Raw genomic sequence first — 57,671 nt, forward strand, 5'->3', positions numbered from 1 at the left:
ATATGACCCAGATGCTCCAACTGGAAGTGGATTTTGGCATTGGGTAGTTTTTGACATTCCTGCTAACGTAAAAGAATTGAAGTCGGGTGCAGGTGATTTAACAAAAGGATTGTCTCCAAAAGGTGCTATCCAAAGTGTTACTTCGTATGGAGCAAAAGGATTTGGAGGAGCTTGTCCACCAGTAGGGCATGGTTTTCATCAATATATCTTTACTGTGCATGCATTGAAAACAGATAAATTGGGCTTAGACGAAAATACAAATCCTGAGATTGTAGGATTCTATTTGTGGCAAAATACTTTGGCGAAAGCGTCTATCGTGTCTTACTACAAAAGATAGTTAAGTTTCACAAACAAGGAATTTGAAAAATTAACTTGACAACTTGTCAAAACATGAGTCATACCTAATTTTTAGGATTGGAATTATTCTCCAAATTTTTATCAAAAAGCGGTCGAAAACATATTTTTCGACCGCTTTTTTGATGCTACTATGCTAGATATGAATGGCCTAAGACGCAATCATTGCGTCTCTACTGATGGAAAACAAATTTTTACATAATCACTCAACCTCCATTCACTCAATCAGGAAAGACTCATAGCTTTGATGTTGATGAGAAATAGAGCGAAGAGTAATCTTTTTTAAATACAATTTTAAAATAAAGTATCTTCTTGATAAGTTATAGTTAGAGTAGGAGTACAAAATTGACTTTAAAAAAGTGAGTCCCTAAGACCTTGTTTTTCAGGAGTACACCCTTCCTGTAGCATTAGAATCATATTTTTTCTACAATAGGGGAAACATTTCGCTCCATAAATTTTTTAAAAGGCTTGGCATTTGTTAATTTAACGTTTTGTTAATATTACAATGAATGATAAACCTTAAATTTGTCTATTCCACCATTTACAATGTCAGAATTTAATTTTAAACAATTTCACATTCGCTCAATGAATGCCTCTTCTGCTGAAGAAAGAGCCACTATAAACCAAGAATTAAAGGATTTGTATGCCTCTTTATCACCAGAAGATCAAAAGGAATTTAATGAACAATTACAAACCTTTTTGGTAAAAGAAATGGGTCGTTTACGTTCTGATTATGAAGCAATTAAAGGTGGTATGCAAGAATAAAATAGCAAGGTTTTCGTTAAGGTTTTATAGTATAACCTCTGAAAATTTATGCAACGACTAAGAAGAAAATATCGTAAACGCGGTGAAATAGGTTCTCTAGTCGAGAATCTTTTTTCATTTTTGGGTAATTTTATGAATACGAAACAAACACCAGAGGAAAAACGTCGTCTTGAAAAAGTCATAAATCGCTCTTATGACGTTATAGAGAAGTCAGATTATATTAGTCGAGATTTGAGTTGGTTAAAATTCGATGAAAGGGTATTAGACCAAGCAAGAGACTCAAGAAGAAATGTATTTGACCGATTGAAGTTTTTGGCAATTACGGCATCAAATCTTGACGAGTTTTTTTCGATTAGAGTTGGTTCGTTGTATAATTATATCGACTTTGGTAAAGAGCGTAGTGACTATTCTGGTTTGAGAGAAATTCCTTTCAAAAAAACCTTGATGGCTGCTACTCAGGCATTTGTACAAGAAAAGCAACGTCTTTACAAAGAAGAAATCGTACCACTATGTACCGAAAACGGCTTTAGAATTATCAAGATTGGTGATTTGTATTCTGAAGAACTTGAAAAAGTAACCGATTACTTCAATCGCACGATATATCCAATGCTTACTCCAATGGTATTTGACCAAACGCACACTTTCCCAAGTTTGCTGGCAAAAACACTAATTTTTGGGGTGGTAACTCGTATCCCTTCCGGCGAAATAGATTTTATGAAAAACGAATCTCTCAAAGGTGGTGATAATAGTAAAATTAGTTTCGTCCAAATTCCACAAAACCTCAAACGTTTCTTCGTTTTTGAACGTGAAGACGAAATCGTTTTCTTCCCTATCGAAGAGATTATCCGTCACGAAATGTGGAAACTCTACAAAAATGTAGAAATCGAATCGATTGCCCTTTTCCGTATTACTCGTAATGGTGATTTTGATGTTGTGGAGCATGAAGATTCGGAAACAGACTTTATTGACGAAATCAAAAAGAAAATCAAAGACCGTCGTTTGGGTCGTGTAACGCGTATCGAAATCGAGCCTGATTGTTCGCCGTGGATGCTCGAAATGATGATGAAACGTTGGAAGCTGGAAAAAGATGGTGTTTTCTATAATGGAAACCTTATTGATTTTACGGCTTTTTGGCAAATTATTAAATATCCAGAGTTCAAAAGTCGTTTAGTTCAGCAACATCCAGCGGTGCCTCCATTGGGCTTATCAACGGTAAAACAAGCTGATATTTTTGAGACCGTAAGACAAGGTGATATTTTGATGCACCACCCATACAACAATTTTGAGCCTGTTCTACAATTGCTCGAACAAGCGGCTGATGACCCTCAGGTTTTGGCAATCAAAATTACGTTATATCGTATTTCTAAAAACTCACGCATTGCAGATGCGCTCCTTCATGCTGCCGAAAATGGAAAGCACGTTTCGGTATTATTTGAGGTGAAAGCTCGTTTTGATGAAGAAAATAACATCCGTGAGGCATTACGCCTTCAAAATGCAGGTTGTTTTGTGATTTACGGTATTCCTGGCTTAAAAACACATACGAAGCTTTTGCAGGTAATTCGTTCTGAAGGCAATCAGGTGGTAAGTTATGCTCACTTGTCGTCAGGAAACTATAATGAAGATACCGCAAAACTTTATACTGATATTGGTTTGTTGACAACCAATGAGGTAATAACACGTGATATTTCAGAATTTTTTAATGTAATCACAGGACATTCACAGCCACATAGTTACAAATATTTGATTACGGCTCCTCGTGAGATGCGTAACAAATTGGTAGACATGATCCGTAATGAGGCCAAAAATGCTCAAGCGGGTTTGCCTAGTGGTATTTGTATCAAAATAAACTCTTTGCAGGACAAAATCACGATTGATGAGTTGTACAAAGCTTCTCAGGCTGGTGTGCCAATCCAGTTAATTGTACGTGGTATTTGCTGTATTCGTCCAGGACGTAAAGGTTTGTCAGATAATATCAAAGTACGTTCAATCGTTGGAGATTTCTTGGAACATACTCGTGTATATTATTTCCACAACAATGGAAGTCCTAGAGTATATGGTGGCTCGGCCGATGTAATGGTACGTAGCTTCGACCGTCGTATAGAGTCGCTTTTTGAGTTGGTAACCAACCAAGTTCGCCAACAAGCGATTCATATTTTGCAATGCAATTTGCGTGACAATGTCAATACTTATGAAATGCAAGAAGATGGTTCATACAAGCATGTAGCTAATCCTGAGGATTTGGGTATTGAGCCTTTCGATATTCACAAGGAGTTCTTCAATGTTAAACTAGAAGATGTTATGAACGCTCGTTTGTTTGCAGAAACATCAGAGCCAGAACATATTGAATTAGAAAGTATTTAGTCTACTTTTCCAGACAAATCAACAAAGCCCTCATTTCGATGAGGGTTTTGTGTTTTTAGTAATCATGAAAAAATCTTTTGAAGCATATCAATTACATGCGGGCGATGTCATTGCCTCGATAGGGGCAGCCTCTGGGGTATGGGAAATAGGCTTAGCCAGTATGCAATCGGGCTTAACATTTTATATCCAAGATATAGACGAATATAGTTGTAATGATGAAGAAGTAGCCTACACAAAAGCCTATTGGGAGCGCCAACTTGGACATTCAATAGAGGGGACATTTTATGCAATACTGGGAACACCCCAAAAAACAAATTTGCCTAAGAATACCTTCGATAAGGTCTTAATCATCAATGCCTTCCACGAATTTCAATGTCTGGAAGAAATGTTGCAAGAAGTAATACAGATTCTTAAACCAGCTGGAAAACTTATTATTGAAGAAGAAATAGCCTTAACTCATGGACAATTACATGAAGGTTGTGGATTACCACTTTTTTCAGAAACTCAACTTGTAGATTTATTAGAAGCAAATCAATTTAGATTGGATAGGGTAGTAGCAAAAGAAAGCTATTTAAAGGTATTTATTTTTGAAAAAAATAGATTTAGAGTAAATGTGTGGTATGTACAATCGTTTGATTCGGGTCTTAATGTAGACCTTCTTTCAGTAAATCTTTGTAGCCGCCTCTAAGGTTATAAATTTTTTTGAAACCATATTCTTTCAAAAGCTCGGCTATTTCAGAGCTCCTTCCACCAGTGGCACAATATAGCAGGACTGGCTTGTCTCTGTCTAATGACTCAATTTTTTCTAAAATATCTGGGTCAAAATAATCAATACATTTGGCTGACGTTACTTTCCCTTCTTTCCATTCTTGAGGAGTACGCACATCAATAATTTGTATGTCGGGATTATTTTTGACGATGTCTGCAAATTCATGAGGACTCACGTTGAGATTTTCCTCAACGACACAGCCCGTCAGAAATGTAGCACAACTGATGAAGTATAATATAAACAGAGGTCTCATAAATGGCTAAGTGGTAAATTTATTGCAAGTTATAGCGATTAATGGATTTTTTAAAATCCTAAATTTTAGAAAGTCATTAGAGTTTTTACTTGGTATAAAAATGAGGAAGATTAGGGCTGTATTTTACATAAATTGGTGAGCGATTTGGCGAATGAGTGAATTTCTCCTTAAAGTAATCACTCATTCACAAAATCAAAATTCCCTCAATTGGGAACTGCTTATGCTTATTTCTTTTTAGGAGCAGACTTTAGGGGGTATACTCTTACATAGTCAATTTCCATACGTTGCGGGAAAATACTTTCGTCTACACCTTTGAGACCGCCCCATCCTCCTCCAACTGCAATATTTAGTAAGATATGGAAAGGTTGATCAAATGGATATTCTTCCCATCGATTGCCTACTTTGGGAAATGACAAGATCAATTCGTTATCGATAAATGCCTCTATTTTGTCAGGAGTCCAATCTACGCGATAAACATGAAAAGCTGTATGAAAATCAGGAAGCATTTTATTGGCTGAGCGCTGAGTACCTTTGATATGATTGAAGTCGCGAGTATGTACCGTGGCATGTACACGACCAGGGTCGTAGCCTACGTGCTCCATAATGTCGATTTCGCCATTGTCAGGCCAATAGGTATTGCTATAAACTTGCTTAGTAGCCAACATCCAAATGGCAGGCCAAGTGCCTCGTCCTTCAGGAAGTTTGGCCTTAATTTCGAATCTCCCATACAGAAAATCCCCTTTGCCTTTGGTCACTAAACGTGCCGATGAATAGGCATTGTCCTTTACTGTTTCCTTTAAGGCTTCGATAATAAGTACACCGTTTTCAACACGAGCATTTTTAAGGTTTTTTTCAGTATAATATTGTAGTTCATTGTTGCCCCAGCCATGGCCGCCCACATCATAGTTCCATTTAGTAGAGTCAGGAAGTCCATTTTTGTTAAACTCATCAGCCCATGAAGGTTTTGAAGCAAACTGATAGGTTTTCGTTGGGATGTTTTGTGCCAAAGCCCAAAATTGTAAGCAAATACATAGTCCAGTTAATACATAGCGTTTTTTCATAGTTTGTAAATTAATATATTGATAATAAGCCTTTTATTAAAAATGTAAAGAGAAATAAAAAAGAATAACTGTTAATATGAATATTTTTACATAAAATTAGAAAAATTATATTTTATAGGTGTTATTTTGCATAATTTCTTGGATTTTAACCGTAAAATTCCTATATTTATTTTAGGAGTTTAGATAATTATAATAATCAAAAACATACTCAATCATTCAAACTCCCTTTCTTTCGGACTACTAACACACAGAATCAAAGAATGCTCTCTAAAGTCCGAAACGCCTTAATTATTGTTCGATATACTCTTTCCTTACTTGATTAACATAGTTACCGTCTTGTAAATAAACTATGTTATAGTCAGAATCGATAATTGCTTTCTAGAAATTACCTCCATAGTCTCTCCCAACCGAGAGGCCTAAATTTATATTGTTTAATTTTAAACCTTAATACAGAGCCATGATTGATATTCACGATTTTTTCAAACGCACCTTTCCAGATGCTTTAATTGCTAATCCAAGCGTAGCTTCTTTGCATCCAATGAAACTTCGTTTGATTATCCACGGCGAGCGCGAAGGAGAGTGGATTGTTGATACGACAGGCGTACCAACGTGTTATGTAGATGCTGCTGAGCATTGTGAAAACTCGATTAAGATGTCCTATTCGGCATTTCAGAATTTTATCAAAGACCCAATAGGTTTGGCATCATCGTATGCTTCAGAGGGGCTAATAAAAGTGAATGGTCGTTTGAATTTGCTTCCTCATTTTTCTAAGTTATTTAAAGTAGTTAGAGGATAGCAATAACTCACATTTGTGACTGAGACCCATTGAATACCTTTAATAACAAACGCGGCTACTCCAAAGGGGTAGCCGCGTTTGCTTGATTTATACTCTGGGTTACAATCTATTTCTTATTAAGATTGTTGATCCAAGCAGCAATTTTCTGAATATCCTTTTTAGGAACATGACTCATTGGTGCCATTGGCGTTGCAAAATCTGGCCAGTTTTCTGGTTTTGGTTCTGCAATCAAAGCTTCCAATTGAGCATTGGTATATTTACGTTTTGCTACTTCCGAATAAGCAGGACCTACAGCACGCTCATTTACTTTGTGACAAGCCAAACAAGTATGTTTTGACAACAATGCCATAGCTTCTTTGTCAGAAATAATTGACGATACCGCAGCAGTTTTAGCACCAACTTTTGGTTTAGCACTACCTTTCATACCTTCAGTACTTGGAGCAGCCTCTTTCATCTGATTATCTGGCGTATTGGCAGCCGCACCCGCATCTACTCTTTCACGTTGAGCTCTTGTTTTTGGAGTTACCAACGTAATATTTGCTTTTGGACCAGAAGGAATACTATTCAAAGTATAGTAAGCGCTTCCGTGTAACAATGCCAAGCCATCTTTCGCAGATTTAACACCTTCTGGCTTGATATCGTGAATATAACCTTCACGAAGACCGTCTACTACGATTCTTACTTTCAAACCATCTTCCGATGCTTTTGCACCACGTACAGCATTATCTTTACGATCTACAATTGGGCTACCATACACTGGGTGGTATTTATAAGTATAGCTCGATACATCGTAGTTGTTTACATCCTCTGCTGTCTTTTTATCAACTGGCATAGTAAATTCGATTTCAAAACCATCTGGCATAGCGCGAACAGCTTTCATCTCGAAAGGAGTTTTTCCTGTGTAAACCAATCTTTCTAAACCGAAATCTTCTTTACCTACAGAACCCCAACCACGGTTGGTTCCACCTACATACATACCTTTGTCAGTACCCCATGACATACGCAATACACCTGAACGGAAGCCAGAGCGGAAGTCAAAAGAAGCACCTTGGTATTGTCCATTTACTTTTTCAAGAAATACACGAGCAATTTTTGACATACCTTGATCACCTACAAAAAGCTGACCAGCAAATGGACCAAATGCACCACTCGTTTCGTCAGCGATGATTTCAGAAGTAGACACTCCTAATACCCCGTGAGGCAACCATACTGCTGGTGATTTGATATTCATGTTTGGATATGTCTTATGAGCCATTTCATAAATGGTAGTCATTGGCTCATTTTTCACATATTCAGGTTTTACTTTCGGATCGTCGCGAGGATCAACTTTTGAGAAAATCATATCCGCACGCATCTTCACTGGCGATTCAGGACGGCTAGCCCATTGCAATGAAGCAGGGTGACCCAAGAAATCTCCTTTTTCTACATGAGTAATAAAACCAGAACCCATCCAGTCACCTTGGTTATCACCATAGAAAAATTCGCCATTCAACATACCAATACCGCAAGGAGAGCGCATACCAGCCGCATAAGGTTGCATATTGCCATCTTCGGTAATACGCATAGTCCATCCACGCCAAGGTACAAGAGATTTTCCTGCCCACCAGTCAGAGTTACCAAAACCAACGTTACCAGTTACATAAAATGCACCATCTGGACCAACTTTTGGACCAAATGAGTACTCATGATAGTGACCAGAAATAGGCCAAGCATATACCGTTTCATAGCGTTCTGCTTTGCCATCGCCGTTTTTGTCAACCAATTTCGTCAACTCACCACGTTGTGCGCAGTAAAGGCTTCCATCTTTGTAAGCTAAACCCAAAATTTCGTGCAAACCACTCGCAAATTTGCGATAAACAGGCTTGGTAGAAGTTGGGTTTTCGATGATATAAACGTCACCACGACGTGTTGAAACAGCAATATCGCCATTTGGTAAAGTTACCAAACCACCCACTTCAAGAACGATACCCTCAGGGATAGGTACTTTTACGATTTTATAATAATCATTTTCAGTTGGGCCATCTTGAGCAAAAGCCCCAGCACTCATACATCCTGCCAATAGGAGTGCCTTAGATACTGAGTTGAATACAGATTTTATTTTCATTGTTTTGAAAGTCAAAATTGATGTTTTTCATGCCAAAAGGTTTTCTTTTAGCTTAAAAAAGTAGTGAATCTACGTCCTATGTAAGCATTTATTTTATCAGCTTACCTAGACCAATTATTACCACATAATTGCGTACTGTACTTTTTCTGAAGCTGGTACAGTCAATACTTTCTGAGCACCTACCGATTCGATCGTAGCACCCGAAGCCTTGATATAGTAGCTTTTGCCGTCTACTGTATAAGTATCGTCAGCTACTTTGCTGATTTCGTTGCCCAAAGCCAAACGAACTACTTGTCCCGCTGGATTTTTGATACTCAAAGTACGAGTCAAATATTTATTATCAGTAACACGAATCTGGTCTTCAACATCGCTACCCAACATTTTGTAACGGAAAGTAGGAAGGTCATTCGCATCTAAGTCATATCCTAATGGACGGTATGCTGCTGCTTCGGCAGGAGTATCTGTAGAAGTACCTTTGTCTGCACTAGCAACTAATACTGGACTATCAGGCAAAGTCAACAAGGCTCCACGAGCACGTGAAGAACCATCACCACGGTCATCCCACATTGGAGATGTATCCAAGAAATCACCTTTCCAGATTTGAACGATAGCACCATTGTCTAAGTCATAGGTGTAGTGCAAGTTGCTTGGGTTACCTACATTTACTGAGTGAACCACACGCTTCAATTTTTTACCTTCTTTGAAAAGGTCTGTAAACGAACGGAATACGATTGGTTCTTTGGCATCTAACAAAATTGGATCTGCTGGAGGTCCTGCCAAGGTAGAAGCTAAACTATGATAAGCCGTTGAGCGGAAACTTGGGCCTTGTACCCACATACCCAAGATTGGAGGCATCCAACCATCTGTTTTATATACAGTAATCTCTACTGGAACTTTGCCCGCAGGTAAGTCCATTTCAGCAAAACGTTTATCTCTTGAGAAAGTCCACGCATCTGGCAACAATTCTTTACCATTTACATTGACATAATATTTGCCCGCAAGTTGGAATTCGAAAGAATGTTTTCCTGCTTTCGGAACATCAAGGGTTGTTGTGAAGATTTGAGCAAAATCATTGGTTTGCTTACTTACATCCCAAGACAAAGTATTGATAGTACCTGTAGCATCTGGTTTTTTCGAAAGGAAATCTTTTGGCTCCTTAAATTTGCCATAGAATACTTTGTAAGCGATAGGTGCCATTACAGCGGGTTTACCACTTAGGTCAGCTACTTTGAAGTTACGGAAAGCTACAGCACCGTGGTCACCTTGAATCATAAATGGACCAAGTGGAGCTTCATCTTCAGAGATAGGGCCGCCTGTAGGACCAGTCAATTCTACATTTTCATGAAGAACATAACCGTTTAACTTAATAGAAATCACCTTAGCATTTGCGATTTTTTTACCAGCAGCATCAAAACGAGGTGCTTGGAATGAAATCTGCATATGTTGCCACAAACCTGGTGCTAAACAAGCATTGATACGTGGTGCATGACCTTCATAAAGGTATTCTTGTGGAATAAATTTGCGACGCTTATAGATACCACCGCAGTCACCATAAGCAGGCTTTTTTACGCCCCAACTGTCAAGCAATTGGATTTCGTAACGTCCTTGTAAATAAAATCCAGAGTTAGAATGAGATGCCATCATAAAGTCAAACTCTACATCTACATCGCCGTATTCAGCAGCAGATAATAAGTTTGCACGGTTGTTGGCGTCAGGGAGGTTGACCAAAATGCCTTTTCCAGCCTGAGCGGTCATTGTTTCATTTTTTGTGAGGTCGGCAGTTACGTCACCAGCGATTTGCCAGTTGGCTTTACCCGTTGGCTTCCAGAATGATAACTCATTCAAAGAAACAGTCTCTTGTGCGAAGCTTCCTAATGGCAAACACAAAGACATGACCAAAAGTAATTTTTTCATAAAAAGAGTTTTTGATATGAATAAAAATAGAAATTGGGAATTTGCCCTTAAATTTAACATTATACTTGGTATTTGTTATCCTGAAAAGCAAGAATCGGTAATAGATTGTCGATTTCTCATAATTTCTGAAATGTAAAACGATAGTTTTATCAAAAATTAGATAAAATTTATGTGAAGGACTTTTAAGGATGTTGAGCAAAGACATTAAATTAAAAAACTATGGAAAAAGTATTTATAGCTCCTAATGCCTCGGTGATGGGAGATGTTACCTTCGGGAAGGGCGTTTCGGTTTGGTATGGCGCTGTGATTCGTGCCGATGTTGAAAAAATTATTATTGGCGATAATACCAATATTCAAGATACCGCAGTGTTACACGCCGACCCAGGCGATCCAACTATCATAGGCAAGTCCGTTACGGTTGGTCATGGGGCTATTGTACATGGTGCAGTCGTTGGTGATGGCTCGCTGATTGGTATGCGTGCTACGGTGTTGAATAAAGCCAAAATTGGAAAAGGCTGTATCATTGGCGCACATGCGCTTGTGACAGAGAAAATGGAAATTCCTGATTATTCCTTGGCTGTCGGGGCGCCAGCGAAGGTGATTCGTCAGCTTACGCCTGAGCAAGCTGAAAAGATGAAGCTTGGTGCTCAACATTACGTCGATATGGCCGAGCGTCACGATAGAGGGGAGTTTCCTTTGGTATCTACAATTGAGTGAATGTGGTAGAGACGCAATGATTACGTCTAAAAAGGTGTTTAAAAAAAAGGCGTTCGGAAAACTGATTCCGAACGCCTTTTTGATAAGTTAATACACAAAATAAAATTTAAGGTTTGAGCTTTCGGCAAAAGCATTTTTATCGTTAAATCAAAACATTTTAATACTCTTTGCCTTGTGCCTAAACTTATAAATCAAATCTGATGCTACACAATTCCTAAATATACTCTATGCCAGTAACTGATATACTGTTAACTAATAACTCCCTTTTACAACAAAAGTCCTGCTAAAGTAGCTGACAAATAACTAGCTAATGTTCCACAAATTAGAGCCTTGAAACCTAGTTTTGCCAAATCAGCACGACGGCTAGGCGCTAGCTCACTAATACCTCCAATTTGGATAGCAACCGAGCTAAAGTTGGCAAAACCACAAAGCGCAAAGCTGGTAATAGCAATCGTTTTTGGTGCTAACGTATGCTGTTGCTTAATCAAGTCAAGATACGCCACAAATTCGTTTACTACCATTTTGGTACCCATCAAGGCGCCTGCTGCTTCAATGTCTTTAGAAGGAACACCCATAGCCCATGCAAAAATGGCAAATAATTTACCCAAAATAAAGTTGAAGCTTAGCTCTGGCAAACCAATCATAAAGCCAACTTTACCCAAAATCAAGTCTAGCAATGCGATTAAAGCAATAAAACCAATCAACATCGCGATAACATTCATACCTACTTTCAAACCGTCACTAGCACCGCCAGCAATAGCATCTACTAAGTTAACGTGTGCTTTTTCAACTTTGAGTTTTACTGTCCCTTGTGTTTCTGATTCTTCTGTTTCAGGCATTACGATTTTCGAAATCACCAAAGCGCCTGGTGCAGCCATAATACTAGCTGCCAAAAGATACTGTGCAGGTACGCCCAAAGCAATATAAGTAGCCATTACACCACCTGCAATACAAGCAAAACTACCTGTCATTGAAGCTAAAAGCTCCGAATTGGTCATGCCTTTGAGGTAAGGTTTAATCATAATTTGAGCTTCTACCTGTCCAACAAATGTACTTGCTACGTTTGATACCGCTTCAGCACCACTTACTCCCATCAACCACTTCATACCTTTGGCCATTACGGCAACTACACGCTGCATCAAACCAATATGATAGAGGATGTTTACCAATACTGCCACAAAGATGATTGTAGGTACAACTTTAAAAAAGAAAATAAATCCATTTTCTGGACCGAATACTTTACCCAAAAGCTCTTGCTTTACTAATGGACTAAATACAAACTCGGCACCTTTGTCTGACATTTCTAATAGGCGCTTGATTTTTTCACCTAACCATTGAAAAATGTTTTGACCAAGGTCAGTTTTTAAAATAAAAATAGCTAGTGAGGCTTGTAAACCTAGTCCCACACCAACTGTACGGTAGTTGATTGCCTTTCGGTTGTTCGACATCAAATAGGCGATTCCTAATATCAATACAACTCCGATTAGTCCTGTAAAGCGTTCCATGTTTTATGTAATTAGACCGAGATTAGTGCTTAGTTTTATAGTTGATGAATTTTGCAAAAACAGGTAAAGATAGGAAAAAACTTCCAATTCTATACGAATAAATAGGCGATAGAGCTCAAATGACCTTTTTGAACAGAAAATCCCTGAAGAAATAATTTGTATTGCCCTTATTCTGTTTTTACCAATTCATCCGTTTGCGTAGCTCTATAATATGCGCTACATGGTGTCGCCCATGCCACGAATACATACCTGCCATTACGTTCAATGGATTGGTGTGGCGTGTAGCTGGATGAAATAATTGTTTATTAAAATCGGCCCTTGTCATATTTTCAAGCAACATTCCCCATCTCAGGTGTAGGGCTTCCAATAAAGTCAATGACCATTCGATAGGGGCATTTTTGCCATCAGATAGCTCTGCCCAAAGTTGTTCTTCATAGGGTCTTATGGTAGGAATACTCTCGGTGAGAGCTAATTTGAATCTGGTATAAGCATTGATATGTGAGTCGGCTACATGGTGTACGGTTTGTCTGACTGTCCAGCCGTCAGGTCGGTAAGGTGTTTCCAATTGTTCTTTGTTGAGACCTTCAACCGCATCCGTAAGCTGTTGAGGCAATCTTTTAATGTCAAGAATCCACTCTGCTAGTATAGATTCTGTTATTTCATGGGGTTTTTCAAACTGTCCAATCGGATATTTTAGTAATTCTATATCGTCTTTTTGCATAAGGTAAAAATTATTTATAACGAATTGATAGTCTTCTAGGATAGAAGGTTTCTCTAATATATCTATTTCAGTTGTAAAATAGCTAAACTAAAAGCAAAAATTAAGTAACAGGTCATTTGAAGATTAATTTGTTAAAACCCAAGCCTCAAGCCCTAAGGCTTTTACTTTAGTAGTATAACCACTACAAGATAACTCGTTTAAGTACAAATGCTTACTGCTATTTTGAAGGCTGTATTACTTCAAAGCATCTTCTGGAAAACACTCGTCAGATGAATATATTTTATAAATTCTTTGAATAGTTAAATTTATAAAAATGACACCTCTAGTTATCAAAAAAATCACGGATAAACATCGAAAACTTTAGAATTATATTTTGATTTTTAGAATTTATTCGTAAAATAGTGTAAGCTTTTTCCAAAAACACAAAATATAATACTGATTTAAGTAGAGCTAAAAAGTGAATAAACAGACCTACTAAGTATTATTCCCTAGATTGGTTTAGTTCCTCAAACAATCCCAAAATCGCTTCAATTTATAAAAGTTTTAGGCTAGTCGGTAGGAGTCCATCTCCGACTATATTGATACGAATTTTATAGAACATCCTATAAATAGATACCCCTTATTAAACTCAGTATTCACCCTTTAAAAAAAGACAGGTTATGAAACATTTAGACAAGTTACCTCCAGTGGTGTTAATTATGTTATTTGTTTTGTTGACATTGGTTAGTGCTTAATAAGTAATGCCATCGTCTTCTAAACACAGCGATATTTCATCGCTTACAACATGTAACGCCTTGTCTACGACAGGTGATTGGGGCAATCATCTGGACTCGTACCCATTTTGTAGAATTGACTTGATTACAATCTTATCAGCTTTTGCCGAGCTACATAGTTAATAGACCTGTGAAGTTGTATTTTACAGGTCTTTTTCTTTCCGAATGTTTCATTCTTTTATAGCCTAAAAAATCCACTCAAATTCATTGCTACAATTACCTTCGGATATCACACCATGTTGATAGCTTGATTTAGACTTAGTTTTAGCACTTAAAGCATCTCAAGTAAAAAAAATATTCAAATAGTACAATTATGGGTTTTGCGCATATCTTAAAATATCTTCTCTTTGATGCTTTGATTTAATCCTATTTTTGTTAATTTTACATAAATGAAATGCATTATGTGATTTTTCAGAACCTATTTTTTAATTTTTATAAAAATTTACTAAAAATTAAACAGTTTTTAATGTTGTTTTTGTAATTATTGATAAATTTGTCTTATTGAAAAAGTGCTATATGCTGTTTCATTTTTTTCCCTTAACTATCAAATTATAATCAACAAGCTAGAGCCGTACTTCATCCTTTGTTTCACTACTAACTAAGACGTGTTATGAAAACAGTACTCAAACTCTCAGACTACCTTAAAATGTTGTTGGCTGCCATTGGCGCATATTTTGGCGCATGGATTTTAGCCTAATGCTTGTTCATGTTGTTTGTGAGTATTCTAGAAGGGCGTCCTTCGCACATTTCTGCTCATTCGACTTTCTAGAATTCTCTCGCAACAAGTTTCTCAATTTTGACGAATAGGATATAAAACCCTAAAATAACCATATCAAGTTGCAGAATTTCATACTAGGTATGAGGTTTTGTTTTAAAGTAAAACAAGGTAATAATGACAGTCCTGCGTTAAAGATTATTGTGACCGCATCAACAAACTCAACTGCATTATGCTTATCGATAAATAGACTATCATTACTCAAATCACTTCAAAAACAACGTCTTACCATGTCATTCAATATCAATCGCCGTGATTGGCTCAAGAAAAGTCTTATAGCTACCGCAGGTTTGAGCGCAGCCTCAACCTATATCCAACGTGCACAAGCAAATCCAACTGTAAGAAGAGAGTTACAAATGAGTTTGTCGCCTGATTTTCAGTTAGAAAATTCGTTTGTAGGAATCAATCCTCCTGTGGTAATGAAGGCTCGCTTGGGTGCGAATGAAAACCCTTGGGGACCGTCGGCAAAAACTAAAGAGGCATTAATTGAGGCTGTTGGGGTATCAAATCGCTACGGTATGCAAAGCCGTGCGGCGTTGGTGAAGTTGATTGCAGAAAAAGAAGGTGTTCCTGAAAATTATATCTTATTGGGTGCTGGTTCTTCAGAGTTGTTGACAGCTTCGATGGTGGCTTATGGTTTGAAAGGAAAGATTATCTGTGGCGACCCATGCTATATTTCAGGGAATGAAGAAAAAATCCCAATGGAAAAAGTGCCATTGACTAAGGATTATCAATATGATTTAGATGCTATTGCGGGTCGCTTGAATGGCTCACAAAGTTTGGTATATATTACGAATCCTAATAACCCGACTGGCGCTATATTGCCAGCAGATCAGCTTACTGCGTTTATCAACAAAGTTTCTGACAAAACTCCTGTGCTGGTTGATGAGGCTTATATTGATTATGCCAAAAATCCTAAGACGGACTGTATGGTGGCATCGATTAATGCAGGTAAAAATGTATTGATTTTGCGTACTATGTCTAAGCTATACGCTTTTGCTGGTTTGCGTGTGGGTTATGCTATTGCTAAGCCAGAAATTTTAAAAACAATCGCACCGTATTGCTCTGGAGGTTTTGATATTTCAGTTCCTTCTTTTGCAGCAGCAGTTGCGGCTTTGAAAGATACAGATTTCCAACACTTGACCTTAACGAATACTGCGGAATCAAAGAAATACCTTTATGATTTCTTGACAAAAGCAGGTTATTCTTATATCCCATCCTCAGCAAATTTTGTGTTGTTCCCAATCAAAATGAAAGGGCAAGACCTTATGAGTAAGCTTATGGCTGAAGGGGTTATGGTAAGAAGATGGGAGTTTGACCGCCAACACTGGTGCCGTGTTTCTATTGGAACCATGGACGAAATGAAGGCCTTTACGGATGCTTTCTCGAAAATCGCCTCTTAGATAATTGATAAAAGTCATCGATTTGGATTGTTGAGCAACTATTTGATTTTCTTATTTTTACTATTTTTTCTAACAAAAAATCAAAGTTTGTTTATCAGCAAAATACAAATCAAGCATTTCAATTATTAAGACACAACATTATGACGAGAAGAGATTTTATAGAAAGAACAGGTGCTGCTAGCTATTTGACATTATTAGGCTTAGGAATGATTCCAGAAGCAAATTCACAACCCTTGGATTTGCAAAGAGGAAAGGCCGATAAGAAAATTATCATCCTAGGAGCTGGTTTAGCAGGATTATGTTCGGCTTATGAGTTAACAAAATTAGGCTATCAAGTTACAGTACTAGAAGCACGCAGTCGCCCAGGTGGACGTGTTTGGACTGTAAGAGGTGGCACCACAGAAACTGAAATTGGAGGTCCTTCACAAACGGCACAATTCGATAAAGGACTTTACTTGAACGGTGGTGCGGCACGTATTCCGCACAATCACGAAACGACGCTCCATTATTGTCGTGAATTTAATATTCCACTCGAGATATTTATGAATATGAACGAGGGTGCTTATTACTACAGCGATAATGGAACAGGTCCTTTGGCAAACAAACGAGTGAAAATTCGTGAAATTCATGCCGACGTTCGTGGATACACAGGAGAATTATTGGCAAAGGCGGCTGACCAAAAAGCCCTAGATCAAGATTTGACCAAAGAGGATATCGACAAACTCATTGCATATCTGAAAGAGGAATGTGATTTGGATATTACCAAAAAATACAAAGGCTCAGAACGACACGGATATTTGCGTCAGGGTGGGTATGGAGATCAAATCCCACAATTGGCAGAACCTTACTCGTTACATGACATTATCGCTGGAGGGTTGTTTCACCCTGCATTTTCGAATGTAAGCGAATATACTTTCAATCAGCAACCAGTTATGTTACAGCCTGTTGGCGGAATGGATGCTATTCCGTATGAGTTTGCAAAGCGTCTTGAAGGAAAAATACAATATCAAACTGAAGTAAAAGAAATTCGAAAAACACAGCCAGGTGTTCGAATAGTGTACAAAGATAAAGCTGGACAAGAAAAAGAACTCAAGGCCGATTATTGTATTTGTACAATTCCTTTACCTGTATTGCGCAATATACAAACAGACCTTTCATCAGATATTCGTCGTGCAATAGACTTTACGGCTTACATGAATACTGGTAAAATTGGATTGCAGTTTAAGCGTAGATTCTGGGAGGAAGACGATAAAATATTTGGAGGTATTTCTCGTACCAACATGGATATTACCCAAATTTTTTATCCTTCCTACAACTTTATGGGTAAGAAAGGTTTACTGAAAGGCTATTACAATTTCCATGATCGAGCCGTTAAAATGGGTAATTTATCCATTGCCGAACGAGAAAAGGCAGCCTTAGAACAAGGAAGTAAAATTCACCCGCAATATGCTACCGAATTTGAAAGTTCCTTTTCGTTGGCATGGCAAAAAATTCCTTATTCGCAAGGAGGCTGGGCAGAATATACCGATGCACAACGCAAAAGATTGTATCCAGCCTTGATTAAGCCTGATGATGAGATTTACATGGCAGGAGAACATACCACACACCTTACCGCTTGGATGGCAGGAGCGCTAGAATCGGCCAAAGCTGTGGTAGATCAAATTCACCGCCGTGTCAATGCATCGTAAGAATTTTTGACCTTGTCTTTTTACTTTTTAATTAAAATTATTTTAAAAAAATTGAGATACTATTATTTGATAATCAATAATTTATTATATTTATAATTGTAAGATAATTTTGATTTAATAATGCTGTATTTCAAAAAACTATTACACAAGTTTTCAGTAGTGATGAGTTATTTTCGAGGTTCGAAACCCCTCAGCCACTTGTTACAATATCAAGTGCTTCATTATTGAAGACCAAAATTATTCAGTATGAAAAAAGTATTATTAGTATTTGGTTTAGTTTGCTCAACTCTTTTCGCCAAGGCTCAAGAAGTAGCTAAAGTGGGAATCAAAAATGCTGATTATGATGCGCTTAAGAAAATTGCAGTCAAAAATCCTGACAAGGATACATATATTAAAGAGGGAGCTTACGTATTGGATAACAGCAACCCACCATACATCTTCAAATTCTCAGATGGAAAAGAGCGTCGTATATATTTATACAAAGTCTTAGAAACTGCCGAAATGAAGGAAATGGGCTCTTTAATGGTTTTTACAACGCCAAAGGACGGTAAAAAAATCAGTTTAGTAGTGCCTAATCCAATGGCAGAAAAAGAAGTTTGGGGCAAATACATTGATGACCTAAAAGATGGCGAAAAAGCTGTTTCTGGATTTTCTTCATGTGTAGCTTTTGTATTGGCAAAAGAGTTTACAGGTGGCGCTTCAGGTGCTGAGCATGGCGCAGAAGACAAATACGAATATTGTTTTCCTGAGACGGCTGTCGTAACAATGGCCGATGGTTCACAAAAGTCTATTGCAGAAGTAAAAGCGGGTGAAGTTGTGATGTCTTATAACACTATAACAAACCAAGCTGAAACAACGCTTGTCGATGAAGTAATCGAGCACGATAATAAGTCTTTTGGAATCGTAAAAGTATTATTGAGTGATGCCGAAGATCAAGCGTTTGCTTCGACACAACCGCTTTTCCAACTAACAGAATTGGAAGGTACAGCCAACCATCCAGTAATGACAACTACTGGTCACGCTAAACTAGGTAAGTTGAAAGTGGGCGAACAAGTTTTGATGTACAATAGCGATACGCATACTTTTAATCGCTATAAAGTATTTTCAACTAATTCAGACTATCGTACGGTCGAAAAGGTGTATAACCTTCGTACCGCTAATGATAAATACCTCGTAAATTCTATCGTGGTATTAGAAAAATAAGTGAAATGGTTTAATGCACATCGAAGGTTTCGACCTTCAACCTAAATATTAAGCCTACCGAAAGGGACTTAATTTTTTTGAGATTGTTTTTGGATAATTTTTAAATCCTTTCTCTTCTAGGGAAAGGATTTATTTTTTATATGGGGTAATATCTGCTTTCTGAGTGTGTTTTAAGCGAAATTCATGACTTAAAGAGTCTTTTCTCTAAAAGAATATTTTAGTACTAATCCAAGATTAGTTTTTGGTAAAAAAGAGAGTATAGAATTTTTTGTTCATTTTGTTTAAAAAAAATTGTTAAAATTATATTTTATTCAAAAAATGATATTACATTTGTAACGCTAAACAGTTAGCGATATTCAAAAACAATCTCGACAAAATATAAAGTGATTCTCTAGTTTAGAGAAAACAATTTGATTTAACAAAAGATTTGAATCCTGAAACGGATAGAAGCTTTTAAAGATATTTTCAGAGCGAATTTTAAAATGATAAAATTTTAGGGTCACCATAAGTGACAAACTATGAAAGTACCAATTTGATTAATTTACTAAACTCAAAACAACTATTTAACTTTGAAGCTCTGATAAGCCCCAGCTAACCACTGGGGCTTTTTTATTGAGTGATTTAGTGATTTTTTATTGAGTGAGTGTTTATATTTCTCTTCAAATTTTTCAATACAAATAACGAATATACAGTTAACTATTAACCCCTTTCGAGATTTGCGATAAAATCTGCTGTTGCTCTGCCGACACATCTACTTGGCTTTCGATTGCCTCTAATTGCTTTAACACATTTTTTAAAAACTTCTGATGTGCTTCTGATGTAATATCGAAAGGTTTGTGAGTCAAAGCTTTCTTAATTTGTTGCCATTTGGGCAAAAAAGCTTGTAAATCATCTGAGAAATAGGTTTTTACGAACTGCTCAAAAATATATTGCTCCGCCACTTCATTCGGATGAATCATATCGGCTTTATAAAAACGATAATCACGGAGGTCGTCTATCATAATTTCGTAGGACGGAAAATACGTAACATTTTCATAGTCAGTACTTAAGTAATGACAGGCAGTTCGGAGATTGATTTGGATAATTGATTTTCTGCTAGTCCTTCTTTGGTATGTCGCACTGGCGAAACGGTTATAATGATTTTTAAGGAAGGGTTCAACTCACTAATGGCTTTGTGTACCTCGGCGAATTTTTTACAAATATCCTTCACACTCAATAAGTCCTTTTCGAATAAACTTGCAGGCATTTTATGACAATTGGCAACATAGCTTGGCGTAGCTTTGAGCTGATGTACAAATGCAGTTCCGAAAGTCAAAACCAAGAAATCATATTGCTGAATCTGAATTTTTGCTAGGTTATGATTCAATAATTCCTTTAAAGACGCTTGTTGAGTTGCAAAAAACTGTGAGTGAAAATCATAATGAAACCATGTTCGCTGGTGTTGTACAAATAGCCGCTCGTCGACGTTTTGATAGCTAGGATTCAAAAGTTTGAAAATCGACATGGGGTTAAATAAAGTACCAAAAGGGTTGACTTCTGTAGCAATTTTGTTTTCCTCAAGCTTTTGTCCAATAACTTGTGCAAAGCATGAACCCACTGTCAACACTTTGGATTGAAGTTGTATTTGAAAGGGCGATTTTTCTATCTTTATTGGCGTTCTGAATTCCATAAGGCAATTTTGACTGAATATTTTATAAAGGTAAAGTTAAGCAATTTAGGCTATGATAATTTCTAAAACCTGTTTAACCAATGCGCTAGTAGCCATAAAATGAGATTCTAAAATTGAAAAGAATTCAAAAATCTCTAATTCCCTCAATCACAATTCACTACCTTTGTGGCAGATATAGGTGCTTTATGCTTCAAATCTAGGAAGTGTCAAAGCTTAATAGGGAATTAGGTGAAAAACCTAAACTGTCCCCGCAACTGTAAGTTTCGTTTTGTGTCGAATTCAATCTTCATGGCCACTGCCCTTGCGGCGGGAAGGCTCGGAGTCGATGAAACAAGTCAGGAGACCTGCCTTTTTATCTATTCTTGGTACAATTTACGGTGGATGAATTGTTGCTGAGCGTTCGCTTTTCTGTTCATTTTCTATTCTTTTATATCCAATCATCAAACCTATTTTATAGGTTAAGGAATTGATATTTAGCTAGAAAACAATTATCAAATCAATGTTTAAATCTTTATTTTTCTGTTCGGGATTACTTTGTGTGGCAAGCCTGAGTATGGCTCAAAACAATGTAACAAACCTTAACGAAGTTGTAGTTACCGCCAATAAAGTACCCCAAAAGCAATTACAGACAGGAAAAGTTTTAACCGTTATTTCCAAAGAAATTTTGGAGCGGAATGTAGGCAAATCACTTGGAGAGCTCCTCAATCAGCAAGTAGGTATGCAGGTAGTAGGCTCTCAACTAACACTTGGCGCAAACCAAGAAGTAAGTATTAGAGGTTTAAGCAACGGCTATGCCCTGTTATTAATGGATGGCATTCCATTAAATGACCCTTCTACGATTGGTAATTATTTTGACTTAAACGTTATTTCAATCGACCAAATCGAAAGAATTGAGATTTTGAAAGGAGGGCAATCAACTCTTTACGGTTCGGATGCTGTAGGTGGAGTAATAAATATTATTCGTAAAAAAGCGAGTACTAAGCCATTTAGCGCACAAGCTAATCTTTCGGGTGGAAGTTATGGTACATGGAAAGGTGCTTTGAATTTGAGTGGTACGTTGAGTAAAAATTCAAGTTATGCCGTAGCATATACCAAGTTGTACTCAAAAGGTATTTCGCAAGCGGCCAATAAAAAAGATGATAATCTCAACGAAAAAGATGCCTTTAATCAAGATGCGTTTCGTGCTCAGTTTCAGCAAAAATTTGGTGCCAATCTTACAACCAAAGTTTTTGTAACAAACGAAACTTATCGTGCCGACATTGATAATGGTGCATTTAGTGATGATAAAGACTTTGTAGCAAATAGCCGAAGCACACAGATAGGAGTAGGTGCGGAGTATTTTGTAGGAGGAGGAAAATTAGTGGCCAACTATCACTACAACGACCTCAAACGTAGCTATATCAACGATTCTAACTATGTGGCTCCTGATGCGTATGACAAGTATTCGGCAAGTAATTATGGTGCTAAAACCAACTATGCTGAATTATATGGTAGTTGGAGTTTGGGTAAAAATATAACGTGGCTGGTCGGTGCAGAATATCGTGCTCAGAAAATGAACCAAACGTATTTGTCTATCAGCGATTGGGGTCCTTATGAAGATGCACCACTAAGTGATGCCTTAGCCAACGTAAATCAAGTAAGTGGTTATACCTCGTTTAACTTGAATAACTTGGGTGGTTTTGGCGCTGAAGCAGGTGGTCGTTACAATCATCATTCTTTGTACGGAAATAATTTTACCTACACGCTCAATCCTTATTATTTATTGGGTAAAAACTTAAAAGTATTAGCTAACTTATACTCAAGTTTCAAGTCGCCAACGTTGTATCAATTGTATTCTCCTTACGGCAATACAGCCTTGAATCCCGAAAAATCATTCACACAAGAAGGCGGTTTTCAGTTGTTTAGCAATAATCAACAATCCTATTTCCGAGCGGTGTATTTCAATACAACCATCAATGATGTGATTATTTTTCAGTCAATCAGTACTGCGCCGTATGGCAAGTATGTTAATTTCAACAAGCAAGCAAGTAAAGGTTTGGAATTGGATGCTCAGGCACAGTTAGGTAAGTTTAATCTTTCGGCTACCTATACGCACCAGATTGGCGAGTTAACTACCAAAGTGGCAGGAAAAGATACCACTTACAAAAATTTGATTCGCCGTCCTGAAAATGCCTTTACTTTGAGTTTGGGATATCAGGCTAGTTCAAAATTGTATGTGAGTTCAACTTTGAGAGGCGTAGGTGCCCGTAAAGATACTTACTATGATAACGACCAATTCAAATCTATCAATGTAGACTTGGATGCGTATCAATTATTAGATGTATATGGTGAATATCACATCAATTCAAAAATCAAAGCGTACGCTGATTTGAGAAACATTTTGAATACCAAATTTGTAGAAATAACAGGCTACCAAACCCGCCAATTCAATGCAAGTATTGGTTTGAGTTTGCAGTTTTAAAATAGGTATTAAAGTGAACAGGCACAAAGGCACAAAGTGGCAAAGTGAAAAGAGTTTACTTTGAAGTATCTGAATTGAATATCTAGTTTTAAAAAAGGCATTAAATTGAACAGGCACAGAGGCACAAAGTGGTAAAGTGAAAAGACTCCTTGTACTTGTTTCTGAATTGAATATCCAGTTTTAAAGATAATAGAGTGAACAGGCGCAAAGGTGCCAAGTGGTATAGTGAAAAAACTCTATGCCTTTGTGCCTGTTCACTATGTCACTTTACTTATGAACCTCCTTTGCTCTTGGTCTGGTGGAAAAGATTCTTGTTTTGCTTTGATGCAAATGAATCAACGACCTACCGTAATTTTTACAACACTCAACGAATGGGGCGATCGCTCGCGTTCGCATGGTTTGAGCCCTGCTATTCTGGAAGCGCAAGCCAAAGCTATTGGTTGTCCAAGTGTTACAATTAGTACATCTTGGGAAAATTATACCGAAAAATATATCGCTCGTCTTAAGTCTCTGACTGAAGAATACCAACTAACTGATGCAGTTTTTGGCGATATAGACCTGCAGCCACATCGTGAATGGGAAGAGAAAGTTTGTGCCGAGGCACAGCTCAACTGTCACTTGCCACTTTGGCAACAGGACCGTAAAGCACTGGTTTTTGCCATGATTTCTGCTGGTATTAAAACCATGATTGTATCTTGTAATGATACGTTGGGTGCCTCTTTTTTAGGAAGAATCATAGATGCCAAGACAGTGGAAGATTTGGAGCAAAAAGGAGTAGATGTTTGTGGCGAAAACGGAGAGTTTCATACAGTAGTATTAGATTGTCCTTTGTTTCAACAGTCAATTGAAGTAACTCAGGGAGAAAAATTAGTTCATAACAATTATCATTTTTTAGAGTTATCATTGGTAGAATGTTGAAGATACATACCCATTGTCCACGTTGCCAACAACCATTTCAATGTAAAGTTGACGATATAGTGCATTGCGATTGTCAACAATTAACATTGAACTACGAACAAACCCAACAATTGAGACAGTTGAGTTTGAAAAAATACGATGGACAATGTTTGTGCAACACTTGTATAAAGTCTCTAATCAAAAACCATTTTGAAGACCATGATGCAACTTAGTCCTAAAACCTTCTGCGACACTTTTTCAAGTGTAAACACCTCTATGCCAATTTTGACTGGCATGGAATTTATGCGTCGCCCTGCAAGACTCAGCGATGCATTATTGCATGAATATGAGTGCGTAAGTCGAATGGCGCACGTGCGAAAATGGGATTTTGATTTGTATCATTTCCGAGAGTTTATTCAAGACCCTCAACATGCTGTAGTAATTACCAATGGGCAACAAACCATTCAATGGGTAAATCATGGTTTTGCTAACATGACTGGCTATCAGATACAAGAAGCTTTAGGAAAGAAACCTAGTTTTTTGCAAGGAAAAGAAACCGACCCACTTACAAGGTCAGCTATTAAGGCCTGCTTATTGGAAGAAAAAAAGTTTGAAGGAAAACTCATCAACTATCGAAAAGATGGCGAACCTTATTGGTGTGATGTTCGCATAGAGCCTATTTTTAACGAGCAACAAAAACTCGTTAATTTCATAGCCTTTGAGGAAGAGATTGTTTGATATAAAGTTTAGCGATTTAGTGATTATTTTAAAATTTTTATTCTCGCAATATAGGCGCAAACATTGCGCCTATATTGGTTTCTTATTAAAAAATAATCACTCATTCACTCAATAGGAAATCACTAAATTAGAGATGACTTATGTTTTTATATTGGAGTAGCTACCCTTATCACCAAATGCCCTTTTTTGACACCATACGGCTTGTATGATATTCTTAAAAAGCCTCTTCCATAGTAGTCAATACTATAATCTAGGGCAGTTTTTCCTGCCTTCAAATTGAATCTGTGGACAATATAATTTGGATTATCATAATCACGAATCTCGATATAGGCTGGCGCATCTAGCTCACCTTCTATTTTTAGGGGTAAACTCACAAAGTCATGAAAAGTAGCAGCGGTGTCAACGTAAAATTGAGGTTTTTGAACGTTCTTGACCGTGATCGCTAAGTAATCGGGCTTTTTGAACAGAAGCATCCAAAGACCAATGAAAAGAGCAGCATTAAGCACAATAGGCGCTATGTTACGTTTGATTTTTTGTAGCATGTAGATAAAGGTTAATAGATGAAGATTATGATAAAGGTACACATTTGAGCAAACTTTGACAAAAGCTCCTTTTTTCAGCAACTATATTCTTGTTTTCTTTTTCTAGTAATAAACCACTAAATTGAGTAGTAATACTTATTTTATTTATGGGTAATTATTACCAATTTTGTAATAAGTTAATAATTCATCTCATGCTATCGAATTGTAAACTTTAACAGAGAAAAGACCGAACGCCCCCCGAAAAACGTTCGGTCTTTTATTTTTACATCTGATTCGCTCTTCAAACCAACTAAAATGATAAAAGTTTCTTGTAAAAACTGAAGAATCCTCTAACTTGTAAGTTGATTCATTTCATGTCCATTTGAGGTTTTTGAAGCCTAGCTCATAGAAATATTACCTAAGAAATAACGAGTTTTCAGCATCTTCCTCATATACTTTTTCGTAAACCATTAATCGTAATAACCCTACCTGCAATGAAAAAAATTATGCTTGCCCTTTGCTTTTGGCTTTTAGGAATCGTGTTTGCCAAGGCTCAGACAATCTACGTAAACGGTCAATCATTGAATGCTATTCGAAATGTGAATTATATCACAATTAAAGCCGAAAAAGCCTGGCTTGCAACCAAATTATCTGTTTTTCTTGATTATGGACAAGGTAATTCACCAAGAGAACAAGAAGTAACAGACGCCAACAGAAAACCTTTATTTTTTAATAGTAAAGTCGAAATATTCAATTTGATGGATCGCCAAGGATGGGAATTAGTGGATACTTACGAAGAGATAAAAGAAGGCAAAACCTTCATTTTACATATATTTAAACGAAAAATTTTACCACGTGTAAAATAAGCATATCTACCTAAAAGTCAGTAGTAATAGCTACTTAAAGAGATTAAAAAGCCTCAACTTTTAAAAGGTTGAGGCATTTTTTTTATCTTTGAAAAGATTTGCAATGTTTTGTATAACATGAGCAAGTTTTTGCAGAAAACCTTGAACTAATCAAATTAATTATACCACAACACCACTAGCTTTTAGCGAGATAGAAGTTAGTTATATCCCGAAATTGAGAATTTATGAGTAAAGTAGTAGTAAGTGCCGAAAAATTAAGGTTAAAAACTCGTGCCGACAACAAAGGATGGAAAAAATGGGGCCCATATCTATCTGACCGTCAATGGGGAACGGTGCGAGAAGATTATTCTCCTAATCAAGATGCTTGGAATAACGTAACGCACGACATGGCTCGCTCAAAAGCCTACCGTTGGGGCGAAGAAGGTATCGGTGGTATTTCGGATAACAAATCGTATATCTGTTTTGCACTTGCTTTGTGGAACCATAATGACCACATTTTGAAAGAAAGGTTCTTCGGACTAACAGGGAATGAGTCGAACCACGGCGAGGATGTAAAAGAACTCTATTACTATCTTGACTCGACGCCTACGCACTCGTACATGAAAATGCTGTACAAATATCCTATAGCAGCATTTCCCTATTCAAAACTGGTAGACGAAAGCCGTAAACGATCAAGATTAGAACCTGAATATGAACTGCTAGACACAGGTATTTTTGATAATGATGAATATTTCGATGTATTTATCGAATATGCCAAGTCTGACGAACAAGATATTTTGATAAAAATTACGGCACATAACCGTAGTAATAAACCTGCTCCAATTACTTTATTACCTACTATTTGGTTTAGAAATACTTGGTGTTGGGGGTACGAAAACTTCAAATACAAACCGATGTTGACAGGTGTGTCAAATAAGGTGATTGAAGTAGATAACAAAAGCGTAGGACATTATAAGTTGTATTGTGAAAAAGCAGATGAATTATTATTCTGTGATAACGAAACCAACTTCCAACGCTTGCATGGCGTGGCCAATAATGTACCCTATACCAAAGATGGGATAAACGAGTACATTGTTAATAAAAACAAAGCGGCTGTCAATCCTAACAATATCGGTACCAAAGCTTCAGGACGCTATACCAGAGTGGTAAAAGCAGGTGAAAGTGTAACGATTCGTTTGCGTTTATCCGACCATTCTATTATTGAACCATTCGGTGGTTTTGAAGATATTATGGATAAGCGTATTCGTGAAGCAAATCAGTTTTACGATGAATTGCAAGGAACTGTACAAGACCCAGAGTTACGTTCAATTCAGCGTCAGGCTTATGCAGGGATGCTTTGGACCAAACAATGGTATTATTACAATGTCAACGAATGGATTAAAGGTGACCCTACGATGCCGAAGCCTTCGGACAATCGGAAGTTTGGTCGAAATTCAGGCTGGCGACACATGTATGCCGCCAACATTCTTTCGATGCCCGACAAATGGGAATACCCATGGTTTGCGGCATGGGATTTGGCCTTTCATACGATTCCATTGGCACGACTCGACCCTGACTTTGCCAAACGTCAGTTAGCCGTAGTATTGCGTGAATACTATATGCACCCGAACGGACAGATTCCTGCGTATGAATGGTCATTTTCGGATGTAAACCCTCCAGTACATGCTTGGGCAACGTGGCGTGTATATGAGATAGATAAAGAAATGAATGGCGTAGGGGATGTCAAATTCCTAGAGCGTGTTTTCCATAAATTACTACTTAATTTTACGTGGTGGGTAAATCTTAAAGACGAAGGTGGCAATAATATCTTTGGAGGAGGCTTCCTTGGAATGGATAATATCGGAGTATTTGACCGCTCGGCAACTTTACCAACAGGCGGACGTCTTGAGCAAGCTGATGGTACAGGCTGGATGGCGATGTACAGCTTGAACATGCTTCGTATTGCCTGTGAAATTGCTGTTGAGCGACCAGTGTATCAAGATATGGCGTCTAAGTTTTTTGAACACTTCCTACATATTGCAGGTGCTATGCAAATGTTGGGTGGTTCAGAAATTAGCCTTTGGGATGAAGAAGATCAGTTTTACTATGATATGCTTCACATGCCAAATTCGCAGAGTATGTTGCTCAAAATCCGTTCGATGGTAGGGTTAATTCCACTTTTTGCTGTAGAAATTCTTACACCAGAAATGTTGGAAAAATTGCCAGATTTCAAACGTCGTGTGGATTGGGTTTTGGCTAATAGACCCGATTTGGCAGGTTTGATTTCGCGTTGGTACGAGCCAGGAAAAGGAGAAAACCGTTTGTTGGCGATTTTGCGCGGTCACCGTATGAAGATGATTATGAAAAAAATGTTTGATGAAAACGAATTCTTGTCAGAACATGGCGTTCGTTCATTATCAAAATATCACCTCGAAAATCCTTATCAGTTCCGTGTACATAACGAGGTCTTCAGAGTCGATTATACACCAGCCGAATCTACAGGAAGTATGTTTGGTGGGAACTCCAATTGGCGTGGACCTATCTGGATGCCAATGAACTTCTTGTTGATTGACTCTTTGTTGAAATTCCAGTCGTATTATGGCAATGATTACGAAGTAGAATATCCTACCAATTCGGGTAATATGGTGAGCATCAAGCAGGCTGCTTTAAGTTTGGCAGAACGGTTAATCAAAATCTTTAGAACAGATGAAAACGGTAAACGTCCGATGTATGCCAATTACGAAAAAATGCAAACAGACCCTCATTTCAAGGATTTGGTACTGTTTTATGAATATTTCCATGGTGATGATGGTAAAGGTCTAGGTGCTGCACACCAAACAGGTTGGACGGGTCTAGTAGCAGAACTGATTTTGATGGTAAATGAGGCTAACAAGGCAGAAATCAAAGAAATCTTATAGGTGCTGAATTGTGAGTAGTGAATTAGGGCTGTACGAAGGATTATAAAACTGTCTATTTCAGATATCGGATGTTGGATTTCGGAAGTATAAGTTTCTGTATTTTGTAAAAATCAAGATATTTTACTTTTTTCCGAAATCAGAAAGCTCAATAATTCAATCTTATTCTTCCAAAAATGTATCAATAAAAAAGCCTTAAGCAATCTGCTTAAGGCTTTTTTATTGATACTGGCATTCAGAAACTTTAAACATGTTAAAAGAATCTAAGAGCAACTCATCAAAATATGCTTAGTGCGCTTTTGCTCCAGCTGGAGTTTGCTTACGCATAATGAAATACAATACTGCAAAAGCGATAATCAAGATGAATGGGAATACCGCCATATTGTCTAGTGTTGCTTGACCAGCAGCTAAGTCAAGTTCTTGACCTGTCAAACCTTTGGCAGCCGCAGCAGCTTTTTCGTCATCCAACCATTTACCAATGATTGGTTGGAAAATTGAGGTAGAGAACATACCCATACCACCAATAATTGACATACCAAAAGCACCAGTACGAGGTAGATACTCAGCCACAAAACCAATCATAGTTGGCCAGAAATAACATACACCAATCGCAAAAATTACGGCAGATACATATACCATAGCACCTTCAGCTTGGCTCATCAAAACTACACCAACAGTAGCAAAAATAGCCGAACCTAGCAATACACCCGTAGGGTTTAGGTTATGCACAATTGGACCAGCAAAATAACGACCTACCGCCATCAAACCAGTTACCAAAGCCAAAATCAACATTGGACTTGCACCTGCATGACCCAATACTGGACCGATCCATTGCTCAGGACCAAATTCAGAAATAGCAGTCAATGCCATACATGCCAACATAAATAAGTACAATGGCGAAAGCATCGCTTTGAAGTTTTGACCTGTTGAAGCAGCACCTTCGTCTTGGCTTTCAGGAAACGCTTGTCCCAAAATCAAGGCAGCGTAAGCTACCGCAGGAATCAAAATGATACCAATTTGCAACTGCCAGCCCATACCAGCCGAAGTCATAAATTCAGAAATCAAACTCGCAATAACGATACCTCCAGGGAACCACATGTGGAAACGGTTCAACATTTTGGTTTTTTGATTGCCTTCGTACATATCAGAAATCATTGGATTACAAGCCGCTTCTACGGTACCATTGCCAAATCCAACGAAGAAAGTCGAAATCAATAAAGTCCAGAAACCACTTGCGAAAATGGTCATTACTAAACCTAATACGTGTGTAACAAATGCTACCCACATGATTTTTTTAGGACCTAATACATTGTAAAGAGGACCTCCAACAATCATTGCGATAGGGAAGCCTAGAAATGCCATCTGGTTGACGTATCCGAGGTGCTCTGCATCAAGGTTAAAGGCTGTACCTAACTGCGTGAGGACACCTGCACGAATACCAAAAGCCATTGAAGTAGTGATTAGTGCAAAGCAACTCGCCAAAAACAATCGATTATTATTAACTGTTTGGGACATAATTGATTAAAGGGTTTAAGATTAATAAAAGGGACAGTGTTCTTATTTTATTATAATTCGTACTAAAAAAAATCCATGCCAAAAAAACAAAAAGATTTCCGTATTTACTAAATGACTTTGTAATAATTTTAATTAAAATTTGCAATCAATCGGTACAGAGCGGGCTAAATGTAGTATTTTCAAGTGTTTTTTTAGATTGCTTTTTCAAAAAGCATATTTTGGTATTATTCCTTAAAAAATTTCATGATTACGCTTCAGGCAATATACCATACTTATCAGGAGTACCGAATTATGAATGCTGAATTAGGAGTGTACGAAAGATTTCCAATAATTGAGGATTTGGGATTTCTGATTTCGGAAATAAAGTAAAATATCTCTATTTTTTATAAAACATAGAAGATTACACTTTCGAAATCCCACATCCGATATCTGATATCCGAAATAGACATTTTTAGAATCCTTCGTACAGTTCTGATGATGAATTGTGTATGTATTTTTTAATTGTCAATAACTTACAATTAAAAGTTGTTATTTTTTGCATGAACGCTTATTGGAAGCAAAAATTTATATTTCTTGTATTAGGAAATACAATTCCAACATTTAGTACATGGCATAAAGCAAATAGCTCTCGGCTGATAAAATTATATTACTTTTGTGCAATATTGTATCAAAAAGATACAGAAAGAGGGAGTAGTCTTATTTTTTCAAAACTTACTGCTGATATCAATGTAAGTTTTAGGCTATAAAAGAATGTTTAAAAATATTATTTGGCATTTGTTGAAACAAACAAAATTTCCTTTCACCACACCTTACTTTTCTTGTCTTGACACAAGAAAAGTAACAAAAGAAAGTCAAGAAATCCTAAACTCGCCTACGGCTCAAACAGTAGGATTTCGGGGAAGTAATTACAAACATGTTCATTATTAATGACTTATAAAATTTAAACATACTCATACTCTAAGCCGAAGTCAATAGAAAAAAATGTATGCATGATTTTTTTAGAAATTTAGCCTAATGCCTATTGCAAGTAAAATTGAAGTAGTTGTGGATATGAAATATTGACAAACTTTACATTCATCATTCACAACTCATAATTCATCATTAACACATAGATCCATTATTCTAATTATATATATCAATTATTATTTCAACCTAAAACTGTTGAGCCTTTAGAACAAGTTGACCTTGATTTGTCAGCCGAGCCGTTCAGAAGCTCGATATTTAATTAACGAAAAAATGGCTAGAAAAATCAGAATGGGCATGATTGGAGGAAGTTTGGATGCCTTCATCGGAGCAGTTCACCGCAGAGGAGCCGCCTTAGATGGCGAAATCGAACTTGTTTGCGGAGCGTTTAGTTCAAATCCTGAAAAATCTAAAGCTACTGGCGAAGCGCTCTATTTACCTGCCAACCGTGTGTATGATTCGTACGAGGAAATGATTTTGAAAGAGAAAGAACTTCCTGAAGGCGAGCGTATGGATTTCGTTTCAATCGTTACACCTAATCACGTACATTTCCCTGCTGCAAAGTTTGCTATCGAAAACGGATTCCATGTAGTGATGGACAAACCGCTTACTTTGACGATGGAAGAGGCTAAAGAATTGACCGAAATTGTCAAAAATTCTGGCTTACTATTCGCATTGACGCATAATTATACAGCCTATCCAATGGTGAAAGAAGCACGTCAATTGATAAAATCGGGTGCTATTGGACAAATCCGTAAGGTAATTGTTGAATATCCACAAGGATGGTTATCTCAATTGGTGGAGGCTTCGGGTCAAAAACAGGCTTCATGGCGTACCGACCCCGCGCGTAGTGGGGCTGCAGGTGGTGTTGGCGACATTGGTACACATGCCGAAAACTTAGCTGAATATATCACTGGTTTACAAATAACGGAACTTTCGGCTGACCTTACGATTTTTGTGGAAGGTCGTATGCTCGATGATGATGCCAACATCCTACTTCATTTTGACAATGGCGCTAAAGGTATTTTGCACAATAGCCAAATCTGTAATGGCGAAGAAAATGACCTTAACATACGTGTCTATGGCGAATTTGGTGGTCTGAAATGGCGACAAATGGAGCCAAATACCTTGATTATGACTAATCAGGAAAATGGTTCGAAAATTATCCGTACTGGAGTTGGCAACTTATCTCCTCACGCACAGGCACATACGCGTCAGCCAGCAGGTCACCCAGAAGGCTATATCGAGACTTTTGCGAGTATTTACCGAAACTTTGCGTATGCCCTACGTGCCCGTTGGGGTGCCGAAAGCAAATCAGGCACAGGTGGTGGCTTAGGAAAAGGTACTGGAGTAGACGGTTACGACCCAGAAATTTATGATTTCCCAAGTATCGAAGACGGTTTGCGTGGTATGGCTTTCATCCAAACGGTTGTAAAGTCGGCCAACTCAGCCGAAAGATGGACAAAATTTGAGATCTAAAAAGAACTATCTCCAAGTCACAGATTTATGCTTGATGGCTTGGAGATATTCTGTAAATTTGAAGGCTGTTAAAAGGGTTAAGCCCATAGAAAACCATCTTTTTCTTTCATCCTTCATTACTTTTGTACAAAAAGTTTGGAAAAACTCGCTTGAGATTGTTATGAAATACTTCTTAACATTCCTGTTATTGGGACTTCTTTCTACCCGTTCATTGGCACAAATATCTCAGTATGAGGTATTTTTTGCTCAATATCAAAATGAGTTAGTCATTAGAAAATGGAAGGAAGCAGATGCTATCAAGTATTTAGTGGTAAATTCAGAAAATCTTAAAACGCATATTCTCAATAATATCGAAACACAGCCTGTAACATGGAATAATGTTTTAAATCTTTTTGAAAAAACATCTTATATTCATGACTGGCAATTTGAAAAGCATAGAGACTATGAGCTACAAGATGCAGGAATCACCAAAGCAGATAGTACGCTACAAGGCTTTAGTTTGACGATAGACTTATGCCCATCGAGCAAACCATTGACTCGAAGTTTTTTCCAAAATGTAATTAAAAGTTTTGAAATCAGTGAACGCCCAGTACCGCTTACAATTACTATAACAGGTATTTGGATGCAAAAACATCAAGATGACCTTAACTGGCTCAAGCAACAAGAAAAAGTAGGTAATTTGCGTATTACGTGGGTCAACCACAGTTATACGCATCGTTACGACCCCAAGTTACCGCTAACAAATAATTTCTTGTTGGAACATGGTACTAATATCCTTTCGGAAGTTTTATTGAATGAACAAGCCATGTTATCAAATGGTCTTGTACCTTCTATTTACTTTAGATTTCCGGGTTTGGTGTCCGACAAAAGTATTTTCGATGAAGTTTTGGCTCTTGGACTATTACCACTCGGAAGCGATGCTTGGCTAGCCAAAGGCGAGGCCATCAAAAATGGAAGTGTAGTATTGGTACACGCCAACGGCAACGAACCTTTAGGCTTGGCGCTTTTTCAAAAAATGCTTCGAAAAAATGAAGGAAATATTAAAAGTAAAAAGTGGCTTTTATGGGATATTTCAAACTTACTATCCAAAGAGTGACCCTTTTCAAAAACAATAATTAATTATATCCCCAAAAAACAAATCGATTAACTCATGTCAAAAATCAAAGTAGGTGTCGTTGGTACAGGTTTTATTGGACCAGCTCACATCGAGGCCCTCAGAAGACTACCAAATGTAGAAGTTGTAGCACTTTGTGAAGTGAATATAGAATTGGCTACGGCTAAAGCTGCGCAATTAGGTATCGAACGTCCTTGTACATTCGATCAATTGTTAGCTATGGAAGATATCGCTTGTGTACATATCTGTACGCCAAACTTCTTGCACTATTCTCAATCAAAGGCCGCTTTGTTGGCAGGCAAACACGTTGTTTGTGAAAAACCTTTGGCAAAAGACTTGCATGAGGCTGAAGAATTAGTAGCACTTGCTAAAGAAACAGGTTTGGTAAATGCTGTTCACTTCAACTTACGTTATTATCCATTGGTACGCCAAATGAAAACAATGCGTGAGAAAGGTGATTTAGGCGAAATTTACTCAATCATTGGTTCATATCTACAAGACTGGTTGTTCTACAACACAGACTATAACTGGCGCTTGGAACCAGACAAATCTGGTGATTCGCGTGCAATTGCTGATATTGGCTCACACTTGATGGATATCATTGAGTATATCACTGGTTTGAAAACAGTGGAGGTAATGGCTGATTTTAATACAGTTCACAAAACTCGTAAGAAGCCATTAAAACCAGTAGAAACTTATTCTGGTAAAATGCTTCAACCAGAAGACTATGCTGATGTTGAAATCAACACAGAGGATACTGCTAACGTATTGTTACGTTTCGATAACGGAAATAAAGGCTTAGTAACAGTTTCTCAAGTTTCAGCGGGTCGCAAAAACCAATTGAAATTAGAAATCTCTGGTTCAAACAAAACATTTGCTTGGAACTCAGAAGCTCCAAACGAATTGTGGTTGGGTAACCGTGATGCTGCCAACCAAGTGCTGATGCGTGACCCATCGTTGGCGTATGCCGAAGCAAGAGATATTATGACATTCCCTGGTGGTCACAACGAAGGCTTCCCAGATACTTCAAAACAATTGTTTAAAGAAGTATACGCTGCGGTAGCGGCTGGCAAACAACCAGAAAATCCAACGTTCCCAACCTTTGCGGACGGTTACAGAGAATTACTTATCTGTGAAAGAATCCTAGACAGTCACAGAAGCCAAAGCTGGACGAAGGTATAGTGTTTAGTGAATGAGTGATTGGTGATTTAGTGAGTAAAAGAGAATGATGAACAAGGTGTATATTTGTTCATCATTCTCTTTTAAAATTGTGAATCAATTCAAATATGAAAATCAAGAGCGTTCAACTGAAAAACTTCAAACGATTTACGGATTTAAGGATAGAGAACATTCCCGAAGAAACTAAATTGGTTTTACTGATTGGAACAAATGGTTCTGGTAAGTCTTCTGTTTTTGATGGTTTTAGATATTCAACCTTTGTTGCTAATAGCAGTACAAAAAACGATGGGTTGCTAATCAAGCCAGAAACTATTAAGGAATATTACAGAAAACAGGTTGACGAGCCTACTGAATGTACTATTAACCTATATCATAACAAAGAAATACACAGATTAGAACAGTATCAATTAGAATCTCTTAATCCCGATGCTTTTGATTTACGTAAAAAATTTATTGGTAGAAGTAGTAGTAGAATTATTCCCAAAATCATCAATCAAGCGGATTTAGCAGAAATAAATAAGGATGCTGATGCTCCTGCATTGTATATTGACAATGATACTCGTTTCATCAACGATGTTTTCTCCTATATTCAACAAATCAATAAAGCATTAAGAGAACCTGCTTTTAGAGGAGAATCCGCCAATACATTTGAAATATTTCAGGAGTTCATAGCACCTCTGAATTCTTCATTAAGTACGATTTTTGGAGATGATACCGCACTATCGTTGAAAATTGTTGAATTTGAAGATGTATCTCCGTCGAAACCTGCCAAACTAATTTTCCAAAAAGGGAACTCTAAAATCAATTATGATTTACTAAGTCATGGAGAAAAGCAGGTAATTATACTTTTACTCAATTTTATTGTTAGGAAAAAACAATACGAAGATGCTATTATATACATCGACGAAATGGATTGTCACTTAAATACTTCTCTGCAAGAAACACTCCTAAAAGAAATTGTTGAAAAATGGATTCCTGATAGTTCGCAGTTATGGACGGCATCGCACGCACTAGGTTTTATTGACTATGCTCGAAAAACAGACAATGCGGTGATTTTAGACTTTGATTCTTTAAATTTTGATGCTCCTCAAACCATCGTGCCCCAATCGAAAGAGGTATTAGATGTGTATGATTTAGCGATACCTAAAAGCATTTTATCTCAATTATTTAGCGATAAAAAAATTGTTTTTTGCGAGAATAAAAATGATGAATACTACAATTTGATGGGGATAGATAAAACCTTATTTGTTGGAGTAAAAGATTCACGAGATGTGTTTTTACATATCAAAAATGATAAAACTAAATTTTCTCTTCGAGATAGAGATTTTCTTAGTGATAGTGAAATACAGATGATTCAAGAAAAATACCCTAATCATCGTATATTAAAGTATTATGATTTTGAAAACTATCTCTATCATCCTGACAATATTGCAGAGTTGGGTCTTGTAAATTTTGATAAAGATGAATATCAAGCAGAAATACTAAAGCAAAAACAAGATAAAATTCACTACATTTTACCTAAAGTAGAATCAGCACGAAAAACTTACGAAGAATTTAAAATAGATTTCAAACCTGAAAGCACCGATAAAATAGTGGATGATTTCATGAGTGATGAATTTGAACGTTTTTATAAGTTTTTTGATATGAAAGAACAGTTTAATCGTTCTTTTTTATCGCCATTTAATATAAAAATCAAGGATTTGTCAAGTACTCAATGGTTTAAGGAACAAATAGAAAAAATCACTCAATAATAACATGAAAACAATCAAAGGACCTGCTATATTTTTAGCACAATTTTTAGATAATGCTGAGCCATTCAACTCGCTTGATTCTATTACTTCTTGGGTAGCTGATTTAGGTTATAAAGGTGTACAGATTCCTACTTGGGATGCTCGTGCGATTGACTTGCAATTGGCTGCTGAGTCAAAAACGTATTGCGATGAATTGAAAGGTAAATTAGCCGATAAAGGTATCCAAATCACTGAATTGTCGACACACTTACAAGGACAGTTGGTAGCAGTAAACCCTGCTTACGACGTAATGTTCGATGGCTTTGCACCAGATTCAGTAAAAGGAAATCCAAAAGCTCGTACTGAATGGGCTGTGCAGCAGTTGAAATGGGCAGCAAAAGCTTCTCAAAACCTAGGTTTGAACGCTCACGCGACATTTTCGGGTGCCTTGATGTGGCATACAGTATATCCGTGGCCACAACGCCCTGCTGGTTTGGTAGAACAAGGCTTCACAGAATTGGCAAACCGTTGGTTACCTATCTTGAATGCTTTCGACGAAGCTGGTGTTGACCTTTGCTACGAAATCCACCCAGGTGAAGACTTACACGATGGTGTTACATTCGAAATGTTCTTAGAAAAAGTAGGAGGTCACAAACGTGCTAACTTGCTTTATGACCCATCTCACTTTGTATTGCAATGTCTTGACTACTTACAATACATCGATTTCTACCATGAGCGTATCAAAATGTTCCACGTAAAAGATGCGGAGTTTAATCCAACAGGTAAGCAAGGTGTATACGGTGGTTATCAGTCATGGGTAAATCGTGCTGGTCGATTCCGTTCATTAGGTGATGGACAGGTAGACTTTGGTTCGGTATTCTCAAAATTAACACAATATGGTTACGATGGTTGGGCTGTATTGGAATGGGAATGTGCTATCAAAGATCCAGTTCAAGGTGCAACAGAAGGAGCTCCATTTATTGATTCACACATTATCCAAGCAACGTCAAAAGTATTTGATGACTTTGCAGGTGGTGGTGCTGATATCGAATTGAATAAGAAGATTTTAGGAATTTAATTCCTCATGTTTAGCAGGCGAATGCATTCGCCTGCTTTTTTATTTATTATGCCTGCATAATCGTTTTAGAGAATACACTTCCTTTCATACCCATGCTTCTTGGATAATAGCTATTGAAAGCCTTTCTACACAAATTTTGAAAGAAGCACAGAGGTAGAAAATAAAAATCAAATATTTGATTAAGGAAAATCAGGTTGCTTTTAATAAGGAATTATCAAATTTTGTATATTTTTATTGTAAAATAATTAATGAAATGCAATTTTTATTGATAATTCAATAATTGAACCATGTGTATATGCAACTATTCCAATCCAACCAAGAAATCGAAACGCTAATCGAAAAATTCAATACTTGTAGCCTTCCCGCGGAGGCTTGGACGCACGAAGCGCATTTGGCTATGGGCGTTTGGTATTTGCGACAATACACGCTTACTCAGGCGATGTTATTGGTGCGTCAACGCATTATTTTGTTCAATAGCTCTGTTGGTGGCCCCGTAGGCTTTGAACGGGGGTATCACGAAACACTTACTTGGTTTTGGCTCAAGACGATTGAGACCTTTCTTAATGAGTATGGACGTGACAAAGCCCTATTAGATACCTGCAACGCATTTCTCGAAAGTCCACGTGCCGATCGTAATAGGGCTTTGTTATTTTATCAAAAAGAAGAAGTCATGTCTTTAGAAGCCAGAGCTATGTTGGTATATCCTACCAATACTTCCCACCCTTGGTAATAATCAGTTTGATACCTCTAAAAAGGATTTGAACATGTGCCCTAATGGCTCCAAACACACCAAAATGCTTTTGTAATACTTTATAACGGTCAATTAGTGAGCGTTTGAGCTGTTTGTTTGAAATTCCTCCTGTTAGATATTTGGCTACAACAAAATCCAAATAAACCACTTGTTGAGCTTTTTTGAGACAGGTTATTTCCCAATCTACATCAGCACTTAAGTTTTCTTGCCAATACACAGGTGCCACTCTTTTACTCGCAATAAAAGATTGATGACACACGAGCATTCCCAAATTCATATCTCGCCACTGTAGGTCTTTCGGTAACCTATGTGGAGTTATCACCGAACGCAATCCTTGAATTTCACCTTCATTATTCACAAAATAGGTATCCCCGTATAAAACATCCGTTTCTGGAGTAATTAGTTGATACATTTTTTCCACAACCGAAGGATCATTGATTTCATCTCCTGCGTTGACAAACCACACAAAATCGCCAGTTGCCATACGTTGTCCTTTATTCATGGCATCATATAAGCCTTTGTCGGGTTCCGAAACTAATAAGTCAACTCTCGAACGATACTTTTCCGCTATGGCAAGTGTACCATCTTTTGATTTGCCATCAATGATAATGTATTCAAAGTCTTGGCAGGTTTGTGCCAAAATACTTTTGATCGTTCGTTCCAAAAATGCCTCAGCATTGTAGGTTATGGTTATTATTGATATTTTTCTCACAATCAAAAAACGTATTAAAGAAGTGATTGATAAAGTGTTTCATAACGCTTAGCTACCACAGCCTCTGCATACTCGGATTCTACTTTTGAGCGAGCATTTTTACCTAAATCCTCATAGTTGGGATGTTGTAAAATATGTGCTATTCCCTTGGCTAAATCTTCCGCTGAAGGAGCCTTTGCCACATAGCCTGTTTGAAGATGTTCTATCATTTCGGGAATACCTCCTGTTTCAAATCCTACTACTGGCGTTCCACAAGCCATAGCTTCCATGATGGTGTTCGGAAGATTTTCTTCCAAAGAAGGAATCACAAATACATCCGCAGCGGCATAAGTAGTCGCTATTTTCGAAAGATCAGATAGGCGACCTAAAACATTTACTTTGCAGGGAATATTTCCAAAATCAGATTCTTGAGCTTGTCCCATCACCAATAATTCTACACTATCTTTTAACGAGGGATTTTGTGTTATTAAATGCTGAATTGCTTTTTCAAAATATTGAAAGCCTTTGCGCGCATCGCTGATTTTCATGGCAGCAAACAAGATATATTGCTTATCCTGTGCCAAATTAAGCTGTTGGCGAGCTTCTCGTTTATGTTGAGGATAAAAAAGCTTGGTATCTATCGGATTAGGAATCGAAATGACTTTTTTACCTTGTAATAAACTACTTTGTCGAGCTTTTTCAGCCAACCATTCGCTACAAGCCACGAGCGTTAAGTCCATTTGTTGGAATAATTCCTTTTTCCGAAGCCATACTTGATGCGATAGGTCATCGGAAGATGGTTTTCGCAAAAAGTGTTCACAATTGCCACAAGCTTGTTGATAACTTTCGCAAGTACCGCTATAATGGCAACCTCCTGTAAACGCCCACATATCATGCAACGTCCACACAAAGGGGCGATTGAGTTTGGCTAACTGGGTTAAGGATTGTACCGATAAAAAACCAAAATTTACCCAATGCAGGTGAAAAATTTCAGCGTCCTTCACAACAGACTCAGAGGTGACATCTATGCCTATTTTAGCTTGCGAAAACACAAAGCGAACTGCTTTAGATTTTTCGTAAAAAGCAAACTGATATCGGTCGGCTGCAAAGCGTGCCAAAGCAATTTTTTGTTGCACCCAATTATTGGCCACAGAATATACCTCTGGCGCTTTTCCTTTTTTGTCTTGTACAAGCATACGTGACTGCACACCATGACGCCCAAGCGCCTGATGTAATCGAGAAGCAGCAATCGAGGCTCCTCCAAAAGTATCAAATGTGCTAAAAATAGTTACCCTCACGAACGTTTACTTCTTTTGATATTAATAAACTGAAAAGAGAAATGACGAGGTAAAAAAATGTTTTTTACCCTTAAACAGTAAAACGGTTTACAAATATCCTTCGAGTTTATGTAAAAGCCTTAGCTATCCTGATATTTCTCTAAAAAGCACCCAAATGTCATGGTTTTGAGGGCTATTTTTGATTGCGAACAATGACAATCTATAGCAAACGGAATGATATTACCTTCTTTTTCTGACATTTATAAGTATTATCCAAAAAACATCAAAATAATACAAAAAATTATTGGATTTAAAGAAGTATAAATTATATTTATCCAATAATTTCTTGTACTATGCTAAAACATTAATTTCCTTTGTATAAAAATTCAATTCATAGTTTTTGCTTTTTGCTGTAATGAATTGAACTAAAATTCCCAACCATCTGTAGTTCAAAGGTATTGTATTAGTGATAAGCCTTGATAATCAGCTAGTCACATAATATTTACTAGGTAATGGAAATACGTGAGTATCAGTGCAAAAAGATGATTAAATAAGGCATTCAGCGATTGAAAATCTTTGATGTTTGTACCAATATGTAAACTTTCTCCTATCTAGCAAAGCCCAAAGTTAGCATCAACCTTGCAACGAAGTTGGACTGTATTTCATAATTAATATCTTAAACTAACACGTAATGTTCATTAACGCAATTGCAAGTTACCTGCCCGAACAAGTTGTTACGAATGCCTATTTTCAAGAACTCAATGGATTGACCGATGAATGGATTGTTGAGCGTACTGGAATTCGTGAGCGTCGCAAAGCATCGTCTGAGGAGAATACGCATACAATGGCATTGGAGGCAGCCAAAAAGATTACTGAAAGTTTACCTTACGACATTTCTGAAGTTGACCTAATTGTAGGTGCTACCTACACTCCACACGATAATATATTCACACTAGGCCACGCATTACAACACGCATTAAATATTTCTGAAATTCCAGTAGTAACCATTTCTTCTGCTTGTTCTTCATTACTCAATGCAATCGAAATAGTTCAGGGATATTTTGCTATGAACAAAGCCAGCAAGGCACTCGTAGTTGTTTCGGAGCATAACACCGCTTATAACAACGAAGACGATACCAAAGCTGGACACCTTTGGGGCGACGGCGCAGCAGTATTATCTATCTCTAAAGAAAAAGCGGGAGCGCAAAACTGGGAAATCAAAGATTTGATTACTGGTGGTGCTGCCAATGTAGGGAAGGCGTCTGAAGGTGTAACTCTTAAGCCACTTCACCGTGGTTTGATTATGCCTTATGGAAAGGATGTATTCATCAACGCTTGTACTTATATGCCAAAAGTAAGTAAGCAAGTAATGGAGAAAAATGGGTTGACTGTGGAGGATATCTCGTTTGTCATTCCTCACCAAGCCAACTATCGTATCACTAAAAACGTAGCTGGAACTTTGGGTGTTCCTGACGAAAAAATGATTTCAAATATCCATTATTTAGGCAACACAGGTTGTGCTGGCTGTGCTATTGCAATGGATGAAAATAAAGGCAAGTTCGAAAAAGGTAACAAAATCATCGTAACAGTATTTGGTGGTGGTTACTCTTATGGAGCTATGCTTGTTGAGATTTAAATTAAAAAATCGAAAAATATTTCAATTTTTTAAAGATTTCATGCAAAAATCAAAACCACTAAGTTGCTTAGTGGTTTTTTTATTGGACAAAAGAAAGACATATTACGGTTTTTGACCGAAATTATTAAATGGGGCTTCTCCTATTCAGAATAATTTTTATATTTGCTTTGATGTCAACCAAAAATTTTGCCTCAAAAATCTTATTGGCCTCAATTTTTAAACCAGATTATTCATTTCTAAATATTCTCAAATAGATAAAACTATGTCAACAGGTTTAGACGCTCTTACCAAGAAAAACATTGATACTTGGCTAACTGGTAACTATGATGAAGAAACAAAAGCTAAAATCCAGCAGTTGGTAGACGAAGGAAAAGAAACAGAACTTTCGGATTCGTTCTATAAATCGTTGGAGTTTGGTACTGGCGGTATGCGTGGAGAAATGGGTGTGGGTTCGAACCGTATGAATAAGTACACCGTAGGAGCTGCTACACAGGGTTTTTCAAACTATCTTAAACAAAGTCTTCCAGGCAAAGAAATCAAAGTTGCTATTGCTCACGATTCTCGTAACAATTCTCCTTTCTTTGCTCGTATTTGTGCTGATATTTTCTCGGCAAACGGAATTAAAGTATATCTTTTCTCGGCACTTCGTCCTACTCCAGAGTTATCATTTACGATACGCCATTTGGGTTGCGATGCAGGTTTGGTAATTACAGCATCTCACAACCCTCGTGAATACAACGGTTACAAAGCGTATTGGAACGATGGTTCACAAGTGGTTGCTCCTCACGATAAAAATATCGTAACAGAGGTGAATAACATCACTTCGGTAGACGATATCAACTTCAATGGCAACGAAGCGTTAATTACGTTTATTGGTGAAGAAGTAGATAAAGAATACTTAAAAACTATTCAGCATAATAGCATCAATCCAGACGTAATTGCTCGTCAGAAGGATTTAAAAATTGTATATTCTTCTATTCATGGTACAGGTATTACTTTGGTACCTCAGGCTTTGGCTTTGTTAGGTTTTGAAAATGTAAACGTGGTAGAAGCACAAGCCGAACCAAATGGAGACTTCCCAACGGTAGTATATCCAAACCCAGAAGAAACCGAAGCAATGACTTTGGCGGTAAACTTGGCTAAGGATATTGATGCAGACTTGGTAATTGCTACCGACCCAGATGCTGACCGTGTAGGTGCTGCCGTAAAAAATCCTCATGGCGAATGGGTATTGTTGAATGGTAACCAAATGGCTAGCTTAATTATCTATTATTTGTTGGGAGCTTGGGAAAAAGCTGGCAAACTTACAGGTAAAGAGTTTGTGGCTAAAACCATTGTAACTACTGAAATCATTGCAAAAATGTGTGCTAGCAAAGGTGTAAAATGCTACGATACTTTGACGGGCTTTAAATACATCGCTGCGGTAATTCGTGAGTTGGAAGGCAAAGAGCAATTCATCGGTGGTGGTGAAGAATCTTACGGTTATTTGATTGGTGATGCCGTTCGTGACAAAGATGCAGTAGCGTCTTGTGCGATGATTGCAGAATTGACAGCTTATGCAAAAGATAACGGTAAATCATTGTTTGATTTCTTGACAGAAATGTACCAAGAAAACAATTTCTACTACGAAGGCTTGATTTCTTTGACTAAAAAAGGAAAAGCTGGCGCTGAAGAAATTCAACAAATGATGGCTAATCTTCGTGCCAACTTGCCAACTTCTGTAGCTGGTTCGGAACCAGTAACGGTATTGGATTACAAAAACTTAACGTCAAAAGATCTTAAAACAGGCGAAATCACTGCAATTCCTGAAGGTTTGGGTATGGAGTCATCTAACGTAATTCAGTTGATTTTGGCAGATGGTTCAAAAGTTTCGGCACGTCCATCAGGAACAGAACCAAAAATCAAATTCTACGTTTCGGTAAATGCGCCATTAGCAAATCCTGCTGACTTTGACGATACACTGGCAGCCCTAAAAGCGAAGGTTTCAGCAATTCAAGAAGATTTAGGATTGAAATAATGATATAAGTTAGTACGCAAAATAAAGCTTAAGATTGTGCTTTAAGCTTTCAGGTATCGGCTTTCGGCGGTGGGCTATGACAAAAATACATGTCCGTGGTCGTTAAAACATTTTAACACTCTTTGCCTTGTGCCTGTTGCATTGTCCCTAAAACACAAAACTTAAACGATTACTTAAGTTACTTTCGGTAAAAAGCGATGTTATCTTCATTGGTAACATCGCTTTTTTTTGACCATTTACTCATTAAATCATTCACTTTTTCAAGAATTATTCAGTAATTAGCGCTAGAAGTTACTGCCAAACTTTTGGTTTGAATATCGTTTTTACTCTTTAAACTTATCCATCGTCGTTATTCGCCCTGAGTTCTACGGGCTTCAAATGTTGTTTTATTTTATTAAAACCCATAAAACATTCATTTAAGTTTTATTCTAAACATTTCAAAATCATGAAAAAATTAAAGTTTTCAGCCCTTCTTTTTGCTCTTGTAGTATTGGTTAGCTTTTCTTCGCAAGCACAAACATTCAAGCGTGGTGACAAAATTTTGAATGCGGGTATTGGATTGCTACATTTTGGTGCGTACGCAAATGCTGAGTTCGCAATTGAGGACAATATTGGTATTGGTCCAATGGTAGGTTATACTTATTATAATTCGGGTTTTTTGACAGGTTATTCGGGAGATTATAGCTACGGGCAATTTAGAGTAGGTGCTAGAGGCGCATATCACTTGGGGGATGTACTTAATCTAGGCGATGACTCCATCGACCCTTATGTAGCAGTAGGAGCAGGCTTACTCTTCGATCGTAACAATTATACTTACAATACAAATACGGGTAATGTTACGTATGGAACAAGGACAACGATATTTATTAATCCACGAGCTGGCGCTCGTTTTCCATTGAGCAATAATCTTTCAGGTTTTGGAGAGGTGGGTTGGGGTGCCTCGTGGGTAACAGCAGGTGTCTCTTTTGGATTTTAGTATTTTCAACTATAGCTAAAGGTTAAAAGCCAAGTTTACTTTCATTTATATTAAGAAGAAAGTAAATTTGGCTTTTATTATATCTCGACTATGAATCAAAAAAATCGTTTTTATCTAGTTTTAGGCTTACTGTCGGTTATGTCGTTAGCCTTTTCTTTTTCTGCAAATACCGTTAAGAAAATCAGTATGATAATGGTTGCTCGTTCTAATAAAAACGGAAAAACCGCCACCATCAAATCAGAAATCGCTTATCAGGTAGCAGGAGGGAAGATGGTCAGTCACTTCACCCAACCCAATAATCAGTACATTATCAACAATGCCAAAGGTGAGGTAAGTATTTATGACCCTGCTAAGAATACCGTTATTCAACAAGTAAATTATATTTTTAGTACAGAAACTACGCAGTTTTATTATTTCTTGAATAATCAAAAATCTGATTTGGGTTTAAGAAATATGGGCTTTACCAATAAGGCGACCAAATTTGAGAAAAACCTCATGATTAGTACTTGGATAGCGCCTGCTAAATTGAGTAAAAGTATTCGTTCGGTAGAATTGGTACATAATGGTGGAAATCCAATCTATACCAAATATATTGACGGAGAAGGTAAGGTGATGAAAAAGGTATATTATTATAATTTCCAGAAAGTAGGGGATATCGAATTTCCTTTAGCAGTAACACAAATTGACTTTTTTACGGCAAAAGATTCAGTTATTACCAAAACTTCCTACGCTGAGGTGAAAATTAATGAGGCTATCAATAATGAACTTCTCAACTTTACGATACCACTCAATGCCAAAGCACTTAAATAAGCTATTTTTCTTGGTATTAGGGCTTCTTATTGGCAATTCTCTTAAAGCACAGAGTTTAGATACAGACTTACAGCTTTTAGAGAAAAAAGAACAAGCCGAGCAAATACAAGCATCTACCATTGCAGGGAAGAAAGGTTTTCACCCTATTTCTTTTGTAATGAATGGTACTTTGACCTTTTATCAGAAAGTTATTTCTCCGCAATTTTCGGCCAATTGTCTCTACGAACTATCCTGTTCACGCTTTAGTCGGGAGGCTATTCGTATGTATGGACCGCTCAAAGGAGTAGCGCTTAGTGCTGACCGTTTGGCACGCTGTAACCGCATTAGTGGTACTACTATCAATCCTTTCAGGGTAAATGAGCAAGGCAAAGTCATAGACTCGCCTCAAATGTACAAGTAAGCGAACACTGTATTTTATCCCACTATGTCTGATAAGCTCTATATCCGATTTTGCTTTTGTCTTGGCTTATTGCTTTGCTCTAAATCGGGTATTTCTCAAATCACGAAAGATAGCCTCTTTTTACAACATTTGATTGGGAAAGAGCAATATCATGATGCAATTACCTTTACCAATCAACTTGAACGAAAATACCCTATCTCAACACAAGCCCAATTACAATTGGCTTACCAGAAAGGATTTGCCTTCTATTCGCTCAAACAGCTCGATTCGGCAAGTGTCTACTTCGCTAAAGTTTCTTCAGAAAGTCCCTTTTTCTCAAAATCTCAATTTTGGGCAGGATTATCAGATAGTTATTTGAGAGATTTTACAAAAGCAGAAAAATACTTTAAAGCAATTGATTCAAAGGATAGTCTTAATCGTTCTTTACAAACCTTTGAACTTGCAGGGTTGGCACTTTTACAAAGAAATCAGCAACGTTTTGACTCTTTGTACAAGCATCTCGATCCCAATCTTTATGCTTTACAAAAACAACAAGCCAATTATTTGCTTTACCGAGATGATATTTTGAAACAACAAAAAAAATCAGGTTTCAAGGCAGGGCTATTATCTGCCATTATTCCAGGAGCAGGCAAGATTTATGCAGGTGGACAATTAGGACAAGGAATTTCTGCCTTTTTACAAAATACCATTCTTGGTTTACAGGCCTACGAAGGCTTGCGTAAAGATGGCGTTTCGAGTCCTCGGTTTATTATTTACGGAAGCTTATTTAGCCTTTTTTATATCGGGAATATTTGGGGAAGTGCTTTAAGTGTCAAAATAAAAAGACAAGAATTTAATGAAAAAATCGACGAGCAAATTCTATTTGATATGCATATTCCTTTGCGTACCCTTTTTAATTAAGGCGCAAAATAGCAATACAATTGTATCAAAAGCCGATAGTTTGTTTCGTCAGCAACAATATGACGAAGCTATGTTGGGCTATGAACAGGCTTTTTTTGAACTCAGCGAATGGCCTGATTCAAGTCTTAGTGCAAAGCAAGTACAAGACATGAAAAATGCTTTTTTACTGAAAAAACTCTATTGCCAAAAAGCGGCACAAAAGTTTACGATGGCACTACAAACCAGTCAACGCTTTGATTTCAGTAACCTCGACGATAAAGAACAAATACCACTTCGATACGAAACGGTAGTGTGTAGTTTTTTGGCAGGACTTTATGATGACTGCTTTAATAATATCCAGCAGTTTAAGTATTTCGTGAAAGATAGTACTCAGCATACGCCAACCTTGCTTTGGGAGATACTCTCACTTACCCAACTAGCACGTTATGATGAAGCAAAAGTGCTTATTCCAGCTTATAATCAAGCTTTTCATACACAAATTAATGCAGAGGAGTTATTTGCTTTTGCCCAAAAACCAAAATTTAGAAGTATCAGAAAAGCCGAAGCTTTGGCAACTTTTGTACCATGTGCAGGAATGATTTATGCTGGCAATACGACTCAGGGAATTGTTTCGCTGGTGTTACAGCTTGGAACGCTCGGTTATGGTGCTTATAGTATCGTCAATGGCTATTACTTTACAGGTATATTCACAGGATTGGGACTTTTTCAAGCCTTTTATTTTGGTGGGGTTCGTAGGAGTGCCTATTTGGCTGAACAGAAGAATATAGCGTTAAAAAATCAGTATTATCAGCAAGTGAAAAAAGGACTTTTAGTAAATAGGAAATAGTAGTAAAAGAAAAAGCTGAAGGAGCATCCTTCAGCTTTTATTATTTTTGAATCATCAGATTCTTATTTTCCTCCCCACATAAAGAATTTAGGGTTGTCAACGTATTTGCCAATACCTTCGTCTTGTACCAAAGCGATTAACAATACTACCCAGTCAACAAATGCTACGATACCGCAACCACCCAAAGTAAGGATATAACCTACTCCAGTCAATGTAGCTGTACCCATGTAGAAACGGTGGATACCCAAACCGCCTAAAAATGTTGATAAAATGAATGCTACAACAGGGTCTTTGCTTGCTGCAACAGAACTAGCTGGCATAGACGCTGAAGCTGCCAACATATTGTTTTGAGTAGAAACTTCAGCATTTGAAGTAGGAGTAAGGTAGTTAACCTCTACACCTTCATTCAAAGTTGTTTCGATAGCAGCGTCATCTACAAAATACTCAGACGATGATGAAGCAAATGACTTAGTGCATACAGAAGCAAAAAGCATTGCTGATAAAATAATAGATTTTTTCATAATTAAGAAAGCTTTGTAATTGAACGATAATTAATAAAGCACTGCAATATATAGATAAATTCTCAAGAAAAATCAAAGAATTATCATCTCTGAATAAACGGTAAAATAATTGTTTTTAAAGAAAGACTAACATCAATGATTTTCAGGGCTTTAAAAAATTAAAATACAATTTTATTCGTAAATAAGCAAGCGTACATACTCATAGTTTATTTTGCATTAATATAAAAAGGCTCAAATTAACTTTTGCATTTGCCTAAATTAATCTGAGCCTTTTTGTTGAAAATCTAATATATATTTTATGCTTCAGCAGCCAACTTAAATTCTGAAGTAAAGTGGAACTGAATATCAGGGTTATTCTGGATATTCATTCTCAAAATCCAATCAGATTCGGCTAAGAATACATAATTACCATCTTTATCTGTAGCAATTTGTTGTCCTTTCAAACGCACAAACTCTGCTAATTTTTTAGGGTCTTCAGAGGTAATCCAACATGCTTTAGCGATGTCACGATGATCGAAGCGACATTTTGCTCCATATTCATGTTCCAAACGATATTGAATTACTTCATATTGGAGTTCTCCTACGGTACCAACAATTTTACGATTACCCAAATGAGACTGCGTAAATAACTGCGCTACCCCTTCATCTGTCAACTGCTCAATCCCTTTTTCCAATTGCTTGGCTTTCATTGGGTCGAGGTTGATAAGTTCTTTAAAGATTTCAGGAGAAAAACTTGGAATACCTTGGTAAAACATGCTTTCACCTTCTGTAAGTGTATCGCCAATCTTAAAGTTACCTGTATCATATAAACCCACTACGTCGCCAGGGAAGCCTTCGTCGATGACTTCCTTATCTTGCGCCATAAAGTTGTAAGGGTTGTTGAAACGCACGTTTTTGTCTAAACGCACATGCTTATAAAACTTATTACGCTCAAATACACCCGAACAAATACGCAAGAACGCAATTCTATCACGGTGTTTAGGATCTAAGTTTGCGTGGATTTTGAAGATAAAACCAGAGAATTTTTTCTCATCTGGTTCTACAATACGTGTATCTGTTTGACGCTTCTGAGTCGATGGCGCGATTTGAGTAAATGTATCCAACAATTCTTGTACGCCAAAGTTATTAACAGCTGAACCAAAAAACACAGGAGCTACCTCTCCCGATAAATATGCAGCACGGTCGAAGTCGTTATAAACACCTTCGATAAGTTCGACATCTTCACGAAGCTGATTGGCATCACGTTCGCCAACGCGTTTGTCTAGTTCCTCAGACCAAATATCTACAGAAACAACTTCTTTTTCAATTTTGGTTTTGTTGGCACTAAACAAGTTCAATGACTTCTCGTAAAGGTTATATACCCCTTTAAAGTTAGCCCCAATATTGATAGGCCATGTCAAAGGACGAACTTTGATACCGAGTTTTTGTTCTAACTCATCTAGTAGGTCAAAAGCATATTGACCTTCACGGTCCATTTTATTGATGAAAATGATTACTGGCGTATTGCGCATACGACATACTTCCATCAATTTTTCAGTTTGTTCCTCAACCCCTTTCACACAGTCGATTACCAAGATTACAGAGTCTACCGCCGTAAGCGTACGGTAAGTATCTTCGGCAAAGTCTTTGTGACCTGGTGTATCGAGGATATTGATTTTTACATCATTATATTCAAAAGTCATTACCGAGGTTGCCACAGAGATACCTCTTTGGCGCTCGATTTCCATAAAATCGGAGGTTGCACCCTTTTTGATTTTATTTGATTTTACAGCCCCCGCTGTTTGGATAGCTCCCCCGAACAAAAGTAATTTTTCGGTAAGCGTAGTTTTACCCGCATCGGGGTGGGAAATGATACCGAATGTACGGCGTTTTTGTATTTCTTCTTGTAACGTTGCCATATTTAATAATCGACTGTCAAAATCGAAATGCAAAATTACAGATAAAAAAACAAAACCCACAGGTTTTTTGGGATTGAGTGCTTTGAATTTGAGTGAATTAAACGTCTTACTAAAATCAAAAGGCTCTAACAAATCAATGTTAGAGCCTTTTGAGTATATATAGAATCAAGCTCGAAGCTTAATTTTTATACCTACTTTTCATTCAAGTTACTGTTTGGTTTACCGTACAAGAAGTAAACAACCAAACCGATTAGCAACCATCCGAATGCTAGTTTTTGAGCCAAACCATCCAAGTTGAAAATCAAGAAAAGGTTTGTTAAGATACCAAGTGGAGCAACGATTTTCAAGGCTGGAGCTTTGAAGTCACGCTCTAAGTTAGGCTCTTTGTAACGCAATAATAATACTGCCAAACATACCATAGCAAAAGCAAACAAAGTACCGAATGAACACATATCGCTCAATACACCAATTGGAGTAAACGCAGATACAACTGATACTAAGAAACCTACCAAGATAGTACTTTTCCAAGGAGTACGGAAAGTTGGGTGAACCTGACGGAAGAAGTTTGGCAACAAACCATCTTTAGCCATACCTAAGAATACACGTGTTTGACCTAACATCATTACCAACATTACCGAAATCAAACCAGCCGTTGCAGCAGCAGTGATAATAAATACCGCCCAAGGTTGACCTACTTTGTCGAATGCGTAAGCTACAGGCGCTTTCAAAGCATCACCTACGATGTCTTTGTAGTTAATCATACCTGTCAATACCAACGAAACTAAGATATAAAGGATTGTACAAATTACCAATGAAGCGATAATGGCAAAAGGCATATCTTTCTTAGGATTGATTGCTTCACCAGCTTGTGTAGATACAGCATCAAAACCAATATAAGCAAAGAAGATAGCCGCAGCACCACTCGCAATACCACCCCAACCATAAGCTTCTTTCATAGAACCATCAGCGTGTTCTACCAATTCAGGAGCAGGGATAAATGGAGTCCAGTTAGCAGTATTTACAAAAAAGGCACCTACAATGATTACGAACAAAATCGCAGCCACTTTCAAGATTACAATAATGTTATTTGCACTGGCAGCTTCTTTGATACCTTTTACCAAAATATAAGTTACTACCCAAGTAATAATGAAAGCAGGTAGGTTTACACCCCAACCTACGTGTTCAAGCCCAGCAGACTTTGCGTAAGTTGCAGCAGAGAATGGGTCATTTTTTAAGTAATAAGGAATTTCGATACCAAATAAGTGGAGTAGCTTATTGAAGTACCCGGACCAACTCACGGCTACAGTCATTGCACCCATGGCATATTCTAACACAAGTCCCCAACCAATAATCCAAGCAAAGAATTCACCGATTGTACCATAAGCGTAGGCATAAGCTGAGCCTTCTACTGGAAGTAGAGCTGCAAACTCAGCATAGCAAAGAGCTGCAAAAATACAGCCGATACCTGCTAATACGAATGATAATGCCAAAGCCGGGCCAGCATGATAGTGAGCGCCTGTACCAGTTAATACGAAGATACCTCCACCGATAATCGCACCGATACCAATAGCAGTCAAACTCCATTTACCAAGGACGCGCTTCAGCTCACTGTTTTTAATATCTGCCTCGTAAGCTGACATAGGCTTTTTGCGCCAAATACTGTTACTCATAAAGAAAAGGTTTTAGTTTATTTTATTGTGATTGAAGGTAATTACAGAACAGAATTGTATAAACTGTGTTTCAAGATAGTTAATATTTTGTCGTGAAACAAAAAAAGACCTCATAGCTTTTGGGTGCTATGAGGTCTTTGAGAGTAATTACTTAGAAGGGTTTGCAGCTGGCGCTACAGCTTTCTTCTTTCCTGTTCCAAGGTCAATAACGATTGGAGCAGCTACGAAGATAGATGAGTATGCACCAAATACTACCCCGATAAACATCGCAAATGAGAAACCACGCAAGATTTCACCACCAAAGAACAACAATACTGATACTACTAAGAATACCGTCGTAGCTGTCATTACAGTACGGCTCATTGTATGGTTAATAGACGTGTTGATAGTTTTGATAATCAACTCTTTGTCTGACAAGTCTGCGTTAAGACCGATTTCTTCACGGATACGGTCAAATACTACCACAGTATCGTTGATAGAGTAACCAATAACAGTTAATATCGCAGCGATAAAGATTTGGTCAACTTCCAAATCCAATCCGAAAATACGAACGATACCTACCATACCCAATACAACTAGAGTATCGTGAATCAAGGCAATGATACTACCCAATGAGTATTGCCATTTACGGAAACGAATCAAGATATATATAAAGATAGCAATTAAGGCATAACCAATAGATACAAATGACTGTGTTAAAATATCATCAGCGATAGTTGCACCTACTTTAGACTCTGAAACCACTACAGGTTTTGCATCTGCAAATTGTTGTAACCCTTTTTCTAAAGCAGTACGAACTTTTTGGTTAGCTGTAGCTGATTCATCTTCTACCAAATAAGAAGTTGTAACTTTCATCTTAGTTGGACCGTTGAATGTTTTTACTTCAACACCTTTTTCTTCGAAATCATCTTTCAATGCTTCTTTGATGTTTGTTGCATCAACAGGCTTCGTAAATTCTACAACATAAGAACGGCCACCTTTGAAGTCAACACCCAAATTGAAACCGCCTTGTGCAATCAATACTACGATACCTACGGCAATTAAGCTCCATGAGAACCAGTAAGAGTATTTACGTTTGCCAATAAAGTCGAAATTCATACCTTTGAATAGGTCTTTCGAGATAAATGTTTCGAATGTAACCTCTTTCTCCTTACCCGCAGCAATTTTACGTTGTACCATCCAGTCAACTAATACGTGTGATACAAATACTGCTGTAAATACTGAAGTAATCAAACCAATACAAAGCGTTACACCAAAGCCTTTTACAGAACCCGATCCAAAGATAATCAAGATTACACCAATCAAGAATGTAGTTACGTTACCATCTAGGATAGCAGAAAGAGCTTTATCATAGCCTAATCTTACGGCATCTAACAATCCAACACCACGGTGTAATTCTTCACGAATACGTTCGTTAATCAATACGTTGGCATCGACAGCCATACCCAATGTCAATACAACCCCTGCAATACCTGGTAATGTCAATGCTGATTGCATTTGTACTAATACTCCTGCAATAAAGAATACGTTGAACAATAAGGCAGCGTTAGCCATCCATCCAGGGTTGCCATAATAACCAATCATAAATACAATCACTAAAATCAAACCAACAGCCATTGACAAATAACCTTGGTTGATGGCTTCCTGACCCAATGATGGACCAATGAAGGCGTCTTCAACGATACGAGTTGGAGCTGGCAATTTACCTGCTTTCAATACGTTTGCTAAGTCTTTTGCTTCTTCTACAGTGAATGAACCAGAGATAGATGAACGACCGTTAGGAATTTCACCATTAATTACTGGAGCAGAATATACATAGTTATCTAATACGATTGCTACACGTTTACCAATGCTAGCAGCTGTTAAGTTTTTCCAAATACGAGCACCAGTACCGTTCATTACCATTGTCACTTCAGGACGTTGGTTTTGATCGTAGTCGTTTGTAGCATCTACAATTACATCACCTTCCAAAGGAGCTGGTTGATTTTCAGTTTTCTTGATTGCTTCCAATTGGATAATTTCGTCACCAGTTGTCGATGGAATACCTTTAGCATACCATACAAAAGTCAAGTTTGATGGGAACATCATTTTAACCTCTGGACGACGGAACAATTCGTTTACTCGAGCTGTGTCTTTGCGCATTACACCCCAGTTTCTTCCTTGGTTGTCCAAAGGCAAGAATAATTTTGTCAATGCAGCACCTGCTGTAGTATCAGCTTTAGCAGTATCTTTCTTAGCAGCCTTTGGAGCCGACAACTGACTTGCCAAACCTCCTTTTGTAGTATCTGTAGAAGTCGTTGCAGTAGCTACTGTAGCTTTGTTTGCTTTTGACTCAGCAGCTAAATACTCGCCTAGCGTGTTCAAACCTTGTCCCCATTCGTTGATTTCAGCAACCTCAACAAACTCCAATTTAGCAGCACCTGCCAATAATTTACGAGCACGCTCAGGGTTGTCTACGCCTGGTAATTCTACTTGAATACGGTTTGTTCCTGGCAAACGTTGAATGTTAGGGTTAGCTACACCGAATTTGTCAATACGAGCTTGAATAATTTTGTAAACGCGATCTACCGCACCATCAATTTCTGAGTTAACCACTTTCTTTACTTGAGCATCAGTAGAACCTGAGTTCAATTTATCGCGGTTAATTGAGTTGGCAAAAATCGTAGCCAAACGTTGATTTGGAGCAACTTTAGCAAATTCTTCGAAGAAAATCTCATTGAAAGGCTTAGTCGAAGTTGCTTGTAATTTTGAAGCGTTTTCTAATGCTTTTTCAAAATTCGGGTCGTTGCTTTTTCCAGATAATGCACGTAGAATTTCCACAGGAGAAACTTCCAATACCGCACTGAAACCACCTTCCAAGTCAAGACCTTTGTGAAGAGCATAAGTAGTTACATCTTGCAATGTGAAGCCCAAATAAACTGGTTGCTTCCACAATGAATCGATATAACGAGTTTTTTTAGCTGGGTCGAGTTTACCATCTTTCGATGTTGCATACGCAATTGCATCTTCACGAACCGCATTAGCCTTCCATGTAAACGAAAGGAAGAACAAACATAGGGCTGAAATAATACCAGTCAGCCACACAATGGCACCTTTGTAACGCATTTGTTTTTAGTTATTTGAAAAATGAATGTGAATTACTTGTGTGTAACAGTTGCCTATTACAAGAATGGAAAAGGGTTTGGTAAGGGTGGAGTAAATGTTAAGCCTGAAGCTTGGGGAAATTGTGATACAAATGACCAATAAATTGCCCATGAAGCCTATGTCGTTAGACTTTCAATCATTTAAACCAAGAAAAAATGGAATCAGGGAGCATTGGTAGCAATAAAATGCTCAAACAGAATTTCGTAAAGAATATTAGGAGAAGTAACCTTCAATTGCTGACCCAGAGCATGAACCGCCACAGGAATCGCAACGCTAGGAATTGAAAAAACAAAGTCGCTAACAGTATCAAAACTAATACTTGGACTAGCGTGCATTACTGATAACTCACTAACCGAACATTCAGGAGTAGCTCCTTTTTGCTTTTTAGACTGCTCAGTTTTCGCTTTTTTTACACCAGAATAGTGTACCTGTGATGCCGAAAATGTTTTACCAAATACGGTAAACATCAGCATCAAGCACACAAAAAAAGTGCTGAATAAACGCGATATGTGAGATGTTTTTTTCATTGTTGAACACAAAAGTAGCAAGTTTTATAGAAGTATCGCAAACTTTACACCAAATTTTACGTCTGTATAAAAAGAGACTTACCCAATTTTCTTGGGATTTTTATAATAATTTAGAGGTATTGCTTACAAAAAATTTCAAAAGTACAATTGAATAATTTTCTTACTTTTGGGGCATAAAACAATCTGTATCTAGCATGTTTAATTATTTAGAACCAACTTATATCAAAAACTTCATTCAAAATGCTTTGACTGAAGACGTCGGTGATGGCGACCATACTTCGCTCTCGACTGTACCGCATGATGCCATTGGACGTGCCAGATTATTGGTAAAAGATAAAGGGATTTTGGCTGGTGTCGAACTCGCCAAAATGATTTTTGCAGAAGTTGATCCTGAGCTTCAGGTTACAACTATCCTCGAAGATGGTACCGCCATCGACCGTGGACAAATCGTATTAACCGTAGAGGGTCGTTCGCAGTCGATATTGAAGGCTGAGCGCTTGGTACTCAATTGTATGCAACGTATGTCGGGTATTGCTACCTACACACGCTCGATGGTTAATTTGATTGAGGGAACTAATACCAAGTTATTAGATACCCGTAAAACAACGCCTAATTTTAGACTTTGTGAAAAATGGGCTTGTAAAATAGGAGGTGCCGTAAATCATCGCTACGCTCTTTTTGATATGATTTTAATCAAGGATAATCACGTAGATTATGCGGGAGGCATTGCCAATGCGATTCGTCAGGCAAATGAATATTTAGTACAAACAGGAAAAAATCTTCAAATTGAAATTGAAGTACGTAACCTCGATGAACTACAACAAGTTTTAGCGATTGGTCAAGTTAATAGAATCATGTTGGATAACTTCAGTTTTGAAAACCTTCGTGAGGCTGTTCGCTTAATCGATGGCAAATACTTAACTGAGGCTTCAGGAGGTATCAACGAAACTACCATTCGCCAATATGCCGAATGTGGCGTAGATTATATTTCGAGTGGCGCATTGACACACCAAATCAAAAGCTTAGATTTAAGCTTGAAAGCGTACTAAGGAATAATGAAGAATTGTGAGTTGTGAATGTTTTCAGCGATTGTGGATTTGGGATTGCTGATTTCGGAAAAAATAGAAAAAGGCATTCATTTTCATAAAAGTAGCTAAAGATGCATGTCTCAACTTCGCTTGGTATAGCTCACAACTCTATAATACTGGGTAGCATGAAAAATAAAGTATAGTATTTATCGGTTGGATTCTTCCGATTATGAATAGATACTAGGTTAACAAATAACCTACTTTCATCTATCTATCAAAGTCCGATATAATTTTTAACTAGACAACAATTCACCGATTAATAAAGATGAACTT

45 protein-coding genes, 1 pseudogene and 1 riboswitch (2 of these 47 cut by a window edge) are annotated in these 57,671 nt (G+C 37.5%); of the genes and pseudogenes, 30 read left to right on the plus strand and 16 right to left on the minus strand.

All coding sequences use genetic code 11. From position 1 onward, the window contains the following. The 4 genes from BWI92_RS07305 to BWI92_RS07320 form a co-directional block, all read left to right on the plus strand. A protein-coding gene (locus tag BWI92_RS07305; RefSeq protein WP_095161458.1) for a YbhB/YbcL family Raf kinase inhibitor-like protein crosses the window boundary here: on the plus strand, nucleotides 1–337 show its 3' portion. Its footprint begins 215 nt before the window's first position; the window shows 337 of its 552 coding nt (coding positions 216–552); its start codon lies beyond the left edge, outside the window; its stop codon occupies nucleotides 335–337. A gap of 563 nt (nucleotides 338–900) precedes the next feature. Continuing rightward, on the plus strand, nucleotides 901–1,119 hold the full coding sequence (locus BWI92_RS07310) for a hypothetical protein (protein WP_095161459.1): 219 nt from the start codon (nucleotides 901–903) through the stop codon (nucleotides 1,117–1,119). Nucleotides 1,120–1,167: 48 nt separating this feature from the next. After that, complete coding sequence (gene ppk1 / locus BWI92_RS07315; RefSeq protein WP_229362773.1) at nucleotides 1,168–3,480, plus strand: polyphosphate kinase 1; 2,313 nt, start codon at nucleotides 1,168–1,170, stop codon at nucleotides 3,478–3,480. Between the two features lie 64 nt (nucleotides 3,481–3,544). Beyond that, nucleotides 3,545–4,168: a class I SAM-dependent methyltransferase gene (locus BWI92_RS07320; protein WP_141234708.1), complete on the plus strand. Its 624-nt coding sequence runs from the start codon at nucleotides 3,545–3,547 to the stop codon at nucleotides 4,166–4,168. Here BWI92_RS07320 and BWI92_RS07325 read toward each other — a convergent pair. After that, a complete protein-coding gene (locus BWI92_RS07325) occupies nucleotides 4,125–4,502 on the minus strand; it encodes a rhodanese-like domain-containing protein (RefSeq protein ID WP_095161461.1) in 378 nt (125 codons plus the stop codon). The genes BWI92_RS07320 and BWI92_RS07325 overlap by 44 nt on opposite strands. A gap of 224 nt (nucleotides 4,503–4,726) precedes the next feature. Then, nucleotides 4,727–5,563, minus strand: coding sequence for a family 16 glycosylhydrolase (locus BWI92_RS07330; RefSeq protein WP_095161462.1), 837 nt, complete (start codon nucleotides 5,561–5,563; stop codon nucleotides 4,727–4,729). Nucleotides 5,564–6,020: 457 nt separating this feature from the next. Here BWI92_RS07330 and BWI92_RS07335 point away from each other — a divergent pair, with 457 nt between their 5' ends. Then, complete coding sequence (locus BWI92_RS07335) at nucleotides 6,021–6,359, plus strand: hypothetical protein (RefSeq protein ID WP_095161463.1); 339 nt, start codon at nucleotides 6,021–6,023, stop codon at nucleotides 6,357–6,359. Nucleotides 6,360–6,465: 106 nt separating this feature from the next. Here BWI92_RS07335 and BWI92_RS07340 read toward each other — a convergent pair whose 3' ends face one another. Both BWI92_RS07340 and BWI92_RS07345 read right to left on the minus strand, forming a co-directional pair. Next, a complete protein-coding gene (locus BWI92_RS07340; RefSeq protein ID WP_141234709.1) occupies nucleotides 6,466–8,463 on the minus strand; it encodes a c-type cytochrome in 1,998 nt (665 codons plus the stop codon). Between the two features lie 117 nt (nucleotides 8,464–8,580). Beyond that, nucleotides 8,581–10,377, minus strand: a complete 1,797-nt coding sequence (locus BWI92_RS07345; RefSeq protein WP_176464365.1) for a DUF1080 domain-containing protein — start codon at nucleotides 10,375–10,377, stop codon at nucleotides 8,581–8,583. Between the two features lie 219 nt (nucleotides 10,378–10,596). Between BWI92_RS07345 and BWI92_RS07350 the strand changes: the two genes are divergently transcribed. Next, a complete protein-coding gene (locus BWI92_RS07350; protein WP_095161465.1) occupies nucleotides 10,597–11,094 on the plus strand; it encodes a gamma carbonic anhydrase family protein in 498 nt (165 codons plus the stop codon). A gap of 266 nt (nucleotides 11,095–11,360) precedes the next feature. Here BWI92_RS07350 and BWI92_RS07355 read toward each other — a convergent pair whose 3' ends face one another. Further along, nucleotides 11,361–12,599 (minus strand): NupC/NupG family nucleoside CNT transporter, encoded by a 1,239-nt coding sequence (locus BWI92_RS07355; RefSeq protein ID WP_095161466.1) that lies wholly within the window; start codon nucleotides 12,597–12,599, stop codon nucleotides 11,361–11,363. A gap of 178 nt (nucleotides 12,600–12,777) precedes the next feature. Next, complete coding sequence (locus tag BWI92_RS07360; RefSeq protein WP_217903385.1) at nucleotides 12,778–13,320, minus strand: YfiT family bacillithiol transferase; 543 nt, start codon at nucleotides 13,318–13,320, stop codon at nucleotides 12,778–12,780. 1,778 nt (nucleotides 13,321–15,098) lie between these two features. On the opposite strand from BWI92_RS07360, the gene BWI92_RS07365 reads away from it, so the two are divergent. From BWI92_RS07365 to BWI92_RS07375, 3 genes are all read left to right on the plus strand, one after another. Then, entirely contained in the window at nucleotides 15,099–16,271 is a 1,173-nt protein-coding gene (locus tag BWI92_RS07365) for a histidinol-phosphate transaminase (RefSeq protein WP_176464366.1), read from the plus strand. A 140-nt stretch (nucleotides 16,272–16,411) separates the two neighbouring features. Beyond that, nucleotides 16,412–17,959 carry a flavin monoamine oxidase family protein gene (locus tag BWI92_RS07370; RefSeq protein ID WP_095161468.1) on the plus strand — a complete coding sequence of 516 codons (1,548 nt, stop codon included), beginning with the start codon at nucleotides 16,412–16,414 and terminating at the stop codon, nucleotides 17,957–17,959. A 246-nt stretch (nucleotides 17,960–18,205) separates the two neighbouring features. After that, a complete protein-coding gene (locus BWI92_RS07375) occupies nucleotides 18,206–19,162 on the plus strand; it encodes a hypothetical protein (RefSeq protein ID WP_095161469.1) in 957 nt (318 codons plus the stop codon). A gap of 692 nt (nucleotides 19,163–19,854) precedes the next feature. Here BWI92_RS07375 and BWI92_RS28815 read toward each other — a convergent pair. Then, nucleotides 19,855–20,831: pseudogene (locus BWI92_RS28815) on the minus strand (GSCFA domain-containing protein). A 159-nt stretch (nucleotides 20,832–20,990) separates the two neighbouring features. Continuing rightward, nucleotides 20,991–21,198, plus strand: a riboswitch (cobalamin riboswitch). Nucleotides 21,199–21,330: 132 nt separating this feature from the next. Between BWI92_RS28815 and BWI92_RS07390 the strand changes: the two are divergent. The 4 genes from BWI92_RS07390 to BWI92_RS07405 all read left to right on the plus strand — a co-directional run bounded on the left by BWI92_RS07390 (nucleotide 21,331) and on the right by BWI92_RS07405 (nucleotide 24,927). Then, nucleotides 21,331–23,292, plus strand: coding sequence for a TonB-dependent siderophore receptor (locus tag BWI92_RS07390; protein ID WP_095161472.1), 1,962 nt, complete (start codon nucleotides 21,331–21,333; stop codon nucleotides 23,290–23,292). Nucleotides 23,293–23,517: 225 nt separating this feature from the next. Next, nucleotides 23,518–24,210 (plus strand): diphthine--ammonia ligase, encoded by a 693-nt coding sequence (locus tag BWI92_RS07395; protein ID WP_217903386.1) that lies wholly within the window; start codon nucleotides 23,518–23,520, stop codon nucleotides 24,208–24,210. Continuing rightward, complete coding sequence (locus tag BWI92_RS28820) at nucleotides 24,204–24,422, plus strand: cysteine-rich CWC family protein (RefSeq protein WP_095161473.1); 219 nt, start codon at nucleotides 24,204–24,206, stop codon at nucleotides 24,420–24,422. Before BWI92_RS07395 ends, BWI92_RS28820 begins: the two co-directional genes overlap by 7 nt. After that, nucleotides 24,409–24,927, plus strand: coding sequence for a PAS domain-containing protein (locus BWI92_RS07405; protein WP_095161474.1), 519 nt, complete (start codon nucleotides 24,409–24,411; stop codon nucleotides 24,925–24,927). Before BWI92_RS28820 ends, BWI92_RS07405 begins: the two co-directional genes overlap by 14 nt. A 146-nt stretch (nucleotides 24,928–25,073) precedes the next feature. Here BWI92_RS07405 and BWI92_RS07410 read toward each other — a convergent pair whose 3' ends face one another. After that, on the minus strand, nucleotides 25,074–25,469 hold the full coding sequence (locus BWI92_RS07410) for a hypothetical protein (protein WP_095161475.1): 396 nt from the start codon (nucleotides 25,467–25,469) through the stop codon (nucleotides 25,074–25,076). Between the two features lie 473 nt (nucleotides 25,470–25,942). On the opposite strand from BWI92_RS07410, the gene BWI92_RS07415 reads away from it, so the two are divergent. After that, on the plus strand, nucleotides 25,943–26,314 hold the full coding sequence (locus BWI92_RS07415; protein ID WP_095161476.1) for a hypothetical protein: 372 nt from the start codon (nucleotides 25,943–25,945) through the stop codon (nucleotides 26,312–26,314). Between the two features lie 224 nt (nucleotides 26,315–26,538). Next, a complete protein-coding gene (locus BWI92_RS07420) occupies nucleotides 26,539–29,211 on the plus strand; it encodes an MGH1-like glycoside hydrolase domain-containing protein (RefSeq protein WP_095161477.1) in 2,673 nt (890 codons plus the stop codon). A gap of 285 nt (nucleotides 29,212–29,496) precedes the next feature. Here BWI92_RS07420 and BWI92_RS07425 read toward each other — a convergent pair whose 3' ends face one another. Continuing rightward, complete coding sequence (locus BWI92_RS07425) at nucleotides 29,497–30,723, minus strand: sugar MFS transporter (protein ID WP_095161478.1); 1,227 nt, start codon at nucleotides 30,721–30,723, stop codon at nucleotides 29,497–29,499. 1,254 nt (nucleotides 30,724–31,977) lie between these two features. Here BWI92_RS07425 and BWI92_RS07435 point away from each other — a divergent pair. From BWI92_RS07435 to BWI92_RS07460, 6 genes are all read left to right on the plus strand, one after another. Further along, the gene (locus BWI92_RS07435) at nucleotides 31,978–33,165 is read left to right on the plus strand and encodes a Gfo/Idh/MocA family protein (RefSeq protein WP_095161673.1); all 1,188 of its coding nucleotides are present in this window, start codon (nucleotides 31,978–31,980) and stop codon (nucleotides 33,163–33,165) included. A 160-nt stretch (nucleotides 33,166–33,325) separates the two neighbouring features. Beyond that, nucleotides 33,326–34,261 (plus strand): polysaccharide deacetylase, encoded by a 936-nt coding sequence (locus BWI92_RS07440; protein WP_141234710.1) that lies wholly within the window; start codon nucleotides 33,326–33,328, stop codon nucleotides 34,259–34,261. A gap of 54 nt (nucleotides 34,262–34,315) precedes the next feature. Continuing rightward, on the plus strand, nucleotides 34,316–35,461 hold the full coding sequence (locus tag BWI92_RS07445) for a Gfo/Idh/MocA family protein (protein ID WP_095161481.1): 1,146 nt from the start codon (nucleotides 34,316–34,318) through the stop codon (nucleotides 35,459–35,461). A 104-nt stretch (nucleotides 35,462–35,565) separates the two neighbouring features. Next, complete coding sequence (locus BWI92_RS07450; protein WP_095161482.1) at nucleotides 35,566–37,209, plus strand: AAA family ATPase; 1,644 nt, start codon at nucleotides 35,566–35,568, stop codon at nucleotides 37,207–37,209. A gap of 4 nt (nucleotides 37,210–37,213) precedes the next feature. Further along, nucleotides 37,214–38,266: a sugar phosphate isomerase/epimerase gene (locus BWI92_RS07455; protein WP_095161483.1), complete on the plus strand. Its 1,053-nt coding sequence runs from the start codon at nucleotides 37,214–37,216 to the stop codon at nucleotides 38,264–38,266. A gap of 295 nt (nucleotides 38,267–38,561) precedes the next feature. After that, nucleotides 38,562–38,996, plus strand: a complete 435-nt coding sequence (locus BWI92_RS07460) for a hypothetical protein (RefSeq protein ID WP_095161484.1) — start codon at nucleotides 38,562–38,564, stop codon at nucleotides 38,994–38,996. Here the strand turns inward: BWI92_RS07460 and BWI92_RS07465 are convergent. Further along, nucleotides 38,971–39,729 carry a glycosyltransferase family 2 protein gene (locus tag BWI92_RS07465; RefSeq protein ID WP_095161675.1) on the minus strand — a complete coding sequence of 253 codons (759 nt, stop codon included), beginning with the start codon at nucleotides 39,727–39,729 and terminating at the stop codon, nucleotides 38,971–38,973. The two genes, BWI92_RS07460 and BWI92_RS07465, sit on opposite strands and share 26 nt — an antisense overlap. Nucleotides 39,730–39,743: 14 nt before the next feature. Continuing rightward, the gene (locus BWI92_RS07470; RefSeq protein ID WP_095161485.1) at nucleotides 39,744–41,006 is read right to left on the minus strand and encodes a glycosyltransferase family 4 protein; all 1,263 of its coding nucleotides are present in this window, start codon (nucleotides 41,004–41,006) and stop codon (nucleotides 39,744–39,746) included. A 670-nt stretch (nucleotides 41,007–41,676) separates the two neighbouring features. Here BWI92_RS07470 and BWI92_RS07475 point away from each other — a divergent pair. The 7 genes from BWI92_RS07475 to BWI92_RS07505 all read left to right on the plus strand — a co-directional run bounded on the left by BWI92_RS07475 (nucleotide 41,677) and on the right by BWI92_RS07505 (nucleotide 48,550). Then, nucleotides 41,677–42,621: a 3-oxoacyl-ACP synthase III family protein gene (locus BWI92_RS07475; protein WP_095161486.1), complete on the plus strand. Its 945-nt coding sequence runs from the start codon at nucleotides 41,677–41,679 to the stop codon at nucleotides 42,619–42,621. A gap of 262 nt (nucleotides 42,622–42,883) precedes the next feature. Further along, complete coding sequence (locus tag BWI92_RS07480; RefSeq protein ID WP_095161487.1) at nucleotides 42,884–44,638, plus strand: phospho-sugar mutase; 1,755 nt, start codon at nucleotides 42,884–42,886, stop codon at nucleotides 44,636–44,638. Between the two features lie 445 nt (nucleotides 44,639–45,083). Next, complete coding sequence (locus BWI92_RS07485; RefSeq protein ID WP_095161488.1) at nucleotides 45,084–45,614, plus strand: hypothetical protein; 531 nt, start codon at nucleotides 45,084–45,086, stop codon at nucleotides 45,612–45,614. A gap of 90 nt (nucleotides 45,615–45,704) precedes the next feature. Further along, nucleotides 45,705–46,424, plus strand: coding sequence for a hypothetical protein (locus tag BWI92_RS07490; RefSeq protein WP_095161489.1), 720 nt, complete (start codon nucleotides 45,705–45,707; stop codon nucleotides 46,422–46,424). Next, nucleotides 46,405–46,824: a membrane protein insertion efficiency factor YidD gene (yidD, locus tag BWI92_RS07495; protein WP_166579448.1), complete on the plus strand. Its 420-nt coding sequence runs from the start codon at nucleotides 46,405–46,407 to the stop codon at nucleotides 46,822–46,824. Before BWI92_RS07490 ends, yidD begins: the two co-directional genes overlap by 20 nt. 24 nt (nucleotides 46,825–46,848) lie before the next feature. After that, nucleotides 46,849–47,724, plus strand: coding sequence for a tol-pal system YbgF family protein (locus tag BWI92_RS07500; RefSeq protein ID WP_095161491.1), 876 nt, complete (start codon nucleotides 46,849–46,851; stop codon nucleotides 47,722–47,724). Next, nucleotides 47,660–48,550: a hypothetical protein gene (locus tag BWI92_RS07505; RefSeq protein ID WP_141234711.1), complete on the plus strand. Its 891-nt coding sequence runs from the start codon at nucleotides 47,660–47,662 to the stop codon at nucleotides 48,548–48,550. The genes BWI92_RS07500 and BWI92_RS07505 overlap by 65 nt, the downstream gene beginning before the upstream one ends. A gap of 62 nt (nucleotides 48,551–48,612) precedes the next feature. Here BWI92_RS07505 and BWI92_RS07510 read toward each other — a convergent pair whose 3' ends face one another. From BWI92_RS07510 to BWI92_RS07530, 5 genes are all read right to left on the minus strand, one after another. Next, nucleotides 48,613–49,071 (minus strand): TM2 domain-containing protein, encoded by a 459-nt coding sequence (locus BWI92_RS07510; RefSeq protein WP_229362776.1) that lies wholly within the window; start codon nucleotides 49,069–49,071, stop codon nucleotides 48,613–48,615. 296 nt (nucleotides 49,072–49,367) lie between these two features. Further along, complete coding sequence (locus BWI92_RS07515; protein WP_095161678.1) at nucleotides 49,368–50,969, minus strand: peptide chain release factor 3; 1,602 nt, start codon at nucleotides 50,967–50,969, stop codon at nucleotides 49,368–49,370. A gap of 191 nt (nucleotides 50,970–51,160) precedes the next feature. Next, nucleotides 51,161–52,639 (minus strand): APC family permease, encoded by a 1,479-nt coding sequence (locus BWI92_RS07520; RefSeq protein ID WP_095161493.1) that lies wholly within the window; start codon nucleotides 52,637–52,639, stop codon nucleotides 51,161–51,163. A gap of 147 nt (nucleotides 52,640–52,786) precedes the next feature. Further along, complete coding sequence (gene secDF, locus BWI92_RS07525) at nucleotides 52,787–55,744, minus strand: protein translocase subunit SecDF (RefSeq protein ID WP_095161494.1); 2,958 nt, start codon at nucleotides 55,742–55,744, stop codon at nucleotides 52,787–52,789. A 200-nt stretch (nucleotides 55,745–55,944) separates the two neighbouring features. Continuing rightward, nucleotides 55,945–56,310, minus strand: a complete 366-nt coding sequence (locus tag BWI92_RS07530; protein ID WP_095161496.1) for a hypothetical protein — start codon at nucleotides 56,308–56,310, stop codon at nucleotides 55,945–55,947. Nucleotides 56,311–56,504: 194 nt separating this feature from the next. Between BWI92_RS07530 and nadC the strand changes: the two genes are divergently transcribed. Then, entirely contained in the window at nucleotides 56,505–57,359 is an 855-nt protein-coding gene (nadC, locus tag BWI92_RS07535) for a carboxylating nicotinate-nucleotide diphosphorylase (RefSeq protein ID WP_095161498.1), read from the plus strand. A 304-nt stretch (nucleotides 57,360–57,663) separates the two neighbouring features. Next, a protein-coding gene (nadA, locus tag BWI92_RS07540; RefSeq protein WP_095161500.1) for a quinolinate synthase NadA crosses the window boundary here: on the plus strand, nucleotides 57,664–57,671 show its 5' end (the start). 982 nt of this gene lie beyond the right edge of the window; 8 of the gene's 990 nt are visible here — the first part of the coding sequence; it begins with the start codon at nucleotides 57,664–57,666; its stop codon lies beyond the right edge, outside the window.

This window comes from Flectobacillus sp. BAB-3569, from assembly GCF_002270355.1.
Taxonomy (GTDB): Bacteria; Bacteroidota; Bacteroidia; order Cytophagales; family Spirosomataceae; genus Flectobacillus; species Flectobacillus roseus.

What these genes read in the sequence shown, in the direction of transcription:
- BWI92_RS07425 (WP_095161478.1), bottom strand. Translation starts at nt 30,723, where the DNA reads ATGTCCCAAACAGTTAATAATAATCGATTGTTTTTGGCGAGTTGCTTT.
- BWI92_RS07445 (WP_095161481.1), top strand. Translation starts at nt 34,316, where the DNA reads ATGTCAAAAATCAAAGTAGGTGTCGTTGGTACAGGTTTTATTGGACCA.
- yidD (WP_166579448.1), top strand. Translation starts at nt 46,405, where the DNA reads ATGCCAAAGCACTTAAATAAGCTATTTTTCTTGGTATTAGGGCTTCTT.
- BWI92_RS07310 (WP_095161459.1), top strand. Translation starts at nt 901, where the DNA reads ATGTCAGAATTTAATTTTAAACAATTTCACATTCGCTCAATGAATGCC.
- BWI92_RS07450 (WP_095161482.1), top strand. Translation starts at nt 35,566, where the DNA reads ATGAAAATCAAGAGCGTTCAACTGAAAAACTTCAAACGATTTACGGAT.
- BWI92_RS07485 (WP_095161488.1), top strand. Translation starts at nt 45,084, where the DNA reads ATGAAAAAATTAAAGTTTTCAGCCCTTCTTTTTGCTCTTGTAGTATTG.
- BWI92_RS07375 (WP_095161469.1), top strand. Translation starts at nt 18,206, where the DNA reads ATGAAAAAAGTATTATTAGTATTTGGTTTAGTTTGCTCAACTCTTTTC.
- BWI92_RS07330 (WP_095161462.1), bottom strand. Translation starts at nt 5,563, where the DNA reads ATGAAAAAACGCTATGTATTAACTGGACTATGTATTTGCTTACAATTT.
- BWI92_RS07420 (WP_095161477.1), top strand. Translation starts at nt 26,539, where the DNA reads ATGAGTAAAGTAGTAGTAAGTGCCGAAAAATTAAGGTTAAAAACTCGT.
- BWI92_RS07340 (WP_141234709.1), bottom strand. Translation starts at nt 8,463, where the DNA reads ATGAAAATAAAATCTGTATTCAACTCAGTATCTAAGGCACTCCTATTG.
- BWI92_RS07480 (WP_095161487.1), top strand. Translation starts at nt 42,884, where the DNA reads ATGTCAACAGGTTTAGACGCTCTTACCAAGAAAAACATTGATACTTGG.
- secDF (WP_095161494.1), bottom strand. Translation starts at nt 55,744, where the DNA reads ATGCGTTACAAAGGTGCCATTGTGTGGCTGACTGGTATTATTTCAGCC.
- BWI92_RS07435 (WP_095161673.1), top strand. Translation starts at nt 31,978, where the DNA reads ATGGGCATGATTGGAGGAAGTTTGGATGCCTTCATCGGAGCAGTTCAC.
- BWI92_RS07355 (WP_095161466.1), bottom strand. Translation starts at nt 12,599, where the DNA reads ATGGAACGCTTTACAGGACTAATCGGAGTTGTATTGATATTAGGAATC.
- BWI92_RS07325 (WP_095161461.1), bottom strand. Translation starts at nt 4,502, where the DNA reads ATGAGACCTCTGTTTATATTATACTTCATCAGTTGTGCTACATTTCTG.
- BWI92_RS07410 (WP_095161475.1), bottom strand. Translation starts at nt 25,469, where the DNA reads ATGCTACAAAAAATCAAACGTAACATAGCGCCTATTGTGCTTAATGCT.
- BWI92_RS07515 (WP_095161678.1), bottom strand. Translation starts at nt 50,969, where the DNA reads ATGGCAACGTTACAAGAAGAAATACAAAAACGCCGTACATTCGGTATC.
- BWI92_RS28820 (WP_095161473.1), top strand. Translation starts at nt 24,204, where the DNA reads ATGTTGAAGATACATACCCATTGTCCACGTTGCCAACAACCATTTCAA.
- BWI92_RS07415 (WP_095161476.1), top strand. Translation starts at nt 25,943, where the DNA reads ATGAAAAAAATTATGCTTGCCCTTTGCTTTTGGCTTTTAGGAATCGTG.
- BWI92_RS07500 (WP_095161491.1), top strand. Translation starts at nt 46,849, where the DNA reads ATGTCTGATAAGCTCTATATCCGATTTTGCTTTTGTCTTGGCTTATTG.
- nadC (WP_095161498.1), top strand. Translation starts at nt 56,505, where the DNA reads ATGTTTAATTATTTAGAACCAACTTATATCAAAAACTTCATTCAAAAT.
- BWI92_RS07505 (WP_141234711.1), top strand. Translation starts at nt 47,660, where the DNA reads ATGAAAAAATCGACGAGCAAATTCTATTTGATATGCATATTCCTTTGC.
- BWI92_RS07390 (WP_095161472.1), top strand. Translation starts at nt 21,331, where the DNA reads ATGTTTAAATCTTTATTTTTCTGTTCGGGATTACTTTGTGTGGCAAGC.
- BWI92_RS07405 (WP_095161474.1), top strand. Translation starts at nt 24,409, where the DNA reads ATGATGCAACTTAGTCCTAAAACCTTCTGCGACACTTTTTCAAGTGTA.
- BWI92_RS07520 (WP_095161493.1), bottom strand. Translation starts at nt 52,639, where the DNA reads ATGAGTAACAGTATTTGGCGCAAAAAGCCTATGTCAGCTTACGAGGCA.
- BWI92_RS07455 (WP_095161483.1), top strand. Translation starts at nt 37,214, where the DNA reads ATGAAAACAATCAAAGGACCTGCTATATTTTTAGCACAATTTTTAGAT.
- BWI92_RS07350 (WP_095161465.1), top strand. Translation starts at nt 10,597, where the DNA reads ATGGAAAAAGTATTTATAGCTCCTAATGCCTCGGTGATGGGAGATGTT.
- BWI92_RS07370 (WP_095161468.1), top strand. Translation starts at nt 16,412, where the DNA reads ATGACGAGAAGAGATTTTATAGAAAGAACAGGTGCTGCTAGCTATTTG.
- BWI92_RS07530 (WP_095161496.1), bottom strand. Translation starts at nt 56,310, where the DNA reads ATGAAAAAAACATCTCACATATCGCGTTTATTCAGCACTTTTTTTGTG.
- ppk1 (WP_229362773.1), top strand. Translation starts at nt 1,168, where the DNA reads ATGCAACGACTAAGAAGAAAATATCGTAAACGCGGTGAAATAGGTTCT.
- BWI92_RS07320 (WP_141234708.1), top strand. Translation starts at nt 3,545, where the DNA reads ATGAAAAAATCTTTTGAAGCATATCAATTACATGCGGGCGATGTCATT.
- BWI92_RS07345 (WP_176464365.1), bottom strand. Translation starts at nt 10,377, where the DNA reads ATGAAAAAATTACTTTTGGTCATGTCTTTGTGTTTGCCATTAGGAAGC.
- BWI92_RS07440 (WP_141234710.1), top strand. Translation starts at nt 33,326, where the DNA reads ATGAAATACTTCTTAACATTCCTGTTATTGGGACTTCTTTCTACCCGT.
- BWI92_RS07510 (WP_229362776.1), bottom strand. Translation starts at nt 49,071, where the DNA reads ATGAAAAAATCTATTATTTTATCAGCAATGCTTTTTGCTTCTGTATGC.
- BWI92_RS07335 (WP_095161463.1), top strand. Translation starts at nt 6,021, where the DNA reads ATGATTGATATTCACGATTTTTTCAAACGCACCTTTCCAGATGCTTTA.
- BWI92_RS07475 (WP_095161486.1), top strand. Translation starts at nt 41,677, where the DNA reads ATGTTCATTAACGCAATTGCAAGTTACCTGCCCGAACAAGTTGTTACG.
- BWI92_RS07490 (WP_095161489.1), top strand. Translation starts at nt 45,705, where the DNA reads ATGAATCAAAAAAATCGTTTTTATCTAGTTTTAGGCTTACTGTCGGTT.
- BWI92_RS07360 (WP_217903385.1), bottom strand. Translation starts at nt 13,320, where the DNA reads ATGCAAAAAGACGATATAGAATTACTAAAATATCCGATTGGACAGTTT.
- BWI92_RS07460 (WP_095161484.1), top strand. Translation starts at nt 38,562, where the DNA reads ATGCAACTATTCCAATCCAACCAAGAAATCGAAACGCTAATCGAAAAA.
- BWI92_RS07365 (WP_176464366.1), top strand. Translation starts at nt 15,099, where the DNA reads ATGTCATTCAATATCAATCGCCGTGATTGGCTCAAGAAAAGTCTTATA.